Annotated in this window: 45 protein-coding genes (1 of these 45 running past the window's edge); 30 read left to right on the top strand and 15 right to left on the bottom strand. The window is 73.1% G+C overall.

Annotated features, from left to right (window positions below; translation table 11 throughout):
- The 10 genes from ribD to ACIHCL_RS31990 form a co-directional block, all read left to right on the top strand.
- Positions 1 to 847, top strand: partial view of a bifunctional diaminohydroxyphosphoribosylaminopyrimidine deaminase/5-amino-6-(5-phosphoribosylamino)uracil reductase RibD gene (ribD, locus tag ACIHCL_RS32035; protein ID WP_399867517.1) — the 3' portion only. 254 nt of this gene lie to the left of the window's left edge; 847 of the gene's 1,101 nt are visible here — the last part of the coding sequence; its start codon lies off the left edge, out of view; it ends in the stop codon at positions 845 to 847.
- Positions 848 to 1,465, top strand: coding sequence for a riboflavin synthase (locus ACIHCL_RS32030; RefSeq protein ID WP_399867515.1), 618 nt, complete (start codon positions 848 to 850; stop codon positions 1,463 to 1,465).
- Positions 1,462 to 2,106 (top strand): nicotinamide riboside transporter PnuC, encoded by a 645-nt coding sequence (locus ACIHCL_RS32025; protein ID WP_399867514.1) that lies wholly within the window; start codon positions 1,462 to 1,464, stop codon positions 2,104 to 2,106. The genes ACIHCL_RS32030 and ACIHCL_RS32025 overlap by 4 nt, the downstream gene beginning before the upstream one ends.
- Positions 2,103 to 3,401, top strand: a complete 1,299-nt coding sequence (locus tag ACIHCL_RS32020) for a bifunctional 3,4-dihydroxy-2-butanone-4-phosphate synthase/GTP cyclohydrolase II (RefSeq protein ID WP_399867513.1) — start codon at positions 2,103 to 2,105, stop codon at positions 3,399 to 3,401. The genes ACIHCL_RS32025 and ACIHCL_RS32020 overlap by 4 nt, the downstream gene beginning before the upstream one ends.
- Before the next feature lie 82 nt (positions 3,402 to 3,483).
- Positions 3,484 to 3,969: a 6,7-dimethyl-8-ribityllumazine synthase gene (ribH, locus tag ACIHCL_RS32015; protein WP_399867512.1), complete on the top strand. Its 486-nt coding sequence runs from the start codon at positions 3,484 to 3,486 to the stop codon at positions 3,967 to 3,969.
- 35 nt (positions 3,970 to 4,004) lie between these two features.
- The gene (locus ACIHCL_RS32010; RefSeq protein ID WP_399867511.1) at positions 4,005 to 4,277 is read left to right on the top strand and encodes a phosphoribosyl-ATP diphosphatase; all 273 of its coding nucleotides are present in this window, start codon (positions 4,005 to 4,007) and stop codon (positions 4,275 to 4,277) included.
- A gap of 84 nt (positions 4,278 to 4,361) precedes the next feature.
- Positions 4,362 to 5,210 carry an ATP phosphoribosyltransferase gene (gene hisG / locus ACIHCL_RS32005; RefSeq protein ID WP_399867510.1) on the top strand — a complete coding sequence of 283 codons (849 nt, stop codon included), beginning with the start codon at positions 4,362 to 4,364 and terminating at the stop codon, positions 5,208 to 5,210.
- Between the two features lie 33 nt (positions 5,211 to 5,243).
- Positions 5,244 to 5,714, top strand: a complete 471-nt coding sequence (locus ACIHCL_RS32000) for a PH domain-containing protein (RefSeq protein WP_399867509.1) — start codon at positions 5,244 to 5,246, stop codon at positions 5,712 to 5,714.
- Between the two features lie 185 nt (positions 5,715 to 5,899).
- Complete coding sequence (locus ACIHCL_RS31995; RefSeq protein WP_399867507.1) at positions 5,900 to 7,267, top strand: hemolysin family protein; 1,368 nt, start codon at positions 5,900 to 5,902, stop codon at positions 7,265 to 7,267.
- On the top strand, positions 7,264 to 8,361 hold the full coding sequence (locus ACIHCL_RS31990) for a hemolysin family protein (protein WP_399867506.1): 1,098 nt from the start codon (positions 7,264 to 7,266) through the stop codon (positions 8,359 to 8,361). The genes ACIHCL_RS31995 and ACIHCL_RS31990 overlap by 4 nt, the downstream gene beginning before the upstream one ends.
- A 69-nt stretch (positions 8,362 to 8,430) precedes the next feature.
- Here ACIHCL_RS31990 and ACIHCL_RS31985 read toward each other — a convergent pair whose 3' ends face one another.
- Both ACIHCL_RS31985 and ACIHCL_RS31980 read right to left on the bottom strand, forming a co-directional pair.
- Positions 8,431 to 10,341 (bottom strand): AAA family ATPase, encoded by a 1,911-nt coding sequence (locus ACIHCL_RS31985; protein WP_399867504.1) that lies wholly within the window; start codon positions 10,339 to 10,341, stop codon positions 8,431 to 8,433.
- A gap of 351 nt (positions 10,342 to 10,692) precedes the next feature.
- Positions 10,693 to 11,319 (bottom strand): uridine kinase, encoded by a 627-nt coding sequence (locus tag ACIHCL_RS31980; protein WP_399867503.1) that lies wholly within the window; start codon positions 11,317 to 11,319, stop codon positions 10,693 to 10,695.
- Positions 11,320 to 11,502: 183 nt separating this feature from the next.
- On the opposite strand from ACIHCL_RS31980, the gene ACIHCL_RS31975 reads away from it, so the two are divergent.
- Positions 11,503 to 12,867 carry a peptidase C39 family protein gene (locus ACIHCL_RS31975; protein WP_399867501.1) on the top strand — a complete coding sequence of 455 codons (1,365 nt, stop codon included), beginning with the start codon at positions 11,503 to 11,505 and terminating at the stop codon, positions 12,865 to 12,867.
- A gap of 117 nt (positions 12,868 to 12,984) precedes the next feature.
- Here ACIHCL_RS31975 and ACIHCL_RS31970 read toward each other — a convergent pair whose 3' ends face one another.
- Positions 12,985 to 14,232, bottom strand: coding sequence for a glycoside hydrolase family 18 protein (locus tag ACIHCL_RS31970; protein ID WP_399867500.1), 1,248 nt, complete (start codon positions 14,230 to 14,232; stop codon positions 12,985 to 12,987).
- Positions 14,233 to 14,599: 367 nt separating this feature from the next.
- Here ACIHCL_RS31970 and ACIHCL_RS31965 point away from each other — a divergent pair, with 367 nt between their 5' ends.
- Positions 14,600 to 15,772 carry an acyl-CoA dehydrogenase family protein gene (locus tag ACIHCL_RS31965; protein WP_399867498.1) on the top strand — a complete coding sequence of 391 codons (1,173 nt, stop codon included), beginning with the start codon at positions 14,600 to 14,602 and terminating at the stop codon, positions 15,770 to 15,772.
- Between the two features lie 463 nt (positions 15,773 to 16,235).
- Here the strand turns inward: ACIHCL_RS31965 and ACIHCL_RS31960 are convergent, their stop codons facing one another.
- Entirely contained in the window at positions 16,236 to 16,634 is a 399-nt protein-coding gene (locus tag ACIHCL_RS31960; RefSeq protein ID WP_399867496.1) for a hypothetical protein, read from the bottom strand.
- Positions 16,635 to 16,834: 200 nt separating this feature from the next.
- Between ACIHCL_RS31960 and ACIHCL_RS31955 the strand changes: the two genes are divergently transcribed.
- The 4 genes from ACIHCL_RS31955 (at position 16,835) to fxsA (ending at position 21,027) form a co-directional block, all read left to right on the top strand.
- The gene (locus tag ACIHCL_RS31955) at positions 16,835 to 17,275 is read left to right on the top strand and encodes an Lrp/AsnC family transcriptional regulator (RefSeq protein WP_072489340.1); all 441 of its coding nucleotides are present in this window, start codon (positions 16,835 to 16,837) and stop codon (positions 17,273 to 17,275) included.
- 68 nt (positions 17,276 to 17,343) lie between these two features.
- Positions 17,344 to 18,990, top strand: coding sequence for an amidohydrolase (locus ACIHCL_RS31950; protein ID WP_399867495.1), 1,647 nt, complete (start codon positions 17,344 to 17,346; stop codon positions 18,988 to 18,990).
- A gap of 568 nt (positions 18,991 to 19,558) precedes the next feature.
- The gene (locus ACIHCL_RS31945) at positions 19,559 to 20,326 is read left to right on the top strand and encodes a polyprenol monophosphomannose synthase (protein WP_399867494.1); all 768 of its coding nucleotides are present in this window, start codon (positions 19,559 to 19,561) and stop codon (positions 20,324 to 20,326) included.
- Between the two features lie 101 nt (positions 20,327 to 20,427).
- On the top strand, positions 20,428 to 21,027 hold the full coding sequence (fxsA, locus tag ACIHCL_RS31940; protein WP_399867493.1) for an FxsA family membrane protein: 600 nt from the start codon (positions 20,428 to 20,430) through the stop codon (positions 21,025 to 21,027).
- Between the two features lie 268 nt (positions 21,028 to 21,295).
- Here fxsA and ACIHCL_RS31935 read toward each other — a convergent pair whose 3' ends face one another.
- The 4 genes from ACIHCL_RS31935 to ACIHCL_RS31920 form a co-directional block, all read right to left on the bottom strand.
- Positions 21,296 to 21,670, bottom strand: a complete 375-nt coding sequence (locus ACIHCL_RS31935; RefSeq protein ID WP_399867492.1) for an RNA polymerase-binding protein RbpA — start codon at positions 21,668 to 21,670, stop codon at positions 21,296 to 21,298.
- A gap of 266 nt (positions 21,671 to 21,936) precedes the next feature.
- Positions 21,937 to 23,316, bottom strand: coding sequence for an MFS transporter (locus ACIHCL_RS31930; RefSeq protein ID WP_399867490.1), 1,380 nt, complete (start codon positions 23,314 to 23,316; stop codon positions 21,937 to 21,939).
- Positions 23,317 to 23,361: 45 nt separating this feature from the next.
- The gene (locus ACIHCL_RS31925; RefSeq protein WP_399867489.1) at positions 23,362 to 24,126 is read right to left on the bottom strand and encodes a glycerophosphodiester phosphodiesterase; all 765 of its coding nucleotides are present in this window, start codon (positions 24,124 to 24,126) and stop codon (positions 23,362 to 23,364) included.
- Positions 24,123 to 24,902: a YitT family protein gene (locus tag ACIHCL_RS31920; RefSeq protein WP_399867487.1), complete on the bottom strand. Its 780-nt coding sequence runs from the start codon at positions 24,900 to 24,902 to the stop codon at positions 24,123 to 24,125. The genes ACIHCL_RS31925 and ACIHCL_RS31920 overlap by 4 nt, the downstream gene beginning before the upstream one ends.
- 101 nt (positions 24,903 to 25,003) lie before the next feature.
- On the opposite strand from ACIHCL_RS31920, the gene ACIHCL_RS31915 reads away from it, so the two are divergent.
- On the top strand, positions 25,004 to 26,503 hold the full coding sequence (locus ACIHCL_RS31915; protein WP_399867486.1) for a PLP-dependent aminotransferase family protein: 1,500 nt from the start codon (positions 25,004 to 25,006) through the stop codon (positions 26,501 to 26,503).
- Positions 26,504 to 26,712: 209 nt separating this feature from the next.
- Here ACIHCL_RS31915 and ACIHCL_RS31910 read toward each other — a convergent pair whose 3' ends face one another.
- Both ACIHCL_RS31910 and ACIHCL_RS31905 read right to left on the bottom strand, forming a co-directional pair.
- Complete coding sequence (locus ACIHCL_RS31910) at positions 26,713 to 28,374, bottom strand: hypothetical protein (RefSeq protein ID WP_399867484.1); 1,662 nt, start codon at positions 28,372 to 28,374, stop codon at positions 26,713 to 26,715.
- A 45-nt stretch (positions 28,375 to 28,419) separates the two neighbouring features.
- Entirely contained in the window at positions 28,420 to 28,614 is a 195-nt protein-coding gene (locus ACIHCL_RS31905; RefSeq protein ID WP_335937643.1) for a hypothetical protein, read from the bottom strand.
- Positions 28,615 to 28,995: 381 nt separating this feature from the next.
- On the opposite strand from ACIHCL_RS31905, the gene ACIHCL_RS31900 reads away from it, so the two are divergent.
- The 6 genes from ACIHCL_RS31900 (at position 28,996) to ACIHCL_RS31875 (ending at position 42,493) form a co-directional block, all read left to right on the top strand.
- Positions 28,996 to 29,388: an ankyrin repeat domain-containing protein gene (locus ACIHCL_RS31900; protein WP_399867482.1), complete on the top strand. Its 393-nt coding sequence runs from the start codon at positions 28,996 to 28,998 to the stop codon at positions 29,386 to 29,388.
- A gap of 217 nt (positions 29,389 to 29,605) precedes the next feature.
- A complete protein-coding gene (locus ACIHCL_RS31895) occupies positions 29,606 to 31,024 on the top strand; it encodes a HEAT repeat domain-containing protein (protein ID WP_399867480.1) in 1,419 nt (472 codons plus the stop codon).
- 216 nt (positions 31,025 to 31,240) lie between these two features.
- Complete coding sequence (locus ACIHCL_RS31890; RefSeq protein WP_399867478.1) at positions 31,241 to 34,915, top strand: hydantoinase B/oxoprolinase family protein; 3,675 nt, start codon at positions 31,241 to 31,243, stop codon at positions 34,913 to 34,915.
- A 134-nt stretch (positions 34,916 to 35,049) separates the two neighbouring features.
- The gene (locus ACIHCL_RS31885) at positions 35,050 to 36,576 is read left to right on the top strand and encodes a hypothetical protein (RefSeq protein ID WP_399867477.1); all 1,527 of its coding nucleotides are present in this window, start codon (positions 35,050 to 35,052) and stop codon (positions 36,574 to 36,576) included.
- Between the two features lie 91 nt (positions 36,577 to 36,667).
- Positions 36,668 to 37,594: a hypothetical protein gene (locus tag ACIHCL_RS31880; protein WP_399867475.1), complete on the top strand. Its 927-nt coding sequence runs from the start codon at positions 36,668 to 36,670 to the stop codon at positions 37,592 to 37,594.
- Positions 37,595 to 37,702: 108 nt separating this feature from the next.
- On the top strand, positions 37,703 to 42,493 hold the full coding sequence (locus ACIHCL_RS31875) for a hypothetical protein (protein WP_399867474.1): 4,791 nt from the start codon (positions 37,703 to 37,705) through the stop codon (positions 42,491 to 42,493).
- 156 nt (positions 42,494 to 42,649) lie between these two features.
- Here ACIHCL_RS31875 and ACIHCL_RS31870 read toward each other — a convergent pair whose 3' ends face one another.
- Positions 42,650 to 43,120, bottom strand: a complete 471-nt coding sequence (locus ACIHCL_RS31870; protein WP_399867472.1) for a hypothetical protein — start codon at positions 43,118 to 43,120, stop codon at positions 42,650 to 42,652.
- Positions 43,121 to 43,523: 403 nt separating this feature from the next.
- Here ACIHCL_RS31870 and ACIHCL_RS31865 point away from each other — a divergent pair, with 403 nt between their 5' ends.
- Genes ACIHCL_RS31865 through ACIHCL_RS31850 form a run of 4 tightly spaced genes read left to right on the top strand, consistent with a single transcriptional unit; the run spans position 43,524 to position 47,876 of the window.
- On the top strand, positions 43,524 to 46,415 hold the full coding sequence (locus tag ACIHCL_RS31865) for a nitrate- and nitrite sensing domain-containing protein (protein ID WP_399867545.1): 2,892 nt from the start codon (positions 43,524 to 43,526) through the stop codon (positions 46,413 to 46,415).
- A complete protein-coding gene (locus ACIHCL_RS31860) occupies positions 46,412 to 46,855 on the top strand; it encodes a roadblock/LC7 domain-containing protein (protein ID WP_399867470.1) in 444 nt (147 codons plus the stop codon). The genes ACIHCL_RS31865 and ACIHCL_RS31860 overlap by 4 nt, the downstream gene beginning before the upstream one ends.
- 9 nt (positions 46,856 to 46,864) lie before the next feature.
- On the top strand, positions 46,865 to 47,290 hold the full coding sequence (locus ACIHCL_RS31855; protein ID WP_399867468.1) for a DUF742 domain-containing protein: 426 nt from the start codon (positions 46,865 to 46,867) through the stop codon (positions 47,288 to 47,290).
- Positions 47,271 to 47,876, top strand: coding sequence for a GTP-binding protein (locus ACIHCL_RS31850; protein ID WP_399867467.1), 606 nt, complete (start codon positions 47,271 to 47,273; stop codon positions 47,874 to 47,876). Before ACIHCL_RS31855 ends, ACIHCL_RS31850 begins: the two co-directional genes overlap by 20 nt.
- A gap of 54 nt (positions 47,877 to 47,930) precedes the next feature.
- On the opposite strand, the gene ACIHCL_RS31845 is transcribed toward ACIHCL_RS31850, so the two are convergent.
- Positions 47,931 to 48,284: an Mpo1-like protein gene (locus ACIHCL_RS31845; protein WP_399867466.1), complete on the bottom strand. Its 354-nt coding sequence runs from the start codon at positions 48,282 to 48,284 to the stop codon at positions 47,931 to 47,933.
- A 292-nt stretch (positions 48,285 to 48,576) separates the two neighbouring features.
- Between ACIHCL_RS31845 and ACIHCL_RS31840 the strand changes: the two genes are divergently transcribed.
- Positions 48,577 to 49,110: an NUDIX domain-containing protein gene (locus ACIHCL_RS31840; RefSeq protein WP_399867464.1), complete on the top strand. Its 534-nt coding sequence runs from the start codon at positions 48,577 to 48,579 to the stop codon at positions 49,108 to 49,110.
- 116 nt (positions 49,111 to 49,226) lie between these two features.
- On the opposite strand, the gene ACIHCL_RS31835 is transcribed toward ACIHCL_RS31840, so the two are convergent.
- Positions 49,227 to 51,578 (bottom strand): glycoside hydrolase family 31 protein, encoded by a 2,352-nt coding sequence (locus ACIHCL_RS31835; RefSeq protein ID WP_399867463.1) that lies wholly within the window; start codon positions 51,576 to 51,578, stop codon positions 49,227 to 49,229.
- 221 nt (positions 51,579 to 51,799) lie between these two features.
- On the opposite strand from ACIHCL_RS31835, the gene ACIHCL_RS31830 reads away from it, so the two are divergent.
- Positions 51,800 to 53,776, top strand: coding sequence for an acetoacetate--CoA ligase (locus ACIHCL_RS31830; protein WP_399867461.1), 1,977 nt, complete (start codon positions 51,800 to 51,802; stop codon positions 53,774 to 53,776).
- Between the two features lie 68 nt (positions 53,777 to 53,844).
- Entirely contained in the window at positions 53,845 to 54,843 is a 999-nt protein-coding gene (locus tag ACIHCL_RS31825; protein ID WP_399867460.1) for a hypothetical protein, read from the top strand.
- A gap of 85 nt (positions 54,844 to 54,928) precedes the next feature.
- Here the strand turns inward: ACIHCL_RS31825 and ptsP are convergent, their stop codons facing one another.
- Positions 54,929 to 56,599 (bottom strand): phosphoenolpyruvate--protein phosphotransferase, encoded by a 1,671-nt coding sequence (gene ptsP, locus ACIHCL_RS31820; protein ID WP_399867459.1) that lies wholly within the window; start codon positions 56,597 to 56,599, stop codon positions 54,929 to 54,931.
- Positions 56,600 to 56,674: 75 nt separating this feature from the next.
- Positions 56,675 to 57,124 (bottom strand): PTS glucose transporter subunit IIA, encoded by a 450-nt coding sequence (locus ACIHCL_RS31815; protein WP_399867457.1) that lies wholly within the window; start codon positions 57,122 to 57,124, stop codon positions 56,675 to 56,677.
- Positions 57,125 to 57,671: the final 547 nt, after the last annotated feature.

The raw sequence follows: 57,671 nt of genomic DNA, 5'->3' as shown, positions 1-57,671 counted from the left end.
CGGCCCCTGCGCCCAGGCGCTCGCCGAGGCCGGGATCAGCCGCGTCGTCTACGCGGTCGCCGACCCGAACCCGCAGGCCATCGGCGGTGCCGACACCCTGCGCGCGGCCGGGGTCGCGGTCGGGCGGGGACTGCTCGCGGACGAGGCCGAGGCGGGCAACGCGGCCTGGCTGACCTCGGTGCGCCTCGGCCGCCCCTACGTCCTGTGGAAGTACGCGGCGACCCTCGACGGCCGGATCGCGGCCGCCGACGGAACCAGCCGCTGGATCACCTCGCCCGATTCCCGCGCCGACGTCCACCGGCTGCGTGCCGAGGCCGACGCCGTGGTGGTCGGCTCCGGGACCGCGCGCACCGACGACCCCCAGCTCGCGGCGCGCGGTGTCGAGGGGGCCGTGCAGCCCCTGCGGGTGGTGGTGGACACCGGCGCCGGAGCCGTGCGCCCCGGTGCCCGCGTCCTCGACGGCGCCGCACCCACCCTGATCGCCGTCGCCGAGGACGCCGACGCCCGCCACCTCCCCGAGGAGACCGTGCTGCGGCTGCCGCGCGCCGCCACCGGACCGGGCCTCGCCGTCCCCGCCCTGCTCGACGCCCTGTACGCACGCGGCGTCCGCTCCGTGCTCCTCGAAGGCGGCCCGACCCTGGCCGGGGCCTTCATCGCCGCGGGAACGGTCGACAAGGTCGTCGGCTATCTCGCCCCCGTACTCCTCGGCGCAGGCCCCGCGGCCCTCGCCGACGCCGGAATCCCCACCATCTCCGAGGCGTTGCGCCTCGATGTGACCGAGGCCGTCCGCATCGGTCCCGATCTGCGCGTCACCGCCGTCCCCGGAACCGCCCGGAAGGAAGACTGAATGTTCACCGGAATCGTGGAAGAACTGGGTGAGGTCGCCGCCGTCGAGAAGCTCGGCGACGCCTCCCGCTTCCGCCTGCGCGGGCCCCTGGTCACCGAGGGCGCCAAGCACGGCGACTCCATCGCCGTCAACGGCGTCTGCCTCACCGTCGTCGACCTCGGCGACGGCGAGTTCACCGCCGACGTGATGGCGGAGACCCTGAACCGGTCCGGCCTCGGCGCCCTGGAAGCGGGCTCCCGGGTCAACCTGGAGCGCCCCATGGCGGTCGGCGGCAGGCTCGGCGGGCACATCGTGCAGGGCCACGTCGACGGCACCGGCCGCATCGTCGAGCGGAGGGCGTCCGAGCACTGGGAGATCGTGAAGGTCTCCCTGCCCGCCCATCTGACCCGCTACGTCGTGGAGAAGGGGTCGATCACCGTCGACGGCGTCAGCCTGACCGTGGTCGATGCCGGACCCGACTACTTCACCATCAGCCTCATCCCGACCACCCTCGCCCTGACCACGCTCGGCATCAAGCAGCCCGGCGACCCGGTCAACCTGGAGGTGGACGTCATCGCGAAGTACGTCGAGCGGCTGCTCGGCAACGCCGCGCCCGAGCCCGAGGAGCCGGCGAAGTGACCGCGCTGAACTGGCTGAACGCGGAGGCGTTCACCGCCTTCGGACAGCACATCATCTGGTCCGACATGATCGGCAACACGGTCGGTCTGTTCGCGCTGGCCCTGGGCTGGCTCCGGTCCGTGTGGACCTGGCCCGCCCAGCTCCTGTCGGGCGTCGTCCTGGTGGCCGCCAACGTCTCCGTGCAGCAGGCCGGAAGCGTCGGCAAGCAGCTCGTCGTCATCGCCGTGGCGGTCTGGGGCTGGCAGCAGTGGAACCGGGGCAGGCGGCAGGCGCAGGACGGCTCCATCGCGGTCCGCTTCGCGACCTGGCGCGAGCGCGGCCTGCTGCTGGCCGGGGCGGCGCTCGGCACCCTCGCGGTCGGCGGCCTGTTCACCGCCTTCCCCTCGTTGTCCTGGAGCCCGTGGGCGGACGCGTACATCTTCGCCGGCACACTCGTCGCGATGTTCGCCCAGGCCCGTGGCATGGTCGAGTTCTGGTTCGCCTGGCTCCTCGTCGACCTGGTCGGCGTCCCGCTGAACTTCCACAGCGGGCTCGCCTTCTCCGGCCTCATCTACATCGTGTACGGCGCCCTGGTCCTGTGGGGCATGCGCGACTGGTGGCTGCGTTCCCGTACCCCCGCCCTGGAAGGAGCGACGGCATGACCGTCCAGCCCGCCTGGCTGCGCCAGGAGGACGAGCACGTGGCCGAGGACCTCGCGCTCGACCCCGTCGAGCAGGCCATCCGCGACATCGCGGCCGGCCGGCCCGTCGTGGTCGTCGACGACGAGGACCGCGAGAACGAGGGCGACCTCGTGATCGCCGCCGAGAAGGCCACCCCCGAGATCGTCGCGTTCATGATGAGCGAGTGCCGCGGACTGATCTGCGCGCCCATGGAGCACGGCGAACTCGAACGCCTCGAACTGCCGCAGATGGTCGATCAGAACACCGAGTCGATGGGCACCGCGTTCACCGTCTCGGTCGACGCCTCGGCCGCCCACGGCGTGACCACCGGCATCTCCGCCGCCGACCGGGCCACCACACTGCGCCTGCTCGCCTCCGGCGCGGCGGCCCCCGGCGACTTCGTACGGCCCGGCCACGTCTTCCCGCTCCGCGCCCGCTCCGGCGGCGTCCTGGTCCGCAACGGCCACACCGAGGCCGCCGTGGACCTCGCCCGGCTCGCCGGACTGCGCCCCGCCGGGGCCATCGTCGAGATCGCCGCCGAGGACGGCACGATGCTGCGGCTGCCGCAGCTGGTCCCGTTCGCCCGCAAGCACGGCCTGACGATCATCTCCATCGAGGACCTGATCGCCTACCGCCGCAGCTCGGAGCCGACCGTGCGCCGCGAGGCCGAGGTGCGGCTGCCTACCGGCTTCGGCCCGTTCACCGCGTACGGCTACCGTTCCACGGCCGACGGCGTCGAGCACGTCGCGCTCGTCCACGGCGACATCGCGGACGGCGACGACGTCCTCGTGCGCGTCCACTCCGAATGCCTGACCGGCGACGTCTTCCAGTCGCAGCGCTGCGACTGCGGACCCCAGCTGCACGCCTCCATGCGGCGCATCACCGAGGAGGGCCGCGGCGTCGTCGTCTACCTGCGCGGCCACGAGGGCCGGGGCATCGGCCTGCTGTCCAAGCTGCGCGCCTACGAACTCCAGGAGCGCGGCGCCGACACCCTCGACGCCAACCTGGAGCTCGGCCTGCCCGCCGACGCCCGCGACTACGCCGCCGGCGCCCAGATCCTCAAGGATCTCGGCGTGCGCAGCCTGCGGCTCATGACCAACAACCCCGACAAGACGACCGCGATCCTGCGGCACGGCCTGGCCGTCACCGGCCGCGAGCCCATGCCCGTCAAGGCCGGCGAACACAACCTGCGCTATCTGCGCACCAAGCGCGACCGCATGGGGCACGACCTGCCCTGGCTCGACGCCGCCACGGCGCCGACCTGCGCCAACCAGTGACGGACACGCGCGACTCGGACCACGTGTACAAGACGCACACCACTCGAACGACGAGACCGCAGAACGACCGGTAGGAGAGAACATGAGCGGCAAGGGCGCACCCGAACTGACCGTACGCAACTGCGGCGACCTGCGCGTGGCGGTCGTCGCCGCGCAGTGGCACGAGAAGGTCATGGACGGCCTCGTGGACGGCGCGCTGCGCGCCCTGCGCGAGCTGGGCATCGACGAACCGACCCTGCTGCGGGTGCCCGGCAGCTTCGAACTCCCCGTGGTCGCGAAGGTCCTCGCCGGACGCGGCTACGACGCGGTCGTCGCCCTGGGAGTGATCATCCGCGGCGGCACCCCCCACTTCGAATACGTGTCCCAGGGCGTCACCCACGGCCTCACCCAGGTGGCCGTCGACACCGGAGTCCCGGTCGGCTTCGGCGTGCTCACCTGCGACACCGAGGAACAGGCGCTGGACCGGGCCGGGCTGGAGGGCTCCGCCGAGGACAAGGGGCACGAGGCGGTCACCGCGGCCGTCGCCACCGCCACCACTCTGCGTACGGTCAGCGAGCCCTGGCGCTGATCGAGGGGGCCGGACCCCGTAGGCTAAGAAGCATCATGGCGAACAAATCCTTTGAAGAGCTCTTCGCCGAGCTCCAGCTCAAGGCCGCCAACGGCGACCCCTCCACCTCCCGCACCGCCGAACTGGTGGACAAGGGCGTCCATGCCATCGGCAAGAAGATCGTCGAGGAGGCCGCCGAGGTCTGGATGGCCGCCGAGCACGAGGGCAAGGACGCGGCCGCCGAGGAGATCTCCCAGCTCCTGTACCACGTCCAGGTGATGATGGTCGCCCGCGGGATCTCCCTCGACGACGTCTACGCCCACCTCTGAAACCACCCGTGCGGGGCACCGCCCCGCACACCGCACATCCGCATACCCCGGACACGACCACTCCTCGCAAAGGAACCAGACCCCATGCTGCGCATCGCCGTCCCCAACAAGGGATCACTCTCCGCGCCCGCGATGGCGATGCTCCATGAGGCCGGCTACCAGCAGCGCAAGGAGTCCAAGGAACTCGTCCTCGTCGACCCCGAGAACCAGGTCGAGTTCTTCTACCTGCGGCCCCGCGACATCGCGATCTACGTCAGCTCCGGCCGCCTCGACATCGGCATCACCGGCCGCGACCTGCTGCTGGACTCGGGCGCCGACGCCGAGGAGATCCTCCAGCTCGGCTTCGCCCGCTCCACCTTCCGCTACGCCACCAAGCCGGGCGTGGCCCAGGGCCCGCAGGACTTCGACGGCAAGACGGTCGCCACCTCCTACGAGGGCATCGTCGCCAAGCACCTCGCCGACCTGGGAGTGAACGCCTCCGTCGTCCACCTCGACGGCGCGGTCGAGACCGCCATCGAACTCGGAGTCGCCCAGGTCATCGCCGACGTCGTCGAGACCGGCACCAGCCTGCGCAACGCCGGACTCGAAGTGATCGGCGAGCCGATCATGACATCGGAGGCCGTCGTCGTCCGCCGCACCGGAGCCCCGGCCGACGACCCCAAGGTCCAGCAGTTCCTCCGCCGCCTCCAGGGCGTCCTGGTCGCCCGCAGCTACGTGATGATGGACTACGACTGCCGCGTCGAGCACCTGGAGCGCGCGGTCGCCCTCACCCCGGGCCTGGAGTCGCCGACCATCTCCCCGCTCCACCACGAGGGCTGGGTCGCCGTCCGCTCCATGGTCGCCGCCCGCGAGGCCCAGCGGATCATGGACGATCTGTACGACCTCGGCGCCCGCGCCATCCTCACCACCGCCATCCACGCCTGCCGTCTCTGACGGCCGGGCCACCTCCCGGAGACGCAGAACACCATGTCCGGCCCCGCGCCCGAGCTCCCCGCACTCCCGGTCACGTTCCGGCCGACCCGAACCCGGGCGGTCCTGCTGACCGTGGGGGCGGCCATGTTCGCCGTCATCACCGCCGTCGCCCTCACCCTGGAGCAGCTGAGCCCGGGGGAGCGGTCCAGCTTCGTCTTCACCGCGCTGCTGTTCTTCGGCGTGCTCGCGCTCCTCAGCCGCCCGAAGGTCGTCGCCAACGAGAGCGGCGTGACCGTGGTCAACCTCACCCGGACGCGCCGGCTGTCCTGGCCGGAGATCCTCCGCGTGAACCTCCGCCCGGGCGACCCCTGGGTCTTCCTGGACCTGAACGACGGAACCAGTCTGCCCGCGCTCGGCATCCAGCCGGGGATCGGCAAACAGCAGGCCATCCGGGACGCCCGCGCCCTGCGCGCCCTCGCCGAGCGCCACGGGACCAGCGCCGGTACGGGTACGGACAACGGCTGATCCCACTGCCCGGCAGGAGCCGTTCTTGATTACTCTGGAGAACGGCGGCGCCCCAGGGCGCCCCGCCCCGCACGAACGGTCTTCGAGACCGGCGGGGCTTTCCTGCGACCCAAGGAGTGACTCCTTCCGGCAATGGACGGATCGTCCGGTAGTACCTGCGCCGCCCCCTCCGCGGAGGCGGCGGCATGACCATCCCCTTGCTGCTTCTGAGCGCGGCATTCCTTCTCATCCTCGCCAACGGATTCTTCGTGGCGGCCGAATTCGGGCTCGTCACGGTGGAGCGGCCGGACGCCGAACGCGCCGCCGCCGAAGGCGATCGACGGGCCCGCACCGTCGTCCGGGCCCTGCGGGAACTCTCCTTCCAGCTCTCCGGCACCCAGCTGGGCATCACCATCACCTCACTGGTGGTGGGCATGCTCGCCGAACCGGCCCTCGCCCGGCTGCTGGACGGCCCCCTCACCGCGATCGGTCTGCCCGAAGGCGCCGTGTCCGGCATCGGCGTGGTGACCGGGATGCTGCTGGCCTCCGCCGTCCAGATGGTGATCGGCGAACTCGTACCCAAGAACTGGGCGGTCTCCCGGCCGCTCCAGGTGGCCCGCTTCGTCGCCGGCCCCCAGTACCGCTTCTCCGCCGCGTTCCGGCCGGTCATCAGCCTGCTGAACGAGGTCGCCAACCGGCTGGTGCGCCTGCTGGGCGTCGAGCCCACCGATGAACTGGCCTCCGCCCGCACCCCCGGCGAGCTGGTCTCCCTGGCCCGGCACTCCGCCGAGGCCGGCACCCTCGAACAGGACACCGCCGATCTCTTCGTCCGGACCCTGTCGCTCGCCGGACTCACCGCTCAGCACGTCATGACCCCGCGGGTCAGGGTCAGCGCCCTGCAGACGTCGGCGACCGCCCAGGACGTCCTCAACCTCACCCGCGCCACCGGCCTGTCCCGTTTCCCGGTCTACCGGGAGCGCATCGACGAGGTCGTCGGAATGATCCACCTCAAGGACGCGCTCGCCGTGCCCGCGGAGGAACGGCTGCGCACCACCGCCGGCCGGATCGCCGTCCCGCCGCTGCTGGTCCCCGAGACCCTGCCGGTCGAGCAGCTCCTCCAGCGGCTCCGCAAGGAGCAGCCGATAGCCGTCGTGGTCGACGAGTACGGCGGCACCGCCGGGGTCGTCACGCTGGAGGACATCATCGAGGAACTCGTCGGCGAGGTCAGGGACGAGCACGATGCCGAGGGCGCCGACCGGCCCGAGCTGGTCCCCGCCGCCCCCGAGGACGGCCACCCGGCCTGGGACGCCGACGGGAGCTGCCGGGTCCTGACCCTGCGCCGGATAGGTCTCGACGTCCCCGACGGACCGTACGAGACCGTCGCCGGACTCGTCGCCGACCTGCTGGGGCGCATCCCCGCCCCCGGCGACCGCGCCGAGCTGCCCGGCTGGCGGATCTCCGTCCGCCAGGTCGGCCACTACCGGGCCGAGAAGGTCCGCTTCGCCCGCACGGCGGACGCCACCGCTCCCGCCGGTGCCCCGGTGCCCCAGCCGGTCCTGGAGGCCGTGCGATGAGCCTGGTCCACCTGCTGTTCGCGGTTCTTCTCGTGCTGGCGAACGGCTTCTTCGTCGGCGCCGAGTTCGCTCTCGTCTCCGTACGGCGCAGCCAGATCGAACCCGCCGCCGCGGCCGGCTCCGGACGCGCCCGCCAGGTCCTGTACGGCCTGGAGAACCTGCCGCAGATGATGGCCGCCGCCCAGTTCGGCATCACCGTCTGCTCCCTCACCCTCGGCGCCGTCGCCGAACCGACCGTCGCGCGTCTGCTGGAGCCGGTCTTCGAGGCGATCCACCTGCCCGAGGGGCTCATCCACCCGCTCGGCTACGTCCTGGCCCTCGTCTCCGTGGTCTTCCTCCACCTCGTCATCGGCGAGATGGTCCCGAAGAACCTCGCCATGGCGGCGCCGGAGAAGACCGCGCTGTGGCTCAGCCCGGGGCTCGTGGGCTTCGCCCGCCTCTGCCGCCCGGTCACCTCGGCCCTGGGCGCCTGCTCCGGGCTGGTGCTGCGGCTCTTCGGTGTCGAGCCGAAGGCCGAGGTGGACGCGGTCTTCACCAGTGAGCAGCTCAACCGGCTGGTGGAGGACTCCGGCCAGGCCGGTCTGCTGGAGCCGGAGGCGCAGGAACGGCTGGAGGACGCCCTGGAACTCGGCAGCAGGCCCGTCACGGACGTGCTGCTCAAGCGCGCGTCGCTGGTCACGGTGGCCCCGTCCGTCACCCCGCGCCGGATCGAGGAGCTGACTGTGCGGACCGGATTCTCGCGCTTCCCGGTGTGTGCGGAGGGCGGCGGGCCGTTCATGGGGTATCTGCACGTCAAGGACGTGCTGGACCTGGAGGACGTCGACCGGGCCGTCCCCCAGCACGTCTGGCGCCCGATGGCGACTGTACGGGCCGAGCTGCCCCTCGACGACGCCCTGACCGTGATGCGGCGCGCCGCGACGCACCTTGCGCAGGTCGCCGACTCCTCCGGCCGGGTCCTGGGCCTCGTCGCCATGGAGGACGTGCTGGAGACGCTGGTCGGCGAGGTGCGTGACCCGGCCCACCGGATCTCGGTGCCGCGCCGGGCCGCCGAGACGACGACCGGCTACGGCGGACTCACCGCGGCCGTCCGCTGAACCGTCCGCTCCGGAACGTCGGCCGGGTCTTTGGCCCGCCCGGCGTTCCGGACGGCCGCCGGGGCGGACTCACAGCACCGTCGGCGGCTCCTGCGGGCCCCGGTCCACCGGGCCCCGGCCGGACAGCACCTCGCCGTACGCCTGCATCAGGTCGGGCAGCCGCAGGGTCGCCAGATCGTCCCGGCCCGGCTCCGCCGGGTACGTGGAGAGCCGCAGATCGCGGTAGGCGCAGCTCTTCTCGTACAGGGTGCGCAGGAAGCGCCCGTTGCCCAGTTCGTCGATCCAGCCCTGGCCGACGACGTGCGAGCTGATGGAACGCAGTTCCTCCAGGGACTCCTCGTCCCACACGTCGCCGTTCTCGGCGGCCAGCACCTCACCGATCGCGGTGAGCTCGTCAGGCCGGTAGCTGGGGAAGTCCACCCGGGTGGTGAAGCGCGACGAGAGCCCCGGATTGGCGGCCAGCAGCCGGTCCATGCCCTCCGGATAGCCCGCGAGGATGACGACGAGATGGTCCCGGTTGTCCTCCGCCCGCTTCAGCAGGACCTGGAGGGCCTCGTCGCCGTAGGCGTCCCCCTTGCTGTAGCCGGTGTTGGAGAGGCTGTACGCCTCGTCGACGAAGAGCACCCCGCCGAGGGCCGAGTCGATCAGCTCGTTCGCCTTGACCGCGGTCTGGCCGAGGAACTCGCCCACCAGATCGGACCGTTGGGCCTCGACGAGATGGTCGCCGCCGAGCAGCCCGAGCGCGTAGAAGACCCGGCCCAGGATGCGGGCCACGGTGGTCTTGCCGGTGCCGGACGGGCCCGAGAAGACGAAATGGCGCTTCGGCGGCTGCACCGGCAGCCCCTGGCCCGCCCGCAACCGAGCCATGTTCAGCTGTGCGGAGAGCGCCTTCACCTGGCGTTTGACGGGGTCCAGACCGACCATCCGCTCCAACTGGGCCAGCGCCTCGGCGAGCAGCACCGGGTCGCTGGGCCCGGCCGGGAAGGGCGCCGACGTCGCCCCGGGCCCCGAGGTCCTGCGCCGAGCCCCGTCGGGCGGCGGGGGCACCGCGAGGGCGCCGAGGCCGGGCAGGTCGCCTTCCGGCCACGGATCCCGGGCGTCCAGGCCGGCGCCGGGGATCGCGTCCACGTCCGGCTGGGGGTCGGCCGCGGCGTCCGCGCCCGGCCCGGCCAGGGGCACCGCGGTGATGCCGGCGACCTCGTCCGGGCCGTCGAGACCGTCGTACTCCGCGATGGCGGCGAGCCGGGCCGAGGTGTCCATGAACGCGGGGTCGATCCGGTGCACCGCCCGGTACAGCGGCAGCGCGGCGGCGCTGCGGCCCGTTCCCTCGTGCGCACGGGCCAGCCAGTAGCGCAGCTCCTTGCGCTGCGGCTGCTCGCTGCGGCAGCGCATCAGCGCGGTGGCGAGCAGCGGCTCGGCCTGCCCGTACATCTCCAGCCGTACCCGTGCCATCCCGCCGAACAGCCCCGCCTCGATCCCGAGCACCGGATCGTCGATGAGCTGTTCGGTGTGGCGCACGAGCCGTTCCCAGTCCTTGACCAGGTAGGAGCGGCATGCGTGCAGGAAGCGCACCTGCGGGTCCGCGTCCACCGGCGGCAGATCGGCCAGGGCGCGATCCAGTTCGGGGATGTGCCGCCCGTCCAGCCAGTGCGAGGCGTGTGCGAGCAGCAGGTCGCGCGGGCTCTCCAGGACCGGTTGCACCCACCAGCCCAGCCAGTACCAGGAATTGAGCGTGCGTCGATGGCGGGTGCGCTGCTCGCCGAAGCGCTCGCGGTGCCGGTGCATGCGCAGCAGCGCGGTCGTGGTGTCGACTCTCAGCGCGTGGAGGCCCAGCCAGCCGTCCGCCATGCCGGGGTCGATGCGCACCGCCGCCCTGAACTCCTCCTCGGCCTGGGGGTAGGCGCCCATGGTGTAGGCGTCCACGCCGCGCAGCCAGGCGAGGTCGGCGGGGGCCTGTGCGCCCGGTGTGCCGATGTCCATCTGGTCCCCCACAAACCGTGCCCCCAGGATGTCCCGCCGCACGACCTGCCCGCCGGGGCGTGCCAAAAAACCGTGCCGCAGGCGGGAATTGACCGCACCGAGAGGCATCGTACCGGTGCGGGGAGTGCTCGAATAAGGGCTCCGCAAGCAGAACGGGAGCCGTGACCGAGGGTGAGCGGGGGCGCCTGGCACGTGGGGGAGAGGAGGCGCGCGGGCAGAACGAAGCCCCCGATCACGGGGGAACAACCGGGGGCTTCGTGTTTGTGAGGGCTCCGAAAAGCCGCACATTGAGAACGTAGGACCTGTACCGTCCTCTGGTCAAGCCGAGTTGGGGTCATCCGGGCCGATTTCTCAGTACTTGATACGGAGCCCGGCTCTGCTCACCGTCCGTGACCCGGCCGCCGCCGGGCGAGGGCCCTCCTCGCACGCGTAGCCCACCGGCAACTGCCGTACCAGAGCGTCCGCGTGGGGCCGCGAGGGATCGGCCGAGAAGTGCTCCGTCTCGGCCGCCGTCCACGCGTCCCAGAACGCCGACAGAGCGGGCCCGTCCCGGTGGCGGCCCCGCGCCCACGACTCGTCCGCGGGCAGGTCCATCCACAGCAGCCGCGCCAGGCACGGGCGCAGCGCACGGCGGCCGGCGCCGACCCCCTCGATCAGGACCACCGGCGCCGGGTCCAGACTCCGCGCCGGCCCGAACGTCCGGGCGTTCCAGTCGTACGGCGCGTAGCGGGCCCGCTCGCCGTGCGACAGGGGATCGAGCACCTGCTCCCGCAGCCTGTCCGTCCAGGTGAAGAAGGACGTGTGGGTGGCCAGGTCGTCCAGGCGCAGCACGGGGGCGCCGCCGAGCGCGGCGGCGAGCCGGGACGCGAAGGTGCTCTTCCCCGATCCCGCGTGACCGTCGACGGCGACCAGTCGCACCGGACCGCAGGACGGCGCCAGGGCGCGCAGTCGCGCGGCGAGGGACGAGAGGTCGTTCATGGCCCCAGCCTACGAGCCGGTCCGCGACGCCCGCAGGTCATGCCAGTGGACCAGACCAATATTGGTGGTTCTTCGGGTGCCCTGCCGCTGGTCGGATCCGGCCGTGAACCGCGATAGTTGGCGCACTGTCGCGCACCCGCACACGGCATTCCGTTCACGAGCTCACGACCGGGGGTCCCGCCCATGAACAGACCGACCTCGCGCAGGACCGTGCTGAGCGCCGCCCTCGCGGCGGCCGCCGCCGGCACGCTGTCGACCGGCTCCGCGTACGCCGTCGGCACCGCCATCACCCCGTCCGCCACCCCCTCGGCCACCACCGTTCCCGTGGACAACCGCTTCTGGCACACGCACACCGACTGGCGCAGCGGCTTCGGCGCCGGCACCCGTGCCGTCGAGGGCCGCCGCCCCGGCCTCGTGATCGGCCGGCCCGAGGGCCGCACCGACTACACCGACCCGCACACGGGGCGGCCCCTCGCCTGGGAGTACGCGAGCTGGACCTCGCCGCTCCACCGGTCGTCCGTTCCGGCGACCGAGGTGATCGCCTCCTGGAACGCGCACACCCCCGAGGGGACCTGGATCCAGATCGAGCTCCAGGGCCGCTACTCGGACGCCACCTGGACCCCGTGGTACGTGATGGGCCGTTGGGCCTCGGGCGACGGCGACATCCGCCGGACCTCCGTCGACGACCAGGGCGACGGCAGGAGTTCCGTCTGGACCGACACCTTCTCGGTGGACGACCCGGCGAGCGGGCTGCGGCTGGTCTCCTACCGGCTGCGGCTCACCCTCCACCGCACCCCGGGCACGCGTCTCACGCCCACCGTGTGGCGGCTGGGCGCCATGGCGTCCGACGTCCCCGACCGTTTCACCGTGCCCGCCAGCGCCCCCGGTCTCGTCCGGGAACTGCGGGTGCCGCGCTACTCGCAGAACATCCACGCCGGACAGTACCCGGAGTACGACAACGGCGGTGAGGCGTGGTGCAGCCCCACGTCCTCGCAGATGATCATCGAGTACTGGGGCCGCCGCCCCACCGCCGAGGACCTCGCCTGGGTCGAACCCGGCCTCGCCGACCCGCAGGTCTGCCACGCGGCCCGATTCACGTACGACTACCAGTACGAGGGCTGCGGCAACTGGCCGTTCAACGCCGCCTACGCCGCGACCTACCACGACATGAACGCGGTGGTGACCCGGCTCGGCTCGCTCACGGACGTGGAGAACCTGGTCCGGGCGGGCATCCCGGTCATCACCTCGCAGTCCTTCCTCAAGGAGGAGCTGACCGGCGCCGGGTACGGGACCTCCGGCCACCTGATGACCGTGATCGGGTTCACCGCGGACGGCGATGTGATCGCCAATGACCCGGCCTCACCGGACAACGAGGCGGTGCGCCGGGTCTACCGGCGGCGCGAGTGGGAGACGATCTGGCTGCGCACCAAGCGCTACAACGCGAGCGGAAAGGTGGCCTCCGGCACCGGCGGCGTCTGCTACCTGTACTTCCCGGAGCGTCCGACCCCCGCCCAGCGGCGGGCCCTCGCCGCCGTCGGGGTGCGCTGACCCGAAGGCCCCCGATCCCGCCCGGCGGCGGTCCGGGGGCCGGGATGCACCGCGCGGCCGGGGGTGGGGTCGCCCGGCCGCGCGGTTCGTATCCGGCCCCGACGGGCCGGACGCCTCTCAGCCGATCGCCTTGATCAGCTCCCCGTCCGTGGTGTCACCGCTGAGCTCCCAGAAGAAGGTGCCCCCGAGGCCCTGCTGGTTCTTGTAGTCCATCTTCCCGGCGATGGTGGCCGGGGTGTCGTAGCTCCACCAGTTGTTGCCGCAGCGCGCGTACGCCGTCCCGGCCACCGTGCCGGTCGTCGGGCAGCTGTTCTTGAGGATCTTGTAGTCCTCGATGCCCGCCTCGTACGTGCCGGGGGCCGCGCCGGTGGCGGTGCCGCCGGGCGCATCCTGGGTGACGCCGGTCCAGCCGCGGCCGTAGAAGCCGATGCCGAGCAGCAGCTTGGAGGCGGGGACGCCCGCCTCCTTCAGCTTGGCGATGGTGGCCTCGCTGTTGTACCCCTCCTGCGGGATACCCTCGTAGGAGCTCAGCGGGGAGTGCGGGGCGGTCGGCCCCTGCGCGTCCCAGGCGCCGAAGTAGTCGTAGGTCATCGGGTTGTACCAGTCGACGTACTGGGCGGCGCCGCCGTAGTCGACCGCGTCGAGCTTGCCGCCGTCGGAGGCGTCGGCGGGGATCGCCGCGGTGACCAGGTTGTCCGCGCCGAACTTGGAGCGCAGCGCGGCCATCAGGTTGCCGTAGGCCTCGCGTCCGCTGGTGTCGCAGGTGAGACCACAGGCGTTGGGGTACTCCCAGTCGATGTCGATGCCGTCGAAGACATCGGCCCAGCGGGGGTCCTCGACCAGGTTGTAGCAGGACTCGGCGAACGCGGCCGGGTTCTTCGCCGCCTCTCCGAACCCGCCGGACCAGGTCCAGCCGCCGAACGACCAGATGACCTTGAGGTCCGGGTGCAGCTTCTTCAGCTTGCGCAGCTGGTTGAAGTTGCCGCGCAGGTCCTGGTCCCAGGTGTCGGCCACGCCGTCGACCGACTGGTCGGCGGTGTAGGCCTTCTCGTAGTCGGCGTACGAGTCGCCGATCGCGCACTTGCCGCCGGTCACATTGCCGAACGCGTAGTTGATGTGGGTGAGTTTGTCGGCCGAGCCCGAGGTCTCGATGTTCTTGACGTGGTAATCACGCTGGTAGACACCCCAGTTGGTGAAGTAGCCGACCACCTTGTCGCCGGCCGCCGTGGGGGATGCGGCCGCCGCGGGGGTCGCACCCGCCGGGGCGGTGGCGGCCACGCCCAGCAGGGCGGCGCCGAGTGCGGTGGTACAAGCGGCCGCGGCGAACGCCCGTACGCGGGTGCGGGCGCGGTGCTGTCCGGACATCTGGTCTCCTCGTGGGGGAGGGAGCGTCGGGTGGGGGGAGCCCGGCCGTTCCACGAATTTGGCATGAACGCGGAAAGGCCGATCCGGTGAAACCGTAGATGGACTAGACCAGTTGGGTCAATGGTTCGGACCAACCTCGCTGTTGGCCGCACCCGCCGCCGAGTCGCCCGCAGACCTCGTGACGGATATCGTCCGATCGGGCATACTCATGCCGCCACAGCCGCTGGCCAGCAGCTCTCGTAATCCGGGGGGCGGGCATCGGTTGGGTGGCAGTGCTCCCTCGGGCGCTGTCCGAACGCCTTCGGCGGTGCCGCCCACACCCCGCGCGCGCGACCGTCGCAACGCCCGACAGGGAGGAGAGCACAACATGTCCGACCGTGCCCCGCACTCGGTGGAACGCCGTCTGCCGACCGAGGAGGCCGGGCAACTGCTCGCCCTCGTCCGCGACATCGCCCAGCGGGAGATCGCCCCGCAGGCGGCCGAGGAGGAGGAGGCGGGCCGGTTCCCGCGCGAGGTCTTCACCCTGCTCTCCGCATCCGGGCTGCTCGGGCTGCCCTACGACTCCGGTCACGGCGGCGGCGACCAGCCGTACGAGGTCTACCTCCAGGTCCTCGAGGAGCTCGCGGCCGCCCGGCTCACCGTCGGCCTCGGTGTCAGCGTCCACTCCCTCGCCTGCCACGCGCTCGCCGGTTACGGCACCGAGGCGCAGCGGGACGCGCACCTCCCGGCGATGCTGGGCGGGGGCCTGCTGGGCGCCTACTGCCTCTCCGAGCCGGCCTCCGGCTCCGACGCCGCCTCGCTCCGCACGAAGGCCGTGCGGGACGGGGACGACTGGGTCATCACCGGCACCAAGGCGTGGATCACCCACGGCGGGATCGCCGACTTCTACACGGTCCTGGCGCGCACCGGTGTCGAGGGGCCCCGCGGCATCACCGCCTTCCTCGTGCCCGGGGACGCCGAGGGGCTGAACGCGGCCGCGCCCGAGAAGAAGATGGGCATGAAGGGCTCGCCCACCGCCCAGTTGAACTTCGACGGTGTACGGATCCCCGACGCGCGCCGCATCGGCGACGAGGGCCAGGGCTTCGCGATCGCCCTGTCCGCGCTGGACTCCGGGCGGCTGGGCATCGCCGCCTGCGCGATCGGGGTCGCCCAGGCGGCCCTGGCCGAGGCCGTCTCCTACGCCACCGGACGGCAGCAGTTCGGCCGCCCCATCGCCGACTTCCAGGGCCTGCGGTTCATGCTCGCCGACATGGCCACCCGGATCGAGGCGGGCCGGGCGCTGTACCTGGAGGCGGCCCGGCTGCGCGACGCGGGCAGGCCCTTCTCACGTCAGGCGGCCATGGCCAAGCTGTTCTGCACGGACGCGGCGATGCAGGTCACCACCGACGCCGTCCAGGTGCTCGGCGGCTACGGGTACACCGCCGACTTCCCCGTGGAGCGGCTGATGCGTGAGGCCAAGGTGCTCCAGATCGTCGAGGGCACCAACCAGATCCAGCGGATGGTCATCGCCCGTCATCTCGCGGGTCCCGAGACCCGCTGAGCCGGAGCGGCCGCTCCGACCACACGGGCGTCGTCGTGATCCGGTTCCACTCCTGGTCCCGGTGGCCCGGAAGGGTCCGCCCGTTGCGTTCCCAATGACGCAGCAGCGCCCGGAAGATGGGGGGATCGGCGGAGTGCGGCGGCGGCGTCCGGAGCGCCGACTGCGCATCGGACTGCGGAACCGATTCTTCGGCGGCCGGGGCGGCAAGACGGCGACGACCGGCACCGGCCGTTGTATGCGGCGGGGTCATACCCGGCCAACGGTGCGAGGCGGGGCGGAGTCACTGCCCGATCGATTCGAGAGTCCGTTCGGCCATTCCCCGGCGTCGTCCGGCCGCGCCGGGGCCGCCCCGCCCGGCCGGCGCCCGCCTCTGTGTCGCGTCGGGGAACCGCCTCGACGGCCTCGCGGCTCCGGCGGAGGGGCCCGGAGGGGTCCGGGCCGCACCGCGAGGGCGGGACGTGGCTCAGGCTGCCGCGCGGCGCGGGCGCGGCGCGCGCATCGGGCGCGAGCCCGGACCGCCGGCGTGCGAGAAGGGCTGCGTCCTCCAGTCGAGCCCCTGGGGCAGTGTCAACAGCAGGCCGGTGTCCTGCTCCTGGGAATCGCGCGACTCGTCCGCGGGCCGCGTCCGGGAGACCGTGCGGCCCGTACCGGAGCAGACCTTCAGGACGAACGGGTTCCACGGAGTCGGGCACAGCGCGTGCTCCGGCAGCACGTCCTCGTCGGCCAGCAGCGCGATCGGCTGCGCGCAGTCCGGGCAGGTCACCCGGTACATCTCGAACATGTCGTACGGATCGGGAACGACGTCCTCGTCCGGCACGACGGATTCCGGCTCGGAGCGATCGGTGAGCTTCAGGCTCTGCATGGGAATATCCCCCCTCGGGTGCCCGGTCAGGCGCGGTGGCCTGGACCACACCAAGCACTTCCCGTCGGGCGTCGGCCGTAACCGCGAGGTGGCGGGCCACCCCGTCATAAACGTGTGGCGTTCGTCACATGACGGGCGTGGGTGCCGCTCCAGGGCCCTCACCGCTGTTCCTGGACGGCCCCGGGCAATAAGTTGACCGCATGGAGGAGCTGGACCGACAGATCGTTGAATTGCTCGTCAAGGACGGGCGGATGAGCTACACCGACCTGGGCAAGGCCACGGGCCTGTCCACGTCGGCCGTTCATCAGCGCGTGCGCAGGCTGGAGCAGCGCGGGGTGATCCGGGGCTACGCCGCGGTCGTGGACCCGGAGGCCGTCGGCCTGCCGCTCACCGCGTTCATCTCGGTGAAACCCTTCGACCCGAGCGCGCCGGACGACATCGCGGAGCGGCTCGCGGACGTCCCCGAGCTGGAGGCGTGCCACAGCGTCGCCGGGGACGAGAACTACATCCTCAAGGTGCGGGTCGCGACCCCGTTGGAGCTGGAGCACCTGCTCACCCGGATCCGCTCGCTGGCCGGTGTCTCCACCCGCACCACCGTCGTCCTGTCCACACCGTACGAGGCCCGGCCGCCGAGGATCTGAGGCCCGGCCGCCGACGATCCGAGGGGGCCGCGGACCACGCGGTTCCGGGCAGGCGGGAGACTGGTCCCATGACCGAGAGCACCGCACCCCAGAGCGAACACCGCACCGTGCTGCTGCGTGGTGGGGACGTCCACAGTCCCGCCGACCCCTTCGCCACCGCCATGGTCGTGGAACGCGGCCACGTCGCCTGGGTGGGCTCCGAAGGGGCCGCCGACGCCTTCACGAGCGGCGTCGACGAGGTGGTCGACCTCGAAGGCGCCCTGGTCACCCCCGCGTTCACCGATGCCCATGTGCACACCACGTCGACCGGCCTGGCGCTCACGGGCCTCGACCTCTCCACCGCCCGGACCCTCGACGAGGCGCTCGGTCTGCTGCGCGCGTACGTGGCCGCGCACCCCGCCGACCGGGTCGTCCTCGGCCACGGCTGGGACGCTGCGCGCTGGCCGGAGCAGCGCCCGCCGTCGCGCGCCGAACTCGACGCCGCCGCCGGCGGCCGACCGGTGTACCTGCCCCGCGTCGACGTGCACTCCGCGGTCGTCACCACCGCCCTGCTCGACCTGGTCCCCGGGGTCACCGCGCTGACCGGCTACCACCCCGACGCCCCGCTCACCGACGCCGCCCATCACGCGGTGCGCGCCGCGGCCCACGGCGCCGTGTCCCCGCGCCAGCGCGCCGAGGCCCAGCGGGCCGCCCTGCGCCACGCCGCCTCCCTGGGCATCGGAGCCGTGCACGAGTGCGGCGGCCCGGACATCTCCGACGAGGAGGACTTCACCGGGCTGCTCGGACTCGCCGCCGAGGAGCCCGGGCCGCGGGTCTTCGGGTACTGGGCGCAGGAGGTCGCCGACGAGAAGGACGCCCGCCGCATCAGGGAACTCGGCGCGGTGGGCGCCGCCGGAGACCTCTTCGTCGACGGCTCGCTCGGCTCGCACACCGCCTGCCTGCACGAGCCGTACGCCGACGGCCCGGCCGGGCACACGGGCACGGCCCATCTCGACGCGGCGCGGATCGCCGCCCATGTCGCCGCCTGCACCGAGGCCGGACTGCAGGCCGGTTTCCACGCCATCGGCGACGCGGCGGTCACCGCCGTGGTGGAAGGCGTCCGAGCCGCGGCCGAACGGCTCGGCCTCGCCCGGATCCGGGCCGCCCGGCACCGCGTCGAGCACGCCGAGATGCTCACCCCCGAGACGGTCGCCGCCTTCGCGGAGCTGGGCCTGACCGCCTCGGTGCAGCCCGCCTTCGACGCCGCCTGGGGCGGGGAGGACGGCATGTACGCGCGGCGGCTCGGCGCCGAGCGGGCCAGGACCCTCAACCCGTACGCGGCGCTCCTGCGGGCCGGTGTGCCGCTGGCGTTCGGCTCGGACAGCCCGGTGACCCCGCTGGACCCCTGGGGGACCGTGCGCGCCGCCGCCTTCCACCGCACGCCCGACCACCGGATCTCCGTGCGCGCGGGCTTCACCGCCCACACCAGGGGCGGCTGGCGGGCCGTCGGCCGCGACGACGCGGGCACGCTGGTGCCCGGCGCACCGGCCGACTACGCGGTCTGGCGCACCGGCGGCCTGGTGGTTCAGGCACCGGACGACCGGGTCGCCCGCTGGTCGACCGATCCGAGGTCGGGCACCCCCGGACTGCCGGACCTCAGCCCGGGCGCCGAACTCCCCGTCTGCCTGCGGACGGTGGTCTTCGGACAAACGGTCTACGTACGGCCGAACGAGTGACGTGCGGACATTTCGCACCGTCGAGCGAGGGGTCCGACGCTCGGTCACGACCTGCGGATCTTCGCCACTGATCAGGCAGGATCCGTGAACGTCGCAGGTCAGGTGGGTATTGACAGAACGCGCCCACCGGCGGGTAGGTTCGGCCGGGTCCACCACAGGACGCCCGACCGGTCGAACTTCCACGCAGTCGTCGAACGCCGCTGGGTCACGGGGTGGTGTGCCGCACGCGCGCACCGCCACTGACAGCCAGGTTCAGCGCCCGCGCCTCGGCGGCGAGGGAGGGCATCGCCGGACGGGGGTGCGACCCGGGTGGGGCCCGGACGTTCAGTAGACAACGGCTCTCGGTCGATCCGCAGCCAGCGGCTCCCAGGCCGGCCCGAAGGGCGCCGGGCCCCCATCCGCAGTCTCCGCGCCACGGCCGCGCCCGTGTTATTCCGCCCGCCCTTTTCTGTCCGTACTTCCCTCCTTCTGTCCGCGGCCGGTGCCCGCCGCCGCCCGACCGCGTAGGCGTACGGCCCCCTGGCGCTGGATATGGTGTGCATCTGCGTACGGACTGAAGGGGCAGTAAGTGAACGACGGCGGTCAGAGGCGATACGGCCCGCTCGGCAGAACCTTGGTGATCATTCCGACCTACAACGAGGCCGAGAACATCAAGCCGATCGTCAGCCGGGTGCGCTCCGCCGTGCCGGAGGCCGACATCCTGGTCGCCGACGACAACAGCCCCGACGGCACCGGCAAGGTCGCCGACGAGATCGCCGCCGACGACGAACAGGTCCAGGTACTGCACCGCGAGGGCAAGGAAGGGCTGGGCGCCGCCTATCTCGCCGGCTTCCACTGGGGCATGGAGCACGGCTACGGCGTGCTCGTGGAGATGGACGCCGACGGCTCCCACCAGCCCGAGGAACTGCCCCGGCTGCTCACCGCGCTCAAGGGCGCCGACCTGGTGCTCGGCTCCCGCTGGGTGCCGGGCGGCCGGGTGGTGAACTGGCCGAAGTCCCGGGAGATGATCTCGCGCGGCGGCAGCACCTACTCCCGGATCCTCCTCGGGCTGCGGACCAGGGACGTCACGGGCGGCTACCGGGCCTTCCGCACCGAGACGCTGAAGGGCATCGGCCTCGACAGCGTCGCCTCCCAGGGGTACTGCTTCCAGGTCGATCTGGCCCGTCGCGCCGTCGAGGCCGGGTACCACGTGGTTGAGGTCCCGATCACGTTCGTGGACCGCGAGGTCGGCGACTCGAAGATGAGCCGCGACATCGTCGTCGAGGCGCTGTGGCGGGTCACCTCCTGGGGGGTCGCCTCCCGCGCGAACCGGGTCCTCGGCCGCAAGAGCACCTGATCCTCAAAGGGCGGTCGAAGGGGCGGGGCGCGATGCCGCGATCCGCCCGCCGATCACCCCCCCTACGCCGCGCGTACGCGTGTACGGGCACACTGGGGACCATGACGACCGGCACAGGCACACCGCCCCCGACCGCCCCGAGGCGTTCACGCGCCCGCACCTTCGTTCCGCTCGCCGTCGCCGCCTGGGCGGTGCTGGAGATCTGGCTGCTCACCGTCGTGGCCGACGCGGCCGGAGGGTTCGCGGTGCTGCTGCTCCTGGCAGCGGGGATCGTCCTGGGAGCGGCCGTGATGAAGCGGGCCGGCCGCCGGGCCTTCCGCAACCTCACCGAGACGCTCCAGCAGACGCCGGGGCAGCCCGGTGCCGACGACACCGGGCGGCCGGGCGCCTCGGGCGGCCGGGGCAACGGCTTCCTGATGCTCGGCGGACTGCTGCTGATCGTCCCGGGGCTGGTCTCCGACGTGGCGGGGCTCCTGCTGCTGGTGCCGCAGGTCCGTGCGCCGCTGGGCCGGTACGCCGAGCGCTCGGTGGGGCGCCGGATGCGCACGGCGCCCCCCGGCAGCTTCTCCGACGCCTTTCAGCAGGCTCGCATTCATCGGCCGGACGGAAAGATCGTGCAGGGTGAGGTCATCCGCCACGAGGGCGCACCGCAGCCGGGTTCCCGCCCCGACGACGGCCCCCGGCCTCCGCTGACGCCCTGACTCCGGCCGGGCCCGGGGCCACCCCGGGCCGACCCGGCCCGTTCACGGCGGCCGGGCGGGATGTCGCGGGCCCGCTCCCACGACGCGACAGAGCCGCGGGGGGGGGGGGGGGCGCCCCCCCGGGCGGCCCCCCCCCCCCCGCCCCGAACGGGGCGGGGGGGGGGGGGGCCGCGGCCCCCCCCCCCCCGGGGGGGCGCGCGGGGGCGGGGCCCCCCCCCCCGGGGGGCCCCCCCCCCCGCGGCTCTGTCGTACTGCGGTGCTTCTGCGGTCAGGCGGTCTTCCGGCTGTCCCGCGGATGCACGGCGATGTTCATGGCTCCGGAGCGCAGAACCGCCAGCCGTTCGGCCAGCACCTCTTCCAACTCCTCGCGCGTGCGCCGCTCCATGAGCATGTCCCAGTGCGTGCGCGCGGGCTTGCCCTTCTTCTCCTCGGGGCCGTCCCCGTCCACCAGGAGCGCCATGGCGCCGCACGCCTTGCACTCCCACTCCGGCGGAATCTCCGCCTCCACCGAGAACGGCATCTCGAATCGATGTCCGTTCTGGCATGCGTACTCCACCGCCTGGCGCGGGGCCAGATCGATGCCACGGTCCGTCTCGTAGCTGGTCACCACGAGCCGCGTGCCGCGGAGAGCTCGCTCACTCATGAATCGTGCCTCCCGGGCTTGTCGCCCACAGGACAGGTGTCGCTGTCGTCGTCATCCGGTCAACGTCCGGTCGGCGGTAAAGATTCCCGTTGCCGGTCATGCGTCGCCCGTCGTGCCGCTGCTTCTTCAGGGTTGAGGTACCCGCCAATGCCCGGTTTGTCACATCTAGCGGAAGTTGTCACCCAACGGTTCTGCCTCTTCCACTCGCAGTAACGGTCCTCCCGGGCAGGCCAAAGGCGTACACTACCGGCCTTTCACTTCAACGTCTAAATCCGTTCCGGAACAGGGTTCCCCGCGGCGGCCACGGCCTGGCGAATCGGCACCCTTGCGAGCAGTACGGAACCGATCACGAAGAAGACCACCAACGAGATGATCGCATCTCGGTAGCTCCCGGTCAGCTGATATGCGAGACCGAACGCCAGCGGTCCCAGCCAGCTCAGTCCGCGGTCGCTCATCTCGTACGCGGAGAAGTACTCGGCCTCCTTGCCGGCCGGCACCAGATGCGAGAAGAGGGAGCGCGACAGCGCCTGGCTGCCGCCGAGCACCGTCCCGATCGCTGCGGCCAGCACGTAGAAGAAGAGCGGCTCGCCGGCGGGCAGTACGTAGCCGGCGAGGAGGATCAGCGTCCAGACGACGAGCGAGCCGAGGATGGTGCGCTTCGCGCCGTACCGCCGGGCCAGCCGGCCCATCGCCAGTGCCCCCGCCACCGCGAGCACCTGGACCAGCAGCACCGCCGTGATCAGCGTCGTCTGGTCGAGCCCCAGCTCCTCGGAGCCGTAGATCGACGCCTGGGAGATCACCGTCTGCACCCCGTCGTTGTAGACCAGGTACGCCAGCAGGAAGGAGAGCGTCAGCGGATGGCGGCGCATGTCGCGCAGGGTCGCGATCAGTTGCCGCCACCCCGAACCGACCGCGGCCCCGCCACCGCCCCGAGACGTCCGCCGGTCGCGCAGCCGCCGCAGGGGGATCAGCGTGAAGACGCCCCACCAGACACCGGCCGACGCGAGGCAGATCCGTACCGCGTCCCCCTCGGAGAGCCCGAACGAGTCGTGGGCCGTGTACAGCACCAGGTCGAGGACGAGGACGAACGCCCCCGAGGTGTAGCCGAACGCCCAGCCGCGCGAGGAGACCGCGTCACGTTCCTCCGGCCCGGAGATCTGCGGCAGATACGCGTTGTAGAGCACCATCGCCACGCAGAAGGACGCGTTCGCCACGATCAGCAGGAACGCGCCCAGCAGATAGCGGTGCCCGTCGAGGAAGAACATGCCGGTCGTGGCGGCGGCCCCCGTGTACGCGGCGGCCGCGAGCAGTGGCTTCTTGCGGCCCGTGCGGTCCGCCGCGGCGCCCGCGAGCGGCATGGCGATCACCGCGATCACGACGGACAACGAGACCGAGTAGGCGAACAGCGACCCGGCGCGCACCGGTATGCCGAGCGGGTGCACGAAACCGTCGGCGTCGGCCGCCGCCCTGGCGACAGAGGTCAGATAGGGGCCGAGGAATACCGTCAGGACGCTCGTCGAATAGACGGAGCAGGCGAAGTCGTAGAAATACCAGCCGCGTTGTTCACGTACACGGCTCTTGGCCTCGGCGTCGCGACCCGTCGTGCGGTCCGCCGACCCGGTGCCGTCCGCGGTCTCGGTGCTCAACCCGTTCCCCCTCGTCTCTCCCCGTGAGCCCCGCGCGCGAGCGGGTCAGGCCCAGGCCCCGCGTTCGTCCAGCACTGTGCGCAGTGTCTCGATGTGATCGGTCATGATGCCATCCACCCCGAGGTCGAGGAGCGCGGCCATCCGCTCGGGCTCGTTCACGGTCCACACATGCACCTGGAGCCCCCGGGCGTGCGCCTCGCGCACGAAGCGCCGGTCGACGACCCTGACCCCGTTCTGGGTCTCCGGCACCTGCGCGCACACCGCGCCGGAGCGCAGCGCCGCCGGGACGCCGTACGAGCGCAGGCGCAGGCCCAGCACCCCGCGCACCCCGTAGGACGTGGCCAGCCGGGGACCCGCGAGCCGGTGGGCCCTGGCCACCCGCGCCTCCGAGAACGAGCCCACGCACACCCGGTCCCAGGCGTTCGTCCGGCGGATCAGCTCGACCAGCGGGACCAGCGCGGACCACGCCTTGATGTCGATGTTCCAGCGGGCCTGCGGAAAGGTCTCCAGGAGCTCCTCGAACAGCGGCAGCGGCTCACGGCCCGCCACCCTGGCCCGTCGCACCTCGCTCCACGGCAGCTCGGCGATCCGGCCCCGGCTGTCCGTCACCCGGTCCAGGGTCGCGTCGTGGAAAGCCACCAGCCGGCCGTCCGACGTGGTGTGCACATCGGTCTCGAAGTAGCGGTACCCGGCGTCGGCGGCACGGCGGAACGCGGCCGTCGTGTTCTCGATCCCGTCGGCGGCGCCGCCCCGATGGGCGAACGGGATCGTCGTGGGGTGGTCCAGGTAGGGATGGCGCACGGAGGTCACCGGGGCAGTATGGCCCGCCCCGGTGACCGGCCGGTGACGTGGGTGCCGCGGCCCGGCGACCCGGACGCGTCGGACGGCCCGTTCCCGGACGGCGGCGCCTCCCCGGGGGCCGGCCCGTCCCCGGCCGTCGCCCCGGCCCCCGCCGCATGCGCGTCCGCCGCGGTGGACGCCTCCCCGACGGCGAAGAGGCGCAGGAAGAACTGGGTGAGCGGGCCGATGGCCAGGGCGTAGACGACCGTACCGGCGCCGAGGGAACCGCCCAGTGCGAAACCGGTCACCACGACCGCGACCTCCAGCAGGGTGCGGATGAGCCGGATCGAGCGGCCGGTGCGCCGGTGCAGACCGGTCATGAGCCCGTCGCGCGGCCCCGGGCCGAACCGCGCCGCGATGTACAGGCCGGTCGCGACGCCGTTGAGCAGCACACCAGCGGCCATCACGGCGATTTTGGCCGGGACGCCGTGGACGGCGGGAACGAGCTCGAGCGTGCCGTCCATGGCGACGCCGATGACGAACACGTTGGAGACGGTGCCGAGACCGGGGCGCTGCCTCATCGGTATCCACAGCAGCAGCACGACGGCGCCGACGACGATGGACACGACCCCGATGGAGAGCCCGGTGCGCTCCGCGAGCCCCTGGTGGAGCACTCCCCAGGGCTCGAGGCCCAGGCCGGCGCGGACCAGGAGCGCCGAACTGACCCCGTACAGCGTCAGGCCGACGTAGAGCTGGACGAGCCTTCGGGCAAGGTGCGCCCCGGGAGGGGCGGGGGTGATGGACAAAAGTGCCCCCTGAAGTGGTGGAAGTGGATTGCCTCGTGTCACTCTGTGGCAGGGGTTTGGCTGTCAACTATGGCCAATCCGAGGAAGGTGGACTGATTTCCATGGCCGAATGGACCTCGGCGGTCGGTGCGGCACAGCTCGCCCGGCAGCTCCGGGCGCAGCAGACCAGGCCCGCCGGACCGGGCGCGCGCAAGCCGCCCGCCTATCGCGCACTGGCCGACGGGGTGCGTCTGCTCGTCCTGGAGGGCCGGGTGCCGGTGGCCGCCCGGCTCCCCGCCGAACGCGAACTCGCGCTCACCCTGGCCGTGAGCCGGACCACCGTCGCCGCGGCGTACGAGGCGCTGCGCAGCGAGGGGTTCCTGGAGTCGCGCCGGGGGGCCGGCAGCTGGACCGCCGTGCCCGCGGGCAATCCGCTGCCCGCCCGCGGGCTGGAACCGCTGCCCCCGGAGTCGCTCGGATCGATGATCGACCTGGGCTGCGCCTCGCTGCCCGCCCCCGAGCCATGGCTGACCCGCGCGGTCCAGGGCGCCCTGGAGGAGCTGTCGCCCTACGCCCGTACCCATGGCGACTACCCGGCGGGCCTGCCCGCGCTGCGGCAGATGATCGCCGACCGCTACACCGGCCTCGGGGTGCCGACCATGCCCGAGCAGATCATGGTCACCACCGGGGCGATGGGCGCGATCGACGCCATCTGCCACCTCTTCGCGGGGCGCGGGGAGCGGATCGCGGTGGAGTCCCCGAGTTACGCCAACATCCTGCAGCTGATGCGGGAGACGGGTGCGCGGCTGGTGCCGGTGGCGATGCAGGAGGGGCTCGGCGGCTGGGACATGAACCGGTGGCGTCAGGTGCTGCGGGACGCGGCGCCGCGGCTCGCCTACGTCGTGGCCGACTTCCACAACCCCACCGGCGCGCTGGCCGACGAGGACCAGCGGCGCGCCCTGGTGGACGCGGCGCGTTCGGCGGGCACGGTCCTGGTCGTCGACGAGACCATGAACGAACTGCGCCTCGACCCCGGTGCACGGATGCCGCGCCGGGTCTGCGCCTTCGACCGGGCGGGCTCCACCGTGGTCACCGTCGGCTCGGCGAGCAAGGCGTTCTGGGCCGGAATGCGGATCGGCTGGGTGCGCGCCGCGCCGGATGTGATCCGCAGCCTGGTGGCGGCCCGCGCCTATGCCGACATGGGGACGCCCGTCCTGGAGCAGTTGGCCGTCAACTGGTTGATGCGCACGGGCGGTTGGCAGGAGGCGGTACGGCTGAGGCGCGAACAGGCGCGGGACAACCGGGACGCGCTCGTCGCGGCGCTCCGTCGGGAGCTGCCGGACTGGGAGTTCTCGGTTCCGGACGGCGGTCTGACCCTGTGGGTGCGCACCGGCGGGCTGTCCGGTTCCCGGCTGGCGGTGGCGGGGGAGCGGGTCGGGGTACGGGTGCCGTCCGGGCCGCGGTTCGGGGTCGACGGCGCCTTCGAGGGGTATGTGCGGTTGCCGTTCACGGTGTCGGGGCCGGTCGCGGAAGAGGCGGCGGTACGGCTCGCGGCGGCGGCGCGGCTGGTGGGCTCGGGGGCGGGCGCGGACACCGAGGCGCCCCGGTCGTTCGTGGCCTGAGTGCCTGAGTGCCTGAGTGCCTGAGTGCCTGAGTGCCTGAGTGCCTGAGTGCCTGAGTGCCTGAGTGCCTGAGCACCGGGTGCAGGGGCACCTGAGCACCGGGTGCCGGGGTGCCCGGAGCGTTCCGGGGGTCCGCGGCGCGCGGTGTGGAGCGGTACGGGGCCGAGCGGGTGGGTCCGCCCGGCTCCGTACCGTTCGTGCGGCGCCGTTCAGCTCCGCGCCTTTGAACCGTCGCCGGCCAGGGCGGCGGTCAGGCCGGGGGATGCGGCCGGGTCCTGGACGGCCGCTCCGGCGGGCGGGGGCGACCCGATCGGGAGGGCCGTCTCGACGGTCTCCGAGGCAGCCGGTTCGGCGGGTTCGTGCGCCGTCCGCAGGGTGGGCAGCAGCCCGAGGACCGCCTGTCGCTGGGCCTCGCCGGTCGCCTCGTCGTACGGATCGGGCGTGGCCGGGACCTGGAGGCGCAGCACCGGGCCGGCACCCAGCCGCGCGTACCCCCGACCCGGCGGGACATCCGGCGTCGGAGTGGTGTGCGGCTCCGTGCCCAGCACCGACGTGATCTGGTCGCGGGAGCACCGCCCGAGCACGACGCGGGCCCGAGTGTGGGTCCGTACGGCCTTCCCGAGGATGTCCAGGTCGTCGAAGTGGTCGGCCAGGACCACCGTGACGTTGGCCGCCCTGCCGTGCCGCAGCGGCAGCTGGAGCAGGTCCCGGAGGTCGGGGCGGCCGTCGGTGGCCGCCAGATGAGCGAGGACGCCCGGCCGGTCCAGCAGGATCCAGAGCGGGCGTCTGATGTCGTCGGGGAGGGGGTGGCCGGCCTGCCGGGCCCGGTTCGCGGTGATCAGTCGCCGTTCGGTCTCGTTGGCCGCCCACTCCAGGGTCGTCAGCGCGCCGGCCGGGCCGCATTCCACGGCCAGCACGCCGTCGCGTCCGGCCAGGCAGGCGTATTCGCCGGTCCCGTTGCCCTCGACGATCAGCACGTCACCGTGCTGGAGGGCCTGGAGGGCGACGGAGCGCAGCAGGGTCGTGAGGCCGCTGCCCGGCTGCCCGGCGACGAGCAGATGCGGCTCGGTGGAGCGGGCGCCGGTCCGCCAGATGACCGGGGGCGCGTCCCTGGTCGTGTCCCCGTCGGTGACGGGCACCGTCCGCGGTACCGCGTCGGCGTCCGTGAAGCCCAGCACGGTCTCACCCGGCGCGGTGACGAAGCGCTGGGCGCCGATCGTGGTGGGCAGCGGGTCGAGCACGTTCATCACCAGCCGGTTGGCCTCCTCGTCCCAGAGGAAGCGGTACTCGCGCCCGCGGCCCGACTTTGCGTGCAGCAGCTCCTCGATGCGGGCACGGGAGGCGGCCTCGCTGTCCGTGAAGTAGGCGGGGTACGAGACCCGCAGCCGCGTCGGGCGCCCGTCGTCGTCGAACTCGTGGTCGCCGAAGGCCTTCTGCCAGTCGCCGCCGTGGGCGTACAGCGGGTCGGGGTCCCCGGTCGCGGAGAAGTACGGCACGAGCGCCTCGTACAAGGACCGCAGCCGCCCGGACTCCGCCTCGTCCGGCCCGGTCTTCACGGGTGTCCGCTCCCGTCCGGCCCAGGCCGCGGCGCCCATCAGCGAGATCAGGGCGATGACGGAGCCGTACGGGACGAACGTGAGGGCGAAGGCGCAGACCGCGACGGTGAACAGCACGGGACCGCGCCGGTCCTTGGGGGTTGCGGCCCACTTCCGGCGGGCGGCGGCGGCCAGCACCCTGAGACCGCGGACGACCGTCATCAGGGGCTGGAGGACATCGGTGGCCCCGTCGGTGGCCGTGCGCGCGAACCCGCGACCGCGAGTGATCGAGACGCTGCCGCTGCTGAGGATGCGGGGGAGTGGTCGCCGGGCCACGTCGGTCTCCTGAAACCTGAGGGGGGTGGAAGCGGTCGCGGAGGGTCAGAACTTGATCCCGCCCAGGAGGCTGGCGAGGCTCGCGCCCCCGGCGGTGATGCTGGGCGCGATGGCGGTGCCCGCCAGATAGAAGCCGAACAGGGCGGTGACGAGGGCATGCGACGCCTTGAGGCCGTCCTTCCTGAAGAACAGGAAGACGATGATGCCGAGGATGACGACGCCTGACATGGACAGGATCATGAGATCTTCTCCTGGTTCGGTGGGACGGTCACCATGAGTCCTTCCAGATTCACCGGAAGTATCTATGTGATGAAAGTCGCATTCGAGTGAAAAGTCGTTATTTTCACCCGAATGGCCGACCTCGGGCGGTGGTCGGGGCAACGGTCCCCGGTCGACGGGCGGGGCCCGCCCATGGGGGCCGTACGGAAGTCGCGCGTACGCGGCCGTGGCTCGTGTGACCCATGTGTTCCGGGGTATGCGCGAAGCGGGAGCACGTCCGTGGGCACGGGCCGGGCCATCCGGCCGCACGGGCAGTACTCTGTCGGTTTATTCGTGCGCCCGGGCGCACGCCTCAGCAGGTCAGCAGCGGTGCAAGTGGTTCATGGAAGGTGGTCCGAAACGATGAGCGAAGCCCCCGATCCCGAGGTGGTCGAGCTGGCGACGAAGCTGTTCGGTCTGGCCCGCCGGGGTGAGACCGACGCCCTCGCCGCGTACGTCGACGCGGGCGTGCCCGCCAACCTCACCAACGATCGGGGCGACTCGCTGCTGATGCTCGCCGCCTACCACGGGCACGCCGCCACGGTCACCGCCCTCGTCCGGCGCGGAGCCGACCCGGACCGGGCCAACGACCGGGGGCAGACACCGCTCGCCGGAGCCGTCTTCAAGGGTGAGCACGAGGTGATCCGGGCCCTGCTCGCGGCGGGGGCCGACCCGGCGGCCGGAGCGCCCTCCGCGGTGGACACCGCGCGCATGTTCGGCAAGCCCGACCTGCTGGAACTCTTCGGCACCCGCTGACGGGGTACGCCGTAAATGTGGTCGCGGTGGCGAAATGGCTGGGTCATCATGACGTCGCGGGCCCGCTCAGGGCCGACGACGAGAGGCAGAGGAAGATGCTCTACACCAAGCGGAAGACGCCGATCGGACGATCATGTTGCCGCGCGGCGTAGTGCCCGTCAGGCACTTGGAACTGCACAGTCCCGGTCGCGTCGACAGCTTGATGTGAGGCCTTTCCATGTTTGATCCGTTCATAGCGCCGAGCGGCACCCTGCTCGGCCTGCTGCAGAGGGGCCGCGGCGACGGCACGCTCCACGCGCTCGCCGCACCGCGTCCCGAGGCCCTGGCGGCCCTCAACCACTGCGTCCTGAGCGATCCGCGCCATGACTGGCAGGTGGAGAACCGCTCCCTCTACTACGCGCGCCTGTACCTCGACCTCGACGGCGGCGTCGAGGAGATCGAGCGGCACCTGTTCGGCCCCGAGGACCAGCTCCACACCGACGACGCACGCACCGGGCTCGCCCTCGCCGTGCTCGGCCACCTCGCCGCGTACGGACGCGACGACGCCCTGGTCCTGCTGCGCCGCTACGCCGCGACCGGGTCCAACTGGGCCTGGGCGCTGGACGAGCTCGCGCTGCGCGACGACGACGCGGGGCTCCGTGCCCTCGCCGGTCCCGTGCTCGGCCGCTTCCCGGCCACGGAGGAGGGCGAGGCCGAGCTGGCCGCCGCCGTACGGGACGCCTTCGAACCGCGCCCCTGGCGGCTGTGGGCCGACGACCCGCGCGAAGCGGTCGGGGCCCGGGTCAGGGCCGCCTCGGAACGGGGCTCCTTCGACCGGTGGCAGCGGCAGATGCGGCCCGGCGGCCCGCGCCCCGGCTGGAGCGTCCGCGCCGTCCTCGACTGGGCCCAGCAGGGACTCGAACGCGGCGGCTCACTGCATGGACCGGCAGCCCGCTGCCTCGCCGCCGTCGCCGGTCCCGAGGACCGCCCCACGATCCTCGAAGCCGCGCGCGGCGGCCCGGAGGCCGCCCGCTGCGCCGCCCTGCACTACCTGGCCGCGGCCGCCGACCCGGCCGCGCTCGACCTCGTCGAACTGGCCGCGACCGGCCCCTCGCGCACCGTCGCCGACGCGGCGGTCGCCGCCTTCGAGCGGATGTGCGGCGACGCGGCCGTGGAGCGCGCCCGGAGGTGGGCCCGGCGGCCCGACGCCCTGGGAGCGTCCGCGGCCGGGGTGCTCGCCTGCCGCGGCGGCGCGCAGGACGCCCCCCTGGTCCTGGGCGCGCTGCGCGAGACGGTCCGGGGCGAAGGCCCCGACGCCCCACGCCTGTGGACCCTCGTCGACGGCGTCGGCCGGCTGGGCATCGCCTGCGCGGCACCCGTGCTGCGCCATGTCTACCGCGAGACGTCCTCCTCGCACCTGCGCGGCCGGGCGGCCGGCGCCCTGGCCGCCACCGATCCCTCCTTCGCCACCGGCTTCGCCGTCGAATGCCTGTGGGACTGCGAGGAGACCACCCGCGAAATCGCCGCACTGCATGCCGAGACCGGCGACATCCGGGTGGCCGAACGGCTGCGCATGCTCGCCGCAGACCCGGCCGAGGAGGCCGAGGTGCAGACGGCGGTACGCAGCAGGATCGGTCCCGACGCCCCCGCGGCCTGACGGCGCACGGCCGCCGGCGGCCCGCCCCACGGCCGCCGCCCGTGCCGAGGTCCCGCGCGCCCCACGGCCTCGCCGCCCGCACCGAACGACCGCGCGGGCCGCACGGCGCCGCAGGCCGTACGGACGCGTGACCGGCCCCGACGCGTCTTCCGGTACCGGCGGCGCACCGGCCGTGGCCCCCTGTCCACCGCCCGCACCGCAGGCCACTATGGGGGAATGACCGGGCGCTGGGACTTCTGGATCGACCGTGGCGGGACGTTCACCGACGTCGTGGCCCGTGACCCCGACGGACACCTCGTCAGCCGCAAGCTGCTCTCCCACGATCCGGAGCGCTATCGCGACGCCGCCGTGGCCGGAATCCGCGCCATCCTGGGCCTCGGCCCGGCCGACCCGGTCCCCGCCGACCGGGTCGGCACGGTCAGGATGGGCACCACGGTCGCCACCAACGCCCTGCTGGAGCGGCACGGCGAGCCGACCGTCCTCGTCATCACACAAGGCTTCCGGGACGCCCTGCGCATCGCGTACCAGAACCGCCCCCGGCTCTTCGACCGGCGCATCCTGCTGCCCGAGGCCCTGTACGAGCGGGTGATCGAGGTCCCCGAGCGGATCGACGCCCGCGGCCGGATCGTGACCCCGTTGGACCGGGACGCGGTGGCCGAACGGCTGCGCGCCGCCCGGGCCGACGGCCTGCGCAGCGCGGCCGTCGTCCTGATGCACGGCTACCGCCACCCCGGGCACGAGAACGCCGTGGCCGCCGAGGCCCGTGCCGCGGGCTTCACCCAGGTCAGCTGCTCGCACGAGGTGAGCCCGCTGATCAAACTCGTACCGCGAGGCGACACCACCGTCGTCGACGCCTACCTCTCACCCGTCCTGCGCCGCTACGTCGACGGCATCGCCGCCGAACTCCCCGGCATCCGGCTGATGTTCATGCAGTCCAACGGCGGGCTGCGGGAGGCCTCCCACTTCCGGGGCAAGGACGCGGTGCTCTCCGGCCCCGCCGGCGGCGTGGTCGGGATGGCCCGCACGTCCGAACAGGCCGGGTTCGACCGGGTCATCGGCTTCGACATGGGCGGCACCTCCACCGACGTGTCGCACTACGCCGGCGAGTTCGAGCGTGAACTCGGCACCCAGGTCGCCGGTGTGCGCATGCGCGCCCCCATGATGAACATCCACACCGTCGCGGCCGGCGGCGGCTCGATCCTGCACTTCGACGGCCGCCGCCACCGCGTCGGCCCCGACTCGGCGGGCGCGGCCCCCGGCCCCGCCTGCTACCGGCGGGGCGGACCGCTGACGGTCACGGACGCCAACGTGATGCTCGGCCGGATCCAGCCCGCGCACTTCCCGGCCGTCTTCGGCCCCGACGGCGACCTCCCGCTCGACGCGGACCTCGTCCGCCGGCGCTTCGAAGCCCTCGCCGAGAAGGCGGCACGCGCCACCGGAACACGGCGCACGGCCGCCGGGGTCGCCGCCGGATACCTGGAGATCGCCGTGCTCAACATGGCGAACGCGGTCAAGAGGATCTCCGTGGAACGCGGCCACGACATCACCCGCTACGCCCTGACCGGCTTCGGCGGCGCCGGGGGCCAGCACGTCTGCGCCGTCGCCGACGCCCTGGGCGTCGACACCGTCCTCGTACCGCCGCTGGCCGGTGTGCTCTCGGCGTATGGCATCGGCCTCGCCGACGCCACCGCGATGCGCGAGCAGTCCGTCGAGGCGGAACTCGACGAGGGGACCCGCACCACGGTCGGCGAACTCTGCGCGGCCCTCGCCGAGCGCACCCGCGCCGAACTGCGCGCCGACGGCATCCCGGACGACGCCATCGCCACGCGCGCCCGGGTGCTTCTGCGCTACGCCGGCACGGACGCCGGACTGCCCGTCGACCTGGACGAGGTACCCGCCATGACCGAGGCGTTCACGGCCCGGCACCGGGCGCGCTACGCGTTCACCATGGACAAGCCCCTCGTCGTCGAGGCGGTGTCGGTCGAGGCGACCGGAACGTCCGGCCGCCACCGTCCCCGCCCGGCCGGCAGCACCCCCCGAGGGGAGACGGCACCCCGACCGCACGACACGGTGCGCATGTTCGCCGGGGGCCGGTGGCAGGACACCCCGCTCCACCGGCGCGAGGACCTGCGCTCCGGCGACGCCGTCACCGGTCCCGCCGTGATCGCCGAGGCGGATGCCACCACCGTCGTCGACCCCGGCTGGCGGGCCCTCCTCGCCGACAGCGGCCACCTGCGGCTGACCCGGTGCCGCCCACGCCCGGACCGTACGGCCGTCGGCACCCGCGTCGACCCCGTCATGCTGGAGATCTTCAACAACCTCTTCATGTCCATCGCCGAGCAGATGGGTGTGCGCCTGGAGAACACCGCCCACTCCGTCAACATCAAGGAACGGCTCGACTTCTCCTGCGCCCTCTTCGACGCGGACGGCGACCTGATCGCCAACGCCCCGCACATCCCCGTCCACCTCGGTTCCATGGGGGAGTCCATCAAGGAGGTGCTGCACCGCAACGCGGACACGATGCGGCCCGGCGACGTGTACGCCATCAACGACCCGTACCACGGCGGCACCCATCTGCCCGACGTGACCGTGGTGACGCCCGTGTTCGACGAGACCGGGGAAGGCGGCCCCGAACTGCGCTTCCTGGTGGCCTCGCGCGGACACCACGCGGAGATCGGCGGCATCACCCCCGGCTCCATGCCCGCCTTCAGCCACACGGTGGACGAGGAAGGCGTGCTGTTCGACAACTGGCTGCTGGTGCGCGACGGCCGGTTCCGCGAGGCGAAGACGCGCGAACTGCTCACCACCGCCGCCCACCCCTCCCGCGACCCGGACACCAACCTCGCCGACCTCCGCGCCCAGATCGCGGCGAACGAGAAGGGGATCACCGAACTCCGGCGCATGGTCGGCCAGTTCGGTTCCGAGACCGTCGCCGCGTACATGCGGCACGTCAAGGACAACGCCGAGGAGTCCGTCCGCCGGATCATCGCCGGGCTGCGCGACGGCCACTACCGGTACGAGACCGACAACGGGGCCGTCATCGAGGTCGCGCTCACCGTGGACCGGACCGCCCGGAGCGCCGTCATCGACTTCACCGGCACCTCGCCGCAGCAGCCGGGCAACTTCAACACCCCGAGATCCGTGGTCATGGCGGCGGTCCTGTACGTCTTCCGGACGCTCGTCGCCGAGGACATCCCGCTCAACGGCGGCTGCCTCAAGCCCCTGGAGGTCAGGATCCCCGAGGGATCCATGCTGGCCCCCGTCCACCCGGCGGCCACCGTCGCGGGCAACGTGGAGACCTCCCAGGCCGTCACCGGAGCGCTGTACGCGGCCCTGGGCGTCCAGGCCGAGGGCTCGGGCACCATGAACAACCTCACTTTCGGCAACGAACGCGTCCAGTACTACGAGACCGTGGCCAGCGGCTCCGGCGCCGGCGAGGACTTCGACGGCGCGGACGCCGTCCAGACCCACATGACGAACTCCCGCCTCACCGACCCCGAGGTCCTCGAATGGCGCTACCCCGTGCTGCTGGAGAGCTTCCGGGTGCGGGACGGCAGCGGGGGCCGCGGGCACCGGCACGGCGGCAACGGCGTGGAGAGGCGCATCCGCTTCCTCGAACCCGTCACCGCGGCCCTGCTGTCCGGCCACCGCAGGGTCCCGCCGTACGGCATGGCCGGAGGCGAACCCGGCGCCCTGGGCGAACAGCACATCGAGCGTGCCGACGGCCGGACGGTCACCCCGCTGCGCGGCTGCGACACGGCGGAGCTGGAGTGCGGGGACGTGCTGGTGATCCGTACGCCGGGCGGCGGCGGGTACGGCCCGCCGGAACCGGCCCCCGGCGGCCCCGCCCGCCCCGAGGACCGCGACCGGCGCGGCGGTGCGCGGCCCTGAGCCCGCGGGCGGCCGCAGCCGGCGCGGCGGCGCGGAGCCGGACGGCCGTGAGGCCCCGAGGGCCGCGCCGGGAGAGGCGGGGCGTGTCTGCGCCGTTTCGACCGTTGTCGGTGCGAGGACCTAATCTGTGCACCGTGACTTCGCCTGCCAACACGGACAACGCCGCGTTCCGGCCCGGCGCGGGGTCGCGGCCCGCACCGGGCCCGGCCGCCGACGAGGGGCTCGCGCGGCGGCTGCGCGCGCTCGCCTGCACGGCGCCGCTGCACGACCTCGACACGCGCAAGGCGAATCTGGCCGGCGAGTACACGGTCTACGCGATGGCCGAGGTCGCGCTCGCCGCGATCGATCTCGTCACCCTCAACATGGACTTCGACACGGGCGCCGACCACGACCAGATAGTGGCCAGGCTCGTTCCCCGCGTAGCCGCCCAGGCCCCCGGCCGCCCGGCCGCCGAGCACGAGCGGGTCGCCCGCTGGGTGCTGGAGAACCTCATCAACGTCGGCAGCGTCGACCGCGGGTTCCGCGCCGTGTACGGCACGTTCGGGGCAGACGGGCTGTACGTCCGCCGCGACTACGACTTCAAACTCATCGAAGAGGTCCCCGGACACGGCGGCGCCGTCTACCTCCGCACCACCGACGAGGCGGTCAACGTCCTGGTCGGCGCCCTCGACACGGACGTCACCAGCGCCCAGATCGCGGCCGAGGTGAAGCTGGAGGTCCTCATCAGCCGGGGCCGTCTCGCCGACGCCCAGCTCGCCGCCGAACAGGCCCGCTACCGCACCGTGCAGTACGCGGAGACCCTCCGCAAGACGCTGGAGGCCACCCGGCGCAACGTCCGGGCGGTCGACTGGCTCAACACCGTCCCCGACATGATCGCCGAGGCGCTCGACCACGTCGCCGACCGCTACCGCCACGAGAACGCGATCCTCACCAACATCCGCCGGGCGCGCGACGAGGCCGAGGACCCCGAGCACAAGCGCCGCGCGGCCGAACTCGTCGACATAGTCAAGGACTGCATCCGCCGTCACACCCAGCTCCAGTCCCGCCTCCTGGAGGCCGGGCCCCTGTTCCGTGCCGAGCAGGACCGGCAGGCGTTCGCCACGCCGGCCGCGCGCACCGGCCTCGATCTGTACGGCCAGCTGGTCGCCCCGCTGCTGCCGCTCCCCGTCGAGCGGGCCCTCCGGGTCACGGACGCGTTCTTCACCCACGGCACCGGGCTGCGCACGCCCGTCGCGGTCCGGGTGGCAGACCTCGTCGGCATGCTGCTCACCCCGCCCCAGGAACGGGAGCACCTGGGCGCCGAGATGCCGGAACCCGACCTGATCGCCACCCCCGACGACAGCAGGTTCAGCGAGGAGCAGCTCGCGAGCGCCATGGACCTCCTCGACCTGGAGCACGACGCGCCGCGCCGACTGTCGGGACTCCTCGCGGAGGCCCGGCTCCGCGACCCCGACCTGCCCTACCTGGTCGCGCTGCTCGCGGTGCACGCGGCGAGCCCGCCCGTCGGCACCGCCTACCGCCAGGGAGAGGAGCGGCTGCTGTTCTCCGTCGACGACGGGACGCCGCTCGACGACCCGGAGTTCGGCGGTGCGGACCTGATAGTGGGCACGGCCCTGCTCGACGCGGCCGGTATGGCCGCGGACCGCTCGGAGGCCTCATGACCCCCGTCCCGCGCGCACCCGCCGGGACGGACACGGGCCGCCCCGAGCCCACCCGCCCCGTACCGAAGAGCTACCGCAAGGAGCGACCGTCGTGACCGACCACCACGCACAGCACGCCGACGCGTGGACCGAGCCGGTTACCGCGTACGCCACCGAGAACGCGGGACCGGCCGCCCCGGCCGGCCCCGCGCCGGCCTCCCTCACCCCGGCCGACGCGGCCGACGCCGCCCGGCTCGTGGCCTTCGGACTCCAGCCCAAGCTGCTGCCCGCCCGCGACCTCGGCTACGCCGAACTGCTCCGCCGCTACCGCGAGGAGACCGGCTTCGCCCGACTCGCCGACGCCGTCGCGACCGGCCTCGGCCTGGTCGTGCTGGAGGTGTCCCCGCGCGCAGGAATGGCCGTCACCGCCGGCGAGGACTCCGTCTTCGCCGTCCGCATGGGCGACTACGCACGCCGCGCCGCGTCCGACTCCGCCGACCGCTTCCTGCACGGGCTCGCCCACCTCGCCACCGCGGCGATGGCCTTCCCCCGCCCCGAGGACCTCGCCGACGACGCGTACATCGGCAGGATCACCGTCAACGGCGTCGACGCGTTCGTACGCCAGGCGTGCCGCCGACTGGAGGAACGAGCCGAGGAGCACGGCGACAACACCGACCCCGCCTCCGACGCCCCCGGACTGGAGGCGGCCTGGCGGGTCTACGCCCGGCGCAGCACCACCGGAGCCACCAAGGACGCGCGGAGACTGGCCGGTTCCACCACGGGCATCGTCGGCAAGGCCGTCGCCTTCCTCACCGACTCCGGATTCCTCCAGCGCACGGGGGACGACGCGGGCGGCGCCTACCGCACCACCGCCCGCTACCAGCTCCAGGTCCGCGACATGGCCGGCACCGCCGCCATGGCCGAGCTGCTGGAGCTCGGCGTCGTACCGGTCACCGACGGAACGGCGACGCTGCTGCCGCCGCCCGACGGAGACGATCTGGAGCTGGCCTCCGACGCCGGTCTGCCCTTCCACGCCTGACCGGCACGCACCACCGCCCCTGCCCGACGGACGCCCCTTCCCGTCCCCCGACGCCCCGTTTTCTCCTGATATCCCCTCCCGCTTCCTGAACGACGAGAGTCCGCCGACATGTACGAGCTGTCCCGGGTCCGCCTCTACTCCATCGGGCCGGCCGGCGCGCGCTACGCCGACACCGTGCTCGACCTGCGCGGGGTGGGCGAGCCCGTGCCCGACCCCGCCCCGGCCCAGGCGGAGTTCTTCGAGGAGGAACCGGTCGGCCCGCCGCGCCGCCCCGCCCCCGCCGGGGTCCTCTTCCTGGAGAACGGCGGCGGCAAGTCGGTGCTGCTCAAACTCATCTTCTCGGTGATGCTGCCCGGTCACCGCAACACCCTCGGCGGCGCCAGCTCCGGCGTACTGCGCAAGTTCCTGCTCGCCGACGACTGCGGCCATGTCGCCCTGGAATGGCAGCACACCCTCACCGGCGCATGCGTGGTCGTCGGCAAGGTCAGCGAGTGGCGAGGCCGCCAGGTCTCCAACGACCCGCGGAAGTTCGCCGAAGCCTGGTACTCCTTCCGCCCGGGTCCCGGCCTCGGCCTGGACTCCCTGCCGGTCGCCGAGTCCACCTCCGTGCGCCGCCCCGCCGAGGGCGCCTCCGGAGCGAAGGGCAGGCGACGCACGATGAAGGGCTTCCGCGACGCCCTGATGGAGGCGGGCAAGTTCTACCAGCACCTCGACGTGCACTGGGAGGAGGTCCACGACCGCTGGAACGAACACCTCGGGGACCTCGGTCTCGACCCCGAACTCTTCCGCTACCAGCGCGAGATGAACGCCGACGAGGGCGAGGCGGCCGGGCTCTTCGCGGTCAAGAAGGACTCCGACTTCACCGACCTGCTGCTGCGCGCCGTCACCGACACCCGGGACACGGACGGCCTCGCCGATCTGGTGAGCGGGTTCGGCAGCAAACTGGGCCGACGCGCCGAACTGACCGCCGAGCGCGACTTCACCGCGGGCTCCGTCGACCTGCTCGGCCGGATCGTGGACGCCACGGAGACCCGCGCCCGCGCCCGCGACGTCCATGCGGGCGCCGAGCGCCGCACCCGCGTACTCGCCCGCAGGCTCTCCGCCCGCGCCGGCCGGGAACGCGGCCGGTCCACCGAACTGGCCCAGCAGGTGACGTCCGCCGCCCACACCGTCACCACGGCCGAGGAAGCCCGTGGCCGCAGCGCCCTGATCGCCGCCGAACTGGCCTACCGGCACGCCTCGCTGGCCCTGGCCGCGGCGGAGAAGGGCGCCGCCGCCCAGCGCCGCGAACTCGGCGACGCCCGCACCCTGCACTCAGCCTGGCAGGCGGCCGAGGCCGTCCTGCGCCACCGGGCCGCCGCCGACCGCTCCGCCCGGGTCGCCGCCGCCATCCGCGAGGCCGAGCGCGACGCCGCGCCCGCACTCGCCGCCCGCGCCCGCGCCGCCGCCGACCTCGTTCGGGCCCTGCACACCGCGGCCGAGGCGGGCGAGGCCCTGGCCAACGAGGAGGAGGCCCGCTCCGAAGCCCTCCAGGCCACGGGCGAGACCGCCCACCGCGACGCCACCATCGCCGCCACCGAGGCCCAGCGCGCCCGCAGCGAGGCCGGACACCTGCGCCAGCGCCTCGCCGAGGTCGAGCAGGAGACGGCCGAGGCGGTACGGGCCGGCTGGCTCGACGACACCGCCCCGGACGCCGACCCGGCGCGCGCGGCCCTCGCCGCCAGCGACGCCGAGCAGTCCGCCGTCGCCGCCTGGGAGACAACCCGGGAGGCCGCCCGCACAGCGGCCGAACGGGCCCGGGAGGCCACGGCGGCCGAGAGCCGCGCCGAACTCGCCGCCGCGCGCGCCGCCGATGCCGCGCACGCCGCCGAGCAGGCGTACGAGGCCGAGCGCAGGGCCGCCGAGTCGATCGCCGCGGCCCCCCGCCTGGCCGAACTGCTGGGCCTGCCCGCCGCACGGGACATCGGCCTGCCCCGGCCCCGGAACGGAGCGGACGGAACCCCTCCGGACACCGCCGGCGGCCGGCGGGACGCGGAGGACCGGAGCGCGGACGACCGCCGACCGGACCACGGCGCGGCGGACGGCCGGGCCATCCGGCCGTCCGGAACCCCGCACCCCGGCGAGGCCGAGCACGAACGGCCGCTCAGCGCCGAGGAGTTCGACCGCAGCGCCGACCAGTTGCGGGAGCTGCTCGACCAGTCCGTCGTCTCCGCCGAGCGCCGCCTCTTCGATCTGCGCACCGCCGCGGCCGACGACGCCCGGATCCTCGGTGCGCTGGGTGACGGCGGACTGCTGCCGCCCGGACCCGACGTCCTGGCCACCGTCGAATACCTCGGCGAGCACGGCATCCCGGCCCTGCCCGGCTGGCGCTACCTCGCCCAGGCCGTCGACCCCGCCGACCACGCCTCCGTGCTCGCCACCCGGCCCGAACTCGTCGACGGCGTCGTCATCACGGATCCCGACTCGCACGCCCGCGCCCGCGAAGCCCTCAGCGGCGCCGCCCTGCTTCCGCGCTCCGCCGTGGCCGTGGGCACCGCCGCCGCGCTGCTCGCCCCCGTCCCCGGCCCCGGCTCGGGAGCGGACGCCGACGGTGTGTTCCTCGTCCCGCCGAACCCGGCGATGCACGACGAGCACGCGGCCGACGAGGAGCGACAGGCCCTCAGAAGCAGGGCCGCCGCCCGGGACGAGGACATCCGCGCCCTCGCCGCACGCCTCGCCGCCGACCGCGCCCTGGCCGCCCGCATCGGTTCCTGGCGTGCCGACTGCCCGCCCGGCATGCTCGCCGAACTGGCCGAGGCCGCCCGCGACGCCCGCACGGCCGCCGAGACGGCCGAGGTCCGGCTGGCCGAGACCCGCACCGTGCGCGCCGAGGCCGACGAGGCCGCGGCGGACACCGCCCGGCTGCGCGACGAACGCCAGGAGGCCGCCCAGCGTGCCCGCCGCGCCGCCGACGCCCTCGCGGGACTCGCGCACCGGCTGCGCGAACGCACCTCCTGGCAGGCCAGGCTGCGCGAACGGACCGATGACGTCGCCGAGGCGGAGGCGCGGGCCACCTACTGCCTAGAGCGGGCCCGCGCCGCCGACGAGGACCGCCGGGCCGCCCAGCGCGCCGCCGACGACGCCCGGCGCACGGCCCGCGCGCTGCGGGCCGAGCGCGCCGAGATCGCCGGTGCGCCCGAGCACCTCCCGGAGCCGGAGGACGACGCCCCGCGCCCCGCCCTTCCCGCGTTGCGGGAGGCATACCGGACCGCGTCCCAGCTCTACGAGAAGGTGGGCGTCGGCGCCGACCTGCGGGCCGAACAGGCCCGCGCGGAGAGCGACGAGAGTGCCGCCCTCGCCGAGCTGGACCGGCTCACCAACAAGGTCCGGACCCGGGCCGCCCAGCTTCTCGAAGGCCCGGACGGCGCCGACGGCCCGTCCCGGCAGGCCGCCGCGGCCCGGGCCGAGTCCCTGGTCCAGCTCCTGGAGACCCGGGCCTCCGCCGCGAGCGAGCAGCTCGGCCGGCTGCGCGGCGAGGCCGAGCGCCTGGCCCCGGCCGACGGGGAGGCCCACCACACCGAACTCCCCGGCGAGCTGGTCCCCGTCGACGCCGACCAGGCCCAGACCCTGCTGCGCATCGCCACGGCCGAACTGGCCGCCGCCACCGAGACCCTGGACACCGCCCGCGCCGCCCATGCCGAACTGCTGCACGCGCATCGCACCGCCGAGGACTCGGCGAGTGGCTTCGACGAGACCGCGGCACTCCTGCGGGACCTCCTGAGGGACCACGGGGCGGAGGACGACGCCGAGGCCCCCGAGCCGTATCCCGGCGGCCTCGACGAGGCACGGCGGTCCGCCACCGAGGCCCGCCGCGCGCTGCGCGGCTGGGCCTCCGAGCTGTCCGCCGCCGAGGGCGCCGTGCGGGAGGCGAGCGACGTCCTCGTGCGGCACGCCAACTCCACCCGCTACGAACAGGTCCGCACCCCGGCCCGGCAGCAGATCCGTGAGCTGCCGGCCGCGGCACTGCCCGAGCACGCGGAGAAGTGGGCCGCCGCCTTCGCGCCCAGGCTCCGCGTCCTCACCGACGAACTGGCACAGCTGGAACGCAATCGCGACTCGATCGTGGACCGGCTGCGCGGACTGGTGGAGTCCTCGCTCGCCACCCTGCGCTCCGCCCAGCGGCTCTCCCGGCTGCCCGAAGGACTGGGGGAGTGGTCGGGGCAGGAGTTCCTCCGGATCCGCTTCGAGGAACCCGACCAGGCGACCCTCGCCGAACGGCTCGGCGAGGTCGTCGACGAGGCCACCCGCGCCGCGCTGAAGAAGAACTCCGACCTGCGCAGGGACGGCATGTCCCTGCTGCTGCGCGGTGTGCAGGCGGCACTGGAGCCCAAGGGCGTCGCCGTCGAGATCCTCAAGCCGGACGCCGTGCTGCGTGCCGAACGGGTCCCGGTCGGGCAGATGGGCGACGTGTTCTCCGGCGGGCAGCTGCTCACCGCCGCCATCGCCCTGTACTGCACGATGGCGGCCCTGCGCAGCAACGACCGGGGCCAGGACCGGCTTCAGCACCGGCACGCGGGCACGCTCTTCCTGGACAACCCCATCGGCCGCGCCAACGCCACCTATCTGCTGGAGCTCCAGCGCGCGGTGTCCGACGCTCTCGGCGTGCAGCTGCTCTACACCACCGGACTGTTCGACACCACGGCGCTCGCGGAATTCCCGCTGGTCATCCGGTTGCGCAATGACGCGGACCTGCGGGCCGGGCTGAAGTACATCAGCGTGGAGGAGCACCTGCGCCCGGGCCTGCCACAGCGGGACCCGGACGGTGGGACCGTGCACGGAGAGATCACCGCCACCCGCATGTTCCGGCGTGCTCCGGTGGCTCCGGACGACTCCGCCTCCCGGGCCGAGCCCGACGCGTGACCGCCCCGTCCCGCCCCGCCCGGGTCGGCGTCCGGCACCCGGGGACGTGTCAGCGCGCGCCCGGAAACGCGAAGCCGGGGCGGGACCGGGGCCGGGCGGTGGGATGCGGACCGACCACCTCGCCGCGTCCCGCCCGCGCGACCGTACGGCGGCCGTTCAGGCGCGTGAGAGGTCGCCCGCGTCCCGGCGGCTCATGCGCGCCTCCCGCCGGGCGGCCCGTCGTGCGCTGCGCCGTTCGCGGCGCAACTGCCGTGCCGTACTGCTCGGCACGGACACCACACCGTGGCGCTGGTTCCAGACCTGCCGGGTGACCCAGACGTCCAGCACCGCCCAGGTCGCGATCACCGTGCTGCCCACGCTGCTCAGCACCATCGGGAAGGCCAGCCAGGACTCCGCCAGCGTGCACAGGAAGGCCACCACGGCCTGAATCATCGTCAGCGCCATGATGAGCACGGCGCGCACGGCGGCCGTACGGACGGGGTCCGGCATCCGCCAACGGGTGGCGGGCTCCTCCACCCAGAGCTGACGGCGGTGCTGACGCGGGAACGACGCGTCGGGAGCGCCCGTCGGCACCGACCCCGCGGCCGGTGCCGACGGCCCCGGGCCCCGGCGTTCTTCCGTGTCCAAGAACTCTCAACTCCCCACCGATGTCCGACTCCAGGGTTTATGCCCGGTGTGCACCGTCTCTACGCGGGTGGATCGGACCGTCCTGTCCCAAGTGCTCCCGTTGTCTCCCCTGCCCCGTACAGGGAGACGAGTGACAGGCTGGGAAAATTCCCCCGATCTGTCATCGAGGGAAAAAATCCAGCCAACTGCCCTGCCCGACAGTCTGACGCCCGGACGGGGCCCTTCCGCTGCTTTCGCGAAAATCGCGGTCCGGAATACCGGGAAAACTCATGATCGAAGCCAGCGGCACGGCTGAAAAACATCCCAGACATCCCTTCGAGTTGTCTCCCCGTCGGTAGTAGGCTCTCGCCGTTTGCTGACGGGACACGACCCCTCGCCCCGTGGGGTCGGGCTGGGGGAGGCCGTGCGCTTTCGCGGGAAGTCCATCCGCAGGAAGATCGTGGCACTGCTGCTCGTGCCCCTCGTCTCCCTCACCGGGCTCTGGGGCTTCGCCACGTATCTGACGGGGCGTGAGGCCGGCCGCCTGATGCGCGCGAGCACCATCGCGGAAAAGGTCGGCCGTCCTCTGGAGAACACCGTCCGCGCCCTCCAGGACGAGCGCCGCCAGACCCTCGTGCTCCTCGCCGACCCCAGGACCTCCGACGCGCTGCCGCTGCTTCGGCGCCAACGCGCGGTCACCGACCGCTTCCTGTCGGACGTGAGGAACGGCGCGCGGCACGAGGACATCCGCGACGCGCTGCGGGCGGAGGACGAAACGCGGCTGAACTCCCTTCTCGGCGCGGTCGAGGGGATCGGCGCGCTCCGCGCGTCGGTCGACACGCGCACGATCGACCGCTCGAAGGCCATGGAGTTCTACGGCCGCCTCATAGATCCCGCCCACCGCTTTCTCAGCGGACTGCGCACGACGGAGAACGTGGCGCTGGACAAGCACGCCCGTGCGCTGGTCGGCATCTCACGCGCCCGCGAGATGCTCTCCCGCGAGGACGCGCTGGTCGCCTCGTCACTTGCCGCCGGACGGCTCACCGCCGCCGAACTGCGCCAGGTCTCCGACCTCGTCGCCAACCGCGGACTGCTCTACGAGATCAACGGGGAGGTGCTCCCCTCCGCGGAACGCCAACGCGTCCAGGGGTACTGGTCGAGCCCGGACAGCGAGGCACTGCGCAGTGCGGAGAGAATGCTCCTCGACGCCGGTCCCACCGATGAACCCCGCACGCTCGACGCCGAGCGCTGGCAGGAGGCGGCCACGCCGGTCCTGGACCGGCTGGCCGCCGACCGCGCCGGGATGGACCAGCGCTTCCAGGACCGGAGCAAGCCCGCCGGATACAGCGTCCTGATCAAGGCCGGGGTGGCCGGTGTCCTCGGCTTCCTGGCCCTGCTGGCCTCGGTGACCGTCTCCGTACGCATCGGCCGTGAGCTCGTCCGCGACCTCTCCCGGCTCCGCAAGGACGCCCAAGAGGTCTCCGGTGTCCGGCTGCCGAGCGTGATGCGCCGGCTGGCCGCCGGCGAGCAGATCGACGTCGAGACCGAGGCACCGAGGCTCCAGTACGAACGGGACGAGATCGGCCAGGTCGGGCAGGCGCTCAACACCCTGCAGCGCGCCGCCGTCGAAGCCGCCGTCAAACAGGCGGAGATGCGGCGCGGCGTGTCCGAGGTCTTCGTCAATCTCGCCCGCCGCAACCAGGTGCTGCTGCACCGGCAACTGACGCTCCTGGACGCCATGGAGCGCCGTACCGAGAACACCGACGAACTCGCGGATCTGTTCCGCCTCGACCATCTGACCACGCGCATGCGCCGCCATGCCGAGGGTCTGGTGATCCTCTCCGGCGCCGCCCCGTCCCGTCAGTGGCGCAAGCCGGTCCAGTTGATGGACGTGGTACGGGCGGCGGTCGCCGAGGTCGAGGACTACGAGCGGATCGAGGTCCGGCGGCTGCCCCGCATCGGGGTGAGCGGACCCGCCGTGGCCGACCTGACCCATCTGATCGCCGAACTCCTGGAGAACGCCACCGTGTTCTCGCCCCCGCACACCGGGGTCCAGGTGCTGGGCGAGCGCGTCTCCAACGGCTTCACGCTCGAAATCCACGACCGCGGCCTCGGTATGGCCCCCGACGCCCTCCTCGACGCGAACCTGCGGCTCGCCGAGACCCCCGAGTTCGAACTCTCCGACACCGACCGGCTCGGCCTGTTCGTGGTCAGCCGCCTCGCCCAGCGGCAGCACGTCCGTGTCTCGCTGCAGACCTCCCCGTACGGCGGCACGACCGCGGTCGTCTTCATCCCGGGGTCGGTGCTCACCGAGGCCCCGGAGACGCACGGCACCGGTTTCCGGCTCGACCGGCGGTCCGAGAAGGAGGCCGCGGGCACGAAGGCGTCCGGCCGCCAGGGGCCGGGCGGCGGCGAGGACCGGCCGGGCGACCCGCCGGACCGCCGGGCCGTCGGCAGGCCCCCGGGTCTCGTCCCCGTGCCGGCCGCCGTGGCGGACCCGGCCCTCCTCGACGGTCCGGTCGAGCTCGAAGGACCGGTGGGGACGGCGGACCTCGGGCACGACCCCTTGCTCGACCCGCTGCTGAACGGCGCGGCCGATCTCGACGACGCCGACAGCGAGCGCGGCGGCATCTTCCGAGGCCGCCGACGCGACCGGGATCGCGAACAGCACCGGCAGGCGTCCGGCCGACCGGGCGGTGCGCGAACGGGGCACGCCGCCGGACCCGTGCCGCTGCCCCGCCGCAAACCGCCGACCCTGGTCGCCGACAACGGGCGCAGGATCGACGAGGCGGGACGCGCCCACCCCGAAACCGGGCGGCACGCCTCCCCGTCCCGCCAGGCCGTCGGCCCCCGTGCCGACCGCCCCGCACCCGACGGCACGGCCGCCCCCTCCGCCGCACCGCACCTCTCCGCGGCCGGCACGGGCGAATCCGCACCGCGCGACACCACCGAACCCCGGAGGTCCGCGAGCCTCCGGAAAGCCACCGGGCCCGCCTCGTCCGCGGTGGCCCCCGAACCGGCCGGGGACGGGGGTGAGACCGCCGCCGACCCGCCCGGCGACACGGTGGGCGGTCTGCCCCGCCGCGTCCGGCAGGCGAGCCTCGTCCCGCAACTACGCGAGGTCGCCGGGGACCGTGCCCCCGAGCCGGCCCGGTCGGGGCAGGCCCGGGACTTCGAACGCGATGCGGACGAGGTGCGCAGCCGCATGGCCTCCCTCCAGCGCGGCTGGCAGCGCGGCCGCCGGGAGAACGCCGAGGACGCGACCGGTCCCGGTGACAGAGCACAAGGAACCACTTCCGAAGGGGACGGTCGATGACCGCACCGAACGCCGTAGCAACCAACGCCGAACGCCGTGGCTCCGGCCGGCTCAACTGGCTCCTCGACGAACTCGTCGGACGCGTCGCCAGCATCCGCAAGGCGCTGGTGCTCTCCAGTGACGGCCTCGCCACCGGCACGTCCGAGGGACTGAGCCGCGAGGACGGCGAGCATCTGGCGGCCGTGGCCTCCGGATTCCACAGCCTCGCCAAGGGCGTGGGACGCCATTTCGAAGCGGGCGGGGTCCGCCAGACCGTCGTCGAACTCGACGAGGCGTTCCTCTTCGTCACGGCGGCGGGGGACGGCAGCTGCCTCGCCGTGCTGGCCGACGCCGACTCCGACGTCGGCCTGGTGGCGTACGAGATGACGCTGATGGTCAAGCGCGTCGGCGCCCACCTGGCCAACGCACCCCGGACGAGCGGTCGGACCGGCGGGGGGTGAGCGGACGGCATGAGCGCTGACCCCTCCTCCGGACCTCCTTCATCGCACACGGACCGCCGGGCGCCGCACTGGTACGACGCGGACGCGGGACCGGTGGTCCGCCCGTACGCGATGACCCGCGGCCGAACCAGCAGTGCCTCCCGCCACCGGCTCGACCTGATCGCGGTAGTCGTCCCCGAACCCGCGGCCGACGACCCCGCCCGGGACCAGACGCTTTCGCCGGAACACGTGGAGATCGTCGAGCTCTGCAGCGCCATGCCCCAGTCGATAGCCGAGCTCGCGTCGGACCTGGACCTCCCCGTGGGGGTGGTCCGGGTCCTGGTCGGCGACCTCGTCGAGAACGAGCTCGTACACGTGACCCGTCCCGTTCCGCCGGCCGAACTGCCGGACGTGAGCATTCTCCGCGAGGTGATCAATGGCCTTCGGGCGCTCTAGCCGCGGCAAGCGGCCCGTTGACCCCGTCACCCTGAAGATCCTGGTGGCGGGCGGCTTCGGAGTGGGCAAGACGACCCTGGTCGGCGCCGTCAGCGAGATCCGGCCGCTGCGCACGGAGGAACTGCTCAGCGAGGCGGGCCGCCCGGTGGACGACGTGGCGGGTGTGGAGGCGAAGACCACCACCACGGTGGCCATGGACTTCGGCCGGATCACCCTGCGCGAGGACCTGGTGCTGTACCTGTTCGGCACCCCGGGCCAGGACCGGTTCTGGTTCCTCTGGGACGAACTGGCCCAGGGGGCGCTCGGCGCGGTCGTTCTCGCGGACACCCGGCGGCTGGAGGACTGCTTCGCGGCGGTCGACTACTTCGAGCGGCGCGGGATCCCGTTCTCGGTCGCCGTCAACTGCTTCGAGGGTGCCGAACGCTTCCCCACCGGGACGGTGCGGGCGGCGCTGGACCTGGACCCCGAGGTGCCGGTGCTCATGTGCGACGCGCGGGACCGCTCCTCCGCTCGGGACGTGCTGGTGACGGTCGTCGAGCACGCGGTGGAGCGGGTGGAGCACCCCCGCGAGCCCGCGACGACGTAGCGGTGCCCTACGGCCGGGACCGCACCGTCCGGCGGCGCCGGACGCCCCCGAGCGTCACGGCCGGGGGTTGTCCGCGAGCCATTCGGCAGCGGTCCGAGCCAGCTCCCGGTCCCGGCCCGCCAGCATCGTCCGGATCATCCGCAGGTCGCCGCGGAGCGACCAGAGGGGATGCCCGAAGGTGGCCGGGTTGTTCCCCTCGATCAGGAAGTGGGCGGGCCAGGCGGTCCCGTAACCGATCAGTGGCAGCGCCGCGGCGTACCTTTTACGCCCCCGCGCCAGGCCGTAGGCGGTGACCGCGAGACCGGTGAGCGTGCCCGTCAGATGGACCCAGCGGGTCGCGGCCCTGGAGTGCATCGCGACGTAGTAGGGCCAGAATTCCTCGTACGAATCGAACGTCTGTTGTGGCATACGAGGCACCGTAGTGGCTGCGACCGCAACCGGAAACGGTCGGGACGCGTCGGAGGGGGGAGGGCGGCCGGAACCCGCGGGGGTGGTCCCGGCCGCCCCCTTCCGTCGTGCGTCGGTGCCCCGCCGGGAGCCTTCGGGCCGGGCCGGAGCCGCGGGGGCGGTGGCGGCGAACGGGGCGGCTGCGGTCACCAGGACGCGGTCACCGGGACGCGGACGGCGGAGGCCCTACCGGTCAGGGGCCCGTGATCCAGGAGCGGGGAGGGGGCGGCAGGGGATCGGCTACAGTCCGCGCGTGTCCGCGTTCACGCACCGCCCCGAGGAACCCGTCAAGGGCTCCCACTGCGCCACATGCGGCGCACCGTACACCGTCCTGCCCGCCTGGCCCCGCACCTGCGCCGTCTGCGGCGACAGGGCCTACCGCAATCCGTTGCCGGTCGCCGTGGCCCTGCTCCCCGTCACCGGCCGTTCCGGCACCGGCCTCGTCGTGATCACCCGGACCATTCCGCCCCGGCTGGGCGGGATCGCGCTCCCCGGCGGCTTCATCGACCACGACGAGGACTGGAGACACGCCGTCGTACGCGAACTCCGCGAGGAGACCGGCATCGAGGCCGACGAGGGCGACGTCCGGCTCGCCGACGCCCTCAGCGACCCGGAAGGACACCTGCTCCTCTTCGGACTCCTCCCGGCGCGCCCCGCCGCCGCCCTCCCACCCTCCGTACCGACCGACGAGACCTCGGGCTTCCATGTGCTCGGCGCACCTGCCGAGCTCGCGTTCCCCCTGCACACCGCCGCCGCCCGGTCGTGGTTCGGGGGCCACTACCACTGACCGGACGACCGCCCCGGGCTCCGCCGCCCGCCGTGCGTCCGTCACCCCGCCACGGCGCCCCGCCCACACCCACCCGGCACCCATGCCCGCCAGGCGTCCGGTGACCCTGCCCCGGCCTACACGCCGCGCACACGCACCGGGCGGCCCACCGGCCCCTCGACGCCCTCCCGCTCCACCAGCACCCCGCCGTCCACCAGCCGCGTCGTGTACTGCTCGACCTCCGCCCGCTCCCAGCCGTCGCCCGTGTCCGGCACCACCAGCCCGCCACCGGCGCGGCCCTCCGCCGGCGCCCACACCTCCAGTTCCACGCCCCCGTCCGCGCCCCGCACGGGCAGCACCGAACCGGCCCGCGCCAGCACCGGCACCCGCGACAACGGAGCGTCCAGCAGCACCTGGCCCGGCCCCTCATGGGCCTCACCCGTCGCCGTGTCGTACCACCGCCCCCGCGGCAACCGCACCGCCCGGCGGTCCGCCCCGTGCTCCAGCACCGGCGCCACCAGCAGCGCGTCCCCCAGCAGGAACGCGTCCTCGCAGTCCCGCAACCCCCGATCCCCGGGCGCACTCCACCACAGCGGCCGGACGTACGGCGCCCCGGTCAGCCCGGCCAGCCGCGCCAGCGTCACGAAGTACGGCCGCAGCCGCTCCCGCTCCACCAGCGCGGCCCGCGCGTACTCCAGGACTCGCGGCCCGAACTCCCAGGGCTCGCGTCGGCCCGCGTCGATCGCCGAGTGCGTCCGGAACAACGGCAGGTACGCGCCCAGTTGGAACCACCGCAGATACAACTCCGGCGAAGGCGACCCGTCGAACCCGCCCACATCCGGTCCCGAGTACGGCACTCCGCACAGCCCGAGCCCCAGCACCAGCGCCAGCGACGCCCGCAGCCCGGACCACCCGGTCGCCACGTCACCGGACCAGGTGCCCCCGTACCGCTGCATCCCCGCCCAGCCGGAACGCGAGAACAGGAAAGGACGCTCCCGGGGCCGCAGCCGACGCAGCCCCTCATGGCCGGCCCGCGCCATCGCGAGCCCGTACACGTTGTGCGCCTCGCGATGATCGCCGCCGCGGCCCTCCAGGCGGTGCCGCGCCGACCGGGGGAGCGTCGGATCCCCGAACGCGGCGAACGACACCGGCTCGTTCATGTCGTGCCACACCCCGGAGAACCCCTGCGCGAGCCGTTCCCCGTACAGCCCGCCCCACCACTCCCGCACCGCCGGATCGGTGAAGTCCGGGTACACGCACTCGCCCGGCCACACCTCCCCGCGCACCACCCGGCCCCGCCCGTCCCGCACGAACGCGCCCCGGTCCCCGACCACCGCACCCGAATCGAACACCCCGTACCCGGGCTCCGCCTTCACCGCCGGGTCGACGATCGACACCAGCCGGACCCCCTCCTCCCGCAGCTCCTCCGCCAGGCCCGGGAGGTTTGGATACCTCGCCCGGTCGACGGTGAACACCCGGTGCCCGTCGAGGTGATCGATGTCCAGATGCAGCGCGGACAGCGGCAGCCCACGCTCCCGGTACCCGGCGACGACCCTCCGCACCTCCCGCTCGCCGCCGAAACCCCAACGGGCGTGCTGCGGACCGAGCGCCCAGGACGGCGGCACCGCCGGGGCGCCCGTGAGAGCCGTCCAGGTCTGCAGCACCCGGGCCGGCGTGCCCGCCGTCGCCCAGCACCGCAGCGGCCCTCCGTCCATCCGCACCTCGCAGGTCCCGGGACGGTCATGGCCGGAACCCGCGCCCTCCTCGCCCTCGCACAGCGTCACCCGCCCGGACCAGGTGTTGTCGTGGAACATCAGATGCGTTCCGGCGTCGGCCACCACCAACTGCACCGGCATCGTCAGATACAGCGGATCGTCACCCGGCCCGAAACGCCCGCCCGGATCGGTGTTCCACAGCCCGTACACCCCGTCCCGCAGCCGGGGCCCCGACGCCCGCCCACCGAGCCCGAAGAACCGGGCGTCCGCGGGCACCTCGGAACGCTGCACCCACCGCGCCCCGCCTCCCGCGACCGGCTCCCACCAGCGCGGCGGCAGCTCTCGCCGCAGCGGCACCCCGCCCGGCGTCCGCAGCTCCACGGCCCCGTGCCGCGACACCGCGAAGGTCAGCCGCTCCGACACCACCTGCCAGCCGCCCTCCTTGTCCGGCTCCAGCCGGGCCCGCGAGTCCGGCTCGGGCGCCGCGCCGGCCAGCGCGTACGACGGCAGCGGCTCGGCCCCGTCCCAGCTCCAGAACACCGCACCGCCCACCGCGACCCGCACCCGCAGCTCCGACCGCGCGAACCGCACCACACCCCCGCCCGGCCCCGGCTCCGCCCCGGTCACGAGCCCCGGCACCCGGGCCCGCTCCGCACCACGGGGCGGCAGCGCCCGCGCGTCCGCGCCCCGCCTGCGCACGGCGGAGCGCACCATGCGCAGCCCCCGCGCCGAACCGACCCATCTCATCGAGCGCACCAGGTCACGACCGTTCATGCGGCTCACCCTGCCACCCGGCCGAGGACGTGGGGGCCCCGTTCAACTTCCGTTCACCTGTGGTCGGCCCACATGTACGGACCCCGGGCCATGGGCGGTGAGCCCTGGTGCGAACGACGATCACATGGCATCGTCCGTAACGGCCGCCTCACGCGCACACCCCGGCACGTGTGCGCGCCCCACGCCCACCCCGCGTACCCGTACAGTCAGGGAGCAGCCCCATGACCGCAGCAACCGACGAGACCCCGCTCTGGCAGCCCGGCCCCGACCGCGTCGCCGCCGCGGCCGTCACCCGCTTCCAGAACTGGGCGGCGGGGCGTTACGGAGCCCCGGCCGAGGGCGGGTACCCGGCGCTGCACCGCTGGTCCGTCGACGAACTCGACACCTTCTGGAAGGCCGTCGCCGACTGGTTCGACGTACGCTTCTCCACTCCGTACCAGTCCGTCATCGGCGACCGCACCATGCCCGGCGCCCAGTGGTTCCCCGGCGCCACCCTGAACTACGCCGAACACGCCCTGCGCACCGGCGAGGACCCCTCGCGCGCGGACGCCCCCGCGCTGCTCCACGTCGACGAGACCCACACCCAGGCCGCGACGTCCTGGTCCGAACTCCGCCGCCGGGTCGGCTCGCTCGCGGCCGAACTGCGCGCGCTCGGCGTCCGGCCCGGCGACCGGGTCAGCGCCTACCTCCCCAACATCCCCCAGGCGGTCGTCGCCTTCCTCGCCACCGCGGCCGTCGGCGGCGTCTGGACGTCCTGCGCCCCCGACTTCGGGGCCCGAAGCGTCCTCGACCGCTTCCAACAGGTCGAACCCGTCGTCCTGTTCACCGTCGACGGCTACCGCTACGGGGGCAAGGAGCACCACCGCGCCGACACGGTCGCCGAACTGCGCCGCGAACTGCCCACCCTGCGGGCCGTCGTCCACATCCCGCTGCTGGGCACCGATGCTCCGGACGGCGCCCTCGAATGGTCCGCCCTCACCGCCGCGGACACGGAGCCCGTCTTCGAACCGGTGCCCTTCGACCACCCCCTGTGGGTGCTGTACTCCTCCGGCACCACCGGACTGCCCAAGGCGATCGTCCAGTCCCAGGGCGGCATCCTGCTGGAACACTTCAAGCAGATCGGCCTGCACTGCGACCTCGGCCCCGAGGACCGGTTCTTCTGGTACACCTCCACCGGCTGGATGATGTGGAACTTCCTCGTCTCCGGCCTGCTGACCGGCACCACGCTCGTCCTGTACGACGGAAGTCCCGGCTTCCCGGACGTCGGCGCCCAGTGGCGGGTCGCCGAACGGACCGGGGCGACGCTCTTCGGCACCTCCGCCGCCTATGTCATGGCCTGCCGCAAGGCCGGCATCCACCCCGGACGGGACCTGGACCTCTCCCGCGTCCAGTGCGTCGCCACCACCGGATCCCCGCTTCCGCCCGATGGATTCCGCTGGCTGCACGACGAGGTCGACGGCGACCTGTGGATCGCCTCCGTCAGCGGCGGAACGGACGTGTGCAGCTGCTTCGCCGGAGCCGTCCCCACCCTTCCGGTGCACATCGGCGAACTCCAGGCCCCGTGCCTCGGCACGGACCTCCACTCCTGGGACCCCACGGGAGAGCCGCTCATCGGCGAGGTCGGCGAACTCGTCGTCACCGCGCCCATGCCCTCCATGCCGATCCGCTTCTGGAACGACCCCGACGGCAGCCGCTACCACGACAGCTACTTCGACATGTACCCCGGCGTCTGGCGGCACGGCGACTGGATCACGATCACCGAACGCGGTTCGGTCGTCATCCACGGCCGCTCCGACTCCACCCTCAACCGCCAGGGCGTGCGCATGGGTTCCGCGGACATCTACGAGGCGGTCGAGAGGCTGCCCGAGATCCGCGAATCCCTCGTCATCGGCCTGGAAGAACCCGACGGCGGTTACTGGATGCCGCTGTTCGTCCACCTCGCCGACGGAGCCGTGCTCGACGACGACCTCCGCGAGAGCGTCAAACACACCATCCGCGCGCATCTCTCCCCGCGCCATGTCCCGGACGAGATCATCGAGGTCCCCGGCATTCCGCACACCCTCACGGGCAAGCGCATCGAGGTTCCGGTCAAGCGCCTCCTGCAGGGAACGGCCCTGGCCAAGGCGGTCAACCCGGGCTCGGTCGACAACCTCGAACTCCTCCGCTTCTATGAGGAGCTGGCCCGCGAACGCCGCTGAGCGCCGCATTGTCAGTACCCGTGATTACTCTGAGTGAGCAATGTTCGTCAGCGCACTGGGGGAGTCACATGGCGCACCACGGGAACACCCGACGTACCGGGCACGGCCGGGCCGACCAGGAAAGGACCGGGCACGACAGGACCCGGCGCGGCAGGACCGCGGTCACCGCCGGGTTCCGCGGCCACGGCCGTACGGGAACGTCCATGCGACGCACGCTGCGCCGCGAGGCCCCCAGCACCATCGGCCTGCTGGCCGACGAGCGGGACTTCGCGGCGATGCGGCGCTATCGCACCTTCGCCTTCGACGACCATCCCACCTACCTCCGGCAGGTCGAGGACCTGCTCAGGTCTCTGGCCGCACAGGGCGGACACGCCACGGTCGCGCTCTTCGACCCCGAGGAGTACGCGGAGTTCTGCGCCGAATCCGGAATCGCGCCCGACTCGCCCGCAAGCCGCAGCCGCTTCACCGCCGAGATCGCCGCGTCCGGGGCCACCGTCGCCTACACGGGACAGCGCATCGACGACCTGATCCCGCTCCTGATCGACCGAGCCGTCCGCCGGGCCACCTGGGAGTACGCCGCGATGACCCTGGCCGGCCTCGGGGAGTGCACGGACTGCGGCCGGGACGTCGGCCGCGCCGCGTTCGACCGGGCCTCCCATCTCCTGTCGCGCATGCTGGGAACGGCGGGCACCGGCACGCACCACCTCGTCTGCTCCGCCCCCACACAGAGCGAGCACCTGATCGCCGTCCTGCACGCCGAGTGCGACGCCGAGGGCCCCACCCGCCTCGACGCGGCGGAAGGCGCCGAGTTCGCCACCGTGCTCGCCGTCGGCATCGCCCTCGAAAAGACCGGGGGAGTCGTGCTCCGCACCAGCACCCCCGGCGCCCGCGACCGGGTGCACGGCTGGCGGCTGGACCGGGGCAGCCTGGTCCCCCTCACCGCGGGCGAGGTCTTCAACGCCTACTGCACCGACGCGGACACCGGCGACCCCGTCGCCCCGGAGCCGCACGTGGACTACTGCGCGGGCTTCGACCTCGGAGTGGACGAGCCGGAGGAGCACCCCTGAGACGACCGGGGACACACCGCGGGCACACCGAAGGGGCTCCCCGGATCCATCGGCAGGGAGCCCCTTCCCCGGAGCCGGGATCGAGCTATTCGCCCGACAGCACCGCCTGTGCGGCTGTCCGCGCCTCTTCCGCCGAGTCCGCGGCACGGGCGGCGGAAGCGGCCCGCTCGCACTGCGCCAGGGTGTGCTTGGCCAGAGCGGCGCGCACATACGGAATGGACGCGGCGCCCATCGACAACGACGTCACCCCGAGGCCCGTCAGGACACAGGCGAGCAGCGGATCGGACGCGGCCTCGCCGCAGACGCCGCAGCTCTTCCCCTCGGCCCGGGCCGCCTGTGCCGAGAGCGCGACCAGGTCGAGCAGGGCCGGCTGCCACGGGTCCTGCAACCGGGACACCGCTCCCACCTGCCGGTCGGCGGCGAAGGTGTACTGCGCCAGGTCGTTGGTGCCCAGCGAGAGGAACTCCACCTCCTGCAGGATGGACCGTGCCCGCAGCGCGGCGGACGGGATCTCCACCATCGCGCCGAACTTCGCTCCCAGACCCGCCTCCCGGCAGGCATCGGCGAAGGCCCGCGCATCGGTACGGTCCGCCACCATCGGGGCCATGACCTCAAGGTGGACGGGCAGGCCCTCGGCCGCCTTCGCCAGCGCGGTCAACTGGGTCCGCAGCACCTCGGGGTGCTCCAGCAGGCTGCGCAGCCCGCGCACACCCAGCGCCGGGTTCGGCTCGTCCGCGGGCGTCAGGAAGTCCAGCGGCTTGTCGGCGCCCGCGTCCAGCACCCGGACCACGACGCGCCCCTCGGGGAACGCTTCGAGCACCGCGCGGTACGCGGCGGTCTGCCTCTCCTCCGACGGCGCCCGCCCACTGTCGTCCAGGAACAGGAACTCGGTACGGAAGAGGCCCACGCCCTCCGCGCCGGCCTCGACCGCCGCGGGCACGTCTCCCGGTCCGCCCACATTGGCGAGCAGCGGCACCCTGTGGCCGTCGGACGTGGCTCCCGGGCCGGTCGACGCGGCCAGCGCGGCCTTGCGCGCGGCGGCGGCGCTCCGCAGCTCGGCACGCTTCTCGGCGCCCGGGCCGACGAAGACCTCACCGGTGCTGCCGTCCACCGCGACGACGGTGCCCTCGGCCAGTTCGCCGGCCCCGGGAAGGGCCACCACGGCGGGTACCCCGAGCGCCCGGGCCAGGATCGCGCTGTGGCTGGTCGGCCCGCCCTCCTCGGTCACGAAACCGAGGACCAGGGAGGGGTCGAGCAGCGCCGTGTCGGCGGGCGCCAGATCCCGCGCGATCAGCACATACGGTTCGTCGCTGTCCGGTACACCGGGCATCGGCACCCCGAGCAGACGGGCCACGATCCGGTTACGCACGTCGTCGAGGTCGGCGACCCGACCGGCCAGGTACTCCCCGGCGTTGGCGAGCAGCGCCCGGTAGGAGGCGAAGGCGTCGTAGACGCCCCGCTCGGCGGTGCTGCCGACGGCGATGCGCCGCTCCACGTCGGCCATCAGCTCCGGGTCCTGCGCCATCATGGCCTGGGCCTCGAGCACCTGCTGAGCCTCGCCCCCGGCCAGATTGCCACGTGCGATCAGGTCCGCCGCCACGGCCTCCACGGCCTGGCGGGCGCGCCCCTGTTCGCGCTCCGCCTCCTCGGCCGGAATCTGCTTGGCCGGTGGTTCGAGCACCGCAGTACCCATGTGGCGCACCTCGCCGATCGCCACTCCGTGGCTCACGCCGACGCCCCGCAGCGTTGTCTCCATCTCACCCGTCCCCGGTCGTGCGGTGGCCCGTGCCGCCGCGGTGGATATCCGGTCCGCTGTCACGTGCCGAGTCCGTCACTGCCAGCCGAAAAGAGTCTCGCCGGTTTTCACGTCCCCGTCCTCACGGATGGCGGAAAGGGACTCGGCGGTGGCCTCCAGCGCGACGATCGGGCACACCGGAGACTTCCCCGCGGCCTCCACACCCGCGGGATCCCACCGCACGATCCCTTGGCCGCGCGCGACCGTGTCCCCCTTGTTCACGAGCAGTTCGAAGCCCTCACCGTTGAGCTGGACGGTGTCGATGCCGAGGTGGACGAGCACACCGTGCCCCTCGTCGTCCACGACGACGAACGCGTGCGGGTGGAGGGAGACGACGATGCCGTCGACCGGCGAGACGGCCTCGGACCGTTCACGCACGGGATCGATGGCGGTTCCGGGCCCCACCATCGCGCCGGAGAAGACCGGATCCGGTACGGCGGCGAGCCCGATGGCGCGTCCGGCAAGAGGCGACGTCACAGTGGTCATGGGGAACCCTCCCAGGGGTGGAGCTCTCGGGTGCCGTCCTCACGGCTCGCGGACGACGTGCTGTTCAGCAGCGTAAGTCATAAGAAGTGCCGATTCCGCCCGAGTGCTGACGGTTAGTGGCTTAGGGGGCCGACGACTGCGATTTGCCTCGCCTCAGGCCCGCCTGTATGGTCGTACCTCCGCCTGACCCGGGCGCTCCGTGCATATCGGGTCGGCGACGATTTATCAGCACACGATTCCAATTCGCGATCGGCACCGGCATGTCCACAGGCTCTTCTGTCTGGGGCAGGGGGTTGGTCAGGGAAAGGGAAAGTGCCTGATAGAGTCGGACCCGACGGAAAGGGAAACGCGAAAGCGTGGATCTGGAAGTCGGGTGAAAATTCTTCTGCTTCGCAGGGGGCCCGTTTCGACCGGGAATCGGACGCGAAAGAGTCTGATAGAGTCGGAAACGTAAGACCGAAGGGAAAAGCCCGGAGGAAAGCCTGGACCGGATGGTCGGGGTGAGTACGAAGGAAGCGTCCGTTCCTTGAGAACTCAACAGCGTGCC

The sequence above is a fragment of the Streptomyces sp. NPDC052042 genome (assembly GCF_044548345.1).
Lineage (GTDB): Bacteria > Actinomycetota > Actinomycetes > Streptomycetales > Streptomycetaceae > Streptomyces.
The sequence above is the reverse complement of the archived record's forward strand: the minus strand, read 5'-3'. Positions and strand labels throughout refer to the sequence as shown.

Bases quoted from the DNA above. Each gene is read 5' to 3' on its own strand.
- ACIHCL_RS32030 (WP_399867515.1), top strand. From the start codon at position 848: ATGTTCACCGGAATCGTGGAAGAACTGGGTGAGGTCGCCGCCGTCGAG.
- ACIHCL_RS32020 (WP_399867513.1), top strand. From the start codon at position 2,103: ATGACCGTCCAGCCCGCCTGGCTGCGCCAGGAGGACGAGCACGTGGCC.
- ribH (WP_399867512.1), top strand. From the start codon at position 3,484: ATGAGCGGCAAGGGCGCACCCGAACTGACCGTACGCAACTGCGGCGAC.
- ACIHCL_RS32010 (WP_399867511.1), top strand. From the start codon at position 4,005: ATGGCGAACAAATCCTTTGAAGAGCTCTTCGCCGAGCTCCAGCTCAAG.
- hisG (WP_399867510.1), top strand. From the start codon at position 4,362: ATGCTGCGCATCGCCGTCCCCAACAAGGGATCACTCTCCGCGCCCGCG.
- ACIHCL_RS32000 (WP_399867509.1), top strand. From the start codon at position 5,244: ATGTCCGGCCCCGCGCCCGAGCTCCCCGCACTCCCGGTCACGTTCCGG.
- ACIHCL_RS31995 (WP_399867507.1), top strand. From the start codon at position 5,900: ATGACCATCCCCTTGCTGCTTCTGAGCGCGGCATTCCTTCTCATCCTC.
- ACIHCL_RS31990 (WP_399867506.1), top strand. From the start codon at position 7,264: ATGAGCCTGGTCCACCTGCTGTTCGCGGTTCTTCTCGTGCTGGCGAAC.
- ACIHCL_RS31985 (WP_399867504.1), bottom strand. From the start codon at position 10,341: ATGGACATCGGCACACCGGGCGCACAGGCCCCCGCCGACCTCGCCTGG.
- ACIHCL_RS31980 (WP_399867503.1), bottom strand. From the start codon at position 11,319: ATGAACGACCTCTCGTCCCTCGCCGCGCGACTGCGCGCCCTGGCGCCG.
- ACIHCL_RS31975 (WP_399867501.1), top strand. From the start codon at position 11,503: ATGAACAGACCGACCTCGCGCAGGACCGTGCTGAGCGCCGCCCTCGCG.
- ACIHCL_RS31970 (WP_399867500.1), bottom strand. From the start codon at position 14,232: ATGTCCGGACAGCACCGCGCCCGCACCCGCGTACGGGCGTTCGCCGCG.
- ACIHCL_RS31965 (WP_399867498.1), top strand. From the start codon at position 14,600: ATGTCCGACCGTGCCCCGCACTCGGTGGAACGCCGTCTGCCGACCGAG.
- ACIHCL_RS31960 (WP_399867496.1), bottom strand. From the start codon at position 16,634: ATGCAGAGCCTGAAGCTCACCGATCGCTCCGAGCCGGAATCCGTCGTG.
- ACIHCL_RS31955 (WP_072489340.1), top strand. From the start codon at position 16,835: ATGGAGGAGCTGGACCGACAGATCGTTGAATTGCTCGTCAAGGACGGG.
- ACIHCL_RS31950 (WP_399867495.1), top strand. From the start codon at position 17,344: ATGACCGAGAGCACCGCACCCCAGAGCGAACACCGCACCGTGCTGCTG.
- fxsA (WP_399867493.1), top strand. From the start codon at position 20,428: ATGACGACCGGCACAGGCACACCGCCCCCGACCGCCCCGAGGCGTTCA.
- ACIHCL_RS31935 (WP_399867492.1), bottom strand. From the start codon at position 21,670: ATGAGTGAGCGAGCTCTCCGCGGCACGCGGCTCGTGGTGACCAGCTAC.
- ACIHCL_RS31915 (WP_399867486.1), top strand. From the start codon at position 25,004: ATGGCCGAATGGACCTCGGCGGTCGGTGCGGCACAGCTCGCCCGGCAG.
- ACIHCL_RS31905 (WP_335937643.1), bottom strand. From the start codon at position 28,614: ATGATCCTGTCCATGTCAGGCGTCGTCATCCTCGGCATCATCGTCTTC.
- ACIHCL_RS31900 (WP_399867482.1), top strand. From the start codon at position 28,996: ATGAGCGAAGCCCCCGATCCCGAGGTGGTCGAGCTGGCGACGAAGCTG.
- ACIHCL_RS31895 (WP_399867480.1), top strand. From the start codon at position 29,606: ATGTTTGATCCGTTCATAGCGCCGAGCGGCACCCTGCTCGGCCTGCTG.
- ACIHCL_RS31890 (WP_399867478.1), top strand. From the start codon at position 31,241: ATGACCGGGCGCTGGGACTTCTGGATCGACCGTGGCGGGACGTTCACC.
- ACIHCL_RS31875 (WP_399867474.1), top strand. From the start codon at position 37,703: ATGTACGAGCTGTCCCGGGTCCGCCTCTACTCCATCGGGCCGGCCGGC.
- ACIHCL_RS31860 (WP_399867470.1), top strand. From the start codon at position 46,412: ATGACCGCACCGAACGCCGTAGCAACCAACGCCGAACGCCGTGGCTCC.
- ACIHCL_RS31855 (WP_399867468.1), top strand. From the start codon at position 46,865: ATGAGCGCTGACCCCTCCTCCGGACCTCCTTCATCGCACACGGACCGC.
- ACIHCL_RS31850 (WP_399867467.1), top strand. From the start codon at position 47,271: ATGGCCTTCGGGCGCTCTAGCCGCGGCAAGCGGCCCGTTGACCCCGTC.
- ACIHCL_RS31845 (WP_399867466.1), bottom strand. From the start codon at position 48,284: ATGCCACAACAGACGTTCGATTCGTACGAGGAATTCTGGCCCTACTAC.
- ACIHCL_RS31835 (WP_399867463.1), bottom strand. From the start codon at position 51,578: ATGAACGGTCGTGACCTGGTGCGCTCGATGAGATGGGTCGGTTCGGCG.
- ACIHCL_RS31830 (WP_399867461.1), top strand. From the start codon at position 51,800: ATGACCGCAGCAACCGACGAGACCCCGCTCTGGCAGCCCGGCCCCGAC.
- ACIHCL_RS31825 (WP_399867460.1), top strand. From the start codon at position 53,845: ATGGCGCACCACGGGAACACCCGACGTACCGGGCACGGCCGGGCCGAC.
- ptsP (WP_399867459.1), bottom strand. From the start codon at position 56,599: ATGGAGACAACGCTGCGGGGCGTCGGCGTGAGCCACGGAGTGGCGATC.
- ACIHCL_RS31815 (WP_399867457.1), bottom strand. From the start codon at position 57,124: ATGACCACTGTGACGTCGCCTCTTGCCGGACGCGCCATCGGGCTCGCC.